The 57,671-nt window shown below is 36.6% G+C and carries 53 protein-coding genes (2 of these 53 running past the window's edge); 29 read left to right on the top strand and 24 right to left on the bottom strand.

Annotated elements, in window-relative coordinates:
- From JKA74_RS11335 to JKA74_RS11325, 3 genes are all read right to left on the bottom strand, one after another.
- On the bottom strand, window positions 1–1,672 hold the 5' portion of the coding sequence (locus JKA74_RS11335) for a serine hydrolase domain-containing protein (RefSeq protein WP_201431308.1). 167 nt of this gene lie to the left of the window's left edge; only the first 1,672 of its 1,839 coding nucleotides appear in the window; it begins with the start codon at window positions 1,670–1,672; its stop codon lies beyond the left edge, outside the window.
- A gap of 88 nt (window positions 1,673–1,760) precedes the next feature.
- Window positions 1,761–1,967: a helix-turn-helix domain-containing protein gene (locus JKA74_RS11330; RefSeq protein WP_201431307.1), complete on the bottom strand. Its 207-nt coding sequence runs from the start codon at window positions 1,965–1,967 to the stop codon at window positions 1,761–1,763.
- A gap of 2 nt (window positions 1,968–1,969) precedes the next feature.
- Entirely contained in the window at window positions 1,970–2,656 is a 687-nt protein-coding gene (locus JKA74_RS11325) for a DUF2975 domain-containing protein (protein ID WP_201431306.1), read from the bottom strand.
- A 258-nt stretch (window positions 2,657–2,914) separates the two neighbouring features.
- Here JKA74_RS11325 and JKA74_RS11320 point away from each other — a divergent pair, with 258 nt between their 5' ends.
- Window positions 2,915–4,750, top strand: a complete 1,836-nt coding sequence (locus tag JKA74_RS11320; protein ID WP_201431305.1) for a T9SS type A sorting domain-containing protein — start codon at window positions 2,915–2,917, stop codon at window positions 4,748–4,750.
- A 333-nt stretch (window positions 4,751–5,083) separates the two neighbouring features.
- Here the strand turns inward: JKA74_RS11320 and JKA74_RS11315 are convergent, their stop codons facing one another.
- Together JKA74_RS11315 and JKA74_RS11310 are read right to left on the bottom strand one after the other, a co-directional pair.
- Window positions 5,084–5,593, bottom strand: a complete 510-nt coding sequence (locus JKA74_RS11315) for a sigma-70 family RNA polymerase sigma factor (RefSeq protein WP_201431304.1) — start codon at window positions 5,591–5,593, stop codon at window positions 5,084–5,086.
- A gap of 17 nt (window positions 5,594–5,610) precedes the next feature.
- The gene (locus JKA74_RS11310) at window positions 5,611–6,009 is read right to left on the bottom strand and encodes an ArsI/CadI family heavy metal resistance metalloenzyme (protein WP_201431303.1); all 399 of its coding nucleotides are present in this window, start codon (window positions 6,007–6,009) and stop codon (window positions 5,611–5,613) included.
- A 397-nt stretch (window positions 6,010–6,406) separates the two neighbouring features.
- Here JKA74_RS11310 and JKA74_RS11305 point away from each other — a divergent pair, with 397 nt between their 5' ends.
- From JKA74_RS11305 to JKA74_RS11265, 9 genes are all read left to right on the top strand, one after another.
- Window positions 6,407–7,126: a LytTR family DNA-binding domain-containing protein gene (locus JKA74_RS11305; protein ID WP_236587714.1), complete on the top strand. Its 720-nt coding sequence runs from the start codon at window positions 6,407–6,409 to the stop codon at window positions 7,124–7,126.
- Window positions 7,127–7,233: 107 nt separating this feature from the next.
- Entirely contained in the window at window positions 7,234–8,391 is a 1,158-nt protein-coding gene (locus JKA74_RS11300; RefSeq protein ID WP_201431301.1) for an acyltransferase family protein, read from the top strand.
- Complete coding sequence (locus JKA74_RS11295; RefSeq protein ID WP_201431300.1) at window positions 8,391–9,917, top strand: ArnT family glycosyltransferase; 1,527 nt, start codon at window positions 8,391–8,393, stop codon at window positions 9,915–9,917. The genes JKA74_RS11300 and JKA74_RS11295 overlap by 1 nt, the downstream gene beginning before the upstream one ends.
- Before the next feature lie 53 nt (window positions 9,918–9,970).
- The gene (locus tag JKA74_RS11290; protein ID WP_201431299.1) at window positions 9,971–10,537 is read left to right on the top strand and encodes a Crp/Fnr family transcriptional regulator; all 567 of its coding nucleotides are present in this window, start codon (window positions 9,971–9,973) and stop codon (window positions 10,535–10,537) included.
- A gap of 74 nt (window positions 10,538–10,611) precedes the next feature.
- Entirely contained in the window at window positions 10,612–11,187 is a 576-nt protein-coding gene (locus tag JKA74_RS11285) for an NAD(P)H-dependent oxidoreductase (protein ID WP_201431298.1), read from the top strand.
- Between the two features lie 131 nt (window positions 11,188–11,318).
- Window positions 11,319–11,882 carry a YdeI/OmpD-associated family protein gene (locus JKA74_RS11280; RefSeq protein WP_201431297.1) on the top strand — a complete coding sequence of 188 codons (564 nt, stop codon included), beginning with the start codon at window positions 11,319–11,321 and terminating at the stop codon, window positions 11,880–11,882.
- A 264-nt stretch (window positions 11,883–12,146) separates the two neighbouring features.
- The gene (locus JKA74_RS11275; protein ID WP_201431296.1) at window positions 12,147–12,875 is read left to right on the top strand and encodes a hypothetical protein; all 729 of its coding nucleotides are present in this window, start codon (window positions 12,147–12,149) and stop codon (window positions 12,873–12,875) included.
- Window positions 12,876–12,934: 59 nt separating this feature from the next.
- Complete coding sequence (locus tag JKA74_RS11270) at window positions 12,935–13,930, top strand: sensor histidine kinase (RefSeq protein WP_201431295.1); 996 nt, start codon at window positions 12,935–12,937, stop codon at window positions 13,928–13,930.
- A gap of 20 nt (window positions 13,931–13,950) precedes the next feature.
- Window positions 13,951–14,697 (top strand): LytR/AlgR family response regulator transcription factor, encoded by a 747-nt coding sequence (locus JKA74_RS11265; protein WP_201431294.1) that lies wholly within the window; start codon window positions 13,951–13,953, stop codon window positions 14,695–14,697.
- A 9-nt stretch (window positions 14,698–14,706) separates the two neighbouring features.
- Here JKA74_RS11265 and JKA74_RS11260 read toward each other — a convergent pair whose 3' ends face one another.
- Window positions 14,707–16,887 (bottom strand): FUSC family protein, encoded by a 2,181-nt coding sequence (locus tag JKA74_RS11260; protein WP_317193591.1) that lies wholly within the window; start codon window positions 16,885–16,887, stop codon window positions 14,707–14,709.
- A 219-nt stretch (window positions 16,888–17,106) separates the two neighbouring features.
- On the opposite strand from JKA74_RS11260, the gene JKA74_RS11255 reads away from it, so the two are divergent.
- Entirely contained in the window at window positions 17,107–17,988 is an 882-nt protein-coding gene (locus tag JKA74_RS11255) for a bile acid:sodium symporter family protein (protein WP_201431292.1), read from the top strand.
- On the opposite strand, the gene JKA74_RS11250 is transcribed toward JKA74_RS11255, so the two are convergent.
- The gene (locus JKA74_RS11250; RefSeq protein WP_201431291.1) at window positions 17,989–18,447 is read right to left on the bottom strand and encodes an SRPBCC domain-containing protein; all 459 of its coding nucleotides are present in this window, start codon (window positions 18,445–18,447) and stop codon (window positions 17,989–17,991) included. It abuts the gene before it with no gap.
- A 269-nt stretch (window positions 18,448–18,716) separates the two neighbouring features.
- Between JKA74_RS11250 and JKA74_RS11245 the strand changes: the two genes are divergently transcribed.
- Complete coding sequence (locus tag JKA74_RS11245) at window positions 18,717–19,250, top strand: hypothetical protein (protein ID WP_201431290.1); 534 nt, start codon at window positions 18,717–18,719, stop codon at window positions 19,248–19,250.
- 135 nt (window positions 19,251–19,385) lie between these two features.
- On the opposite strand, the gene glmS is transcribed toward JKA74_RS11245, so the two are convergent.
- Genes glmS through JKA74_RS11230 form a run of 3 tightly spaced genes read right to left on the bottom strand, consistent with a single transcriptional unit; the run spans window position 19,386 to window position 23,424 of the window.
- Window positions 19,386–21,221 (bottom strand): glutamine--fructose-6-phosphate transaminase (isomerizing), encoded by a 1,836-nt coding sequence (gene glmS, locus JKA74_RS11240; protein WP_201431289.1) that lies wholly within the window; start codon window positions 21,219–21,221, stop codon window positions 19,386–19,388.
- 12 nt (window positions 21,222–21,233) lie between these two features.
- Window positions 21,234–22,718 (bottom strand): DUF4270 family protein, encoded by a 1,485-nt coding sequence (locus JKA74_RS11235; protein WP_201431288.1) that lies wholly within the window; start codon window positions 22,716–22,718, stop codon window positions 21,234–21,236.
- Entirely contained in the window at window positions 22,612–23,424 is an 813-nt protein-coding gene (locus JKA74_RS11230) for a glycogen/starch synthase (protein WP_201431287.1), read from the bottom strand. Before JKA74_RS11230 ends, JKA74_RS11235 begins: the two co-directional genes overlap by 107 nt.
- 125 nt (window positions 23,425–23,549) lie before the next feature.
- Here JKA74_RS11230 and panC point away from each other — a divergent pair, with 125 nt between their 5' ends.
- The 7 genes from panC (at window position 23,550) to JKA74_RS11195 (ending at window position 29,263) form a co-directional block, all read left to right on the top strand.
- On the top strand, window positions 23,550–24,395 hold the full coding sequence (gene panC, locus JKA74_RS11225) for a pantoate--beta-alanine ligase (protein ID WP_201431286.1): 846 nt from the start codon (window positions 23,550–23,552) through the stop codon (window positions 24,393–24,395).
- A gap of 28 nt (window positions 24,396–24,423) precedes the next feature.
- Window positions 24,424–24,771, top strand: a complete 348-nt coding sequence (gene panD / locus JKA74_RS11220; protein ID WP_201431285.1) for an aspartate 1-decarboxylase — start codon at window positions 24,424–24,426, stop codon at window positions 24,769–24,771.
- 4 nt (window positions 24,772–24,775) lie between these two features.
- Window positions 24,776–25,798: a lysylphosphatidylglycerol synthase transmembrane domain-containing protein gene (locus tag JKA74_RS11215; RefSeq protein ID WP_201431284.1), complete on the top strand. Its 1,023-nt coding sequence runs from the start codon at window positions 24,776–24,778 to the stop codon at window positions 25,796–25,798.
- Window positions 25,785–26,258, top strand: coding sequence for a D-glycero-beta-D-manno-heptose 1-phosphate adenylyltransferase (gene rfaE2, locus JKA74_RS11210; RefSeq protein WP_201431283.1), 474 nt, complete (start codon window positions 25,785–25,787; stop codon window positions 26,256–26,258). Before JKA74_RS11215 ends, rfaE2 begins: the two co-directional genes overlap by 14 nt.
- 11 nt (window positions 26,259–26,269) lie before the next feature.
- Complete coding sequence (locus JKA74_RS11205; protein ID WP_201431282.1) at window positions 26,270–26,965, top strand: zinc metallopeptidase; 696 nt, start codon at window positions 26,270–26,272, stop codon at window positions 26,963–26,965.
- Window positions 26,966–27,040: 75 nt separating this feature from the next.
- The gene (locus JKA74_RS11200; RefSeq protein ID WP_201431281.1) at window positions 27,041–28,180 is read left to right on the top strand and encodes an acyl-CoA dehydrogenase; all 1,140 of its coding nucleotides are present in this window, start codon (window positions 27,041–27,043) and stop codon (window positions 28,178–28,180) included.
- A gap of 159 nt (window positions 28,181–28,339) precedes the next feature.
- Window positions 28,340–29,263 (top strand): AraC family transcriptional regulator, encoded by a 924-nt coding sequence (locus JKA74_RS11195; RefSeq protein WP_201431280.1) that lies wholly within the window; start codon window positions 28,340–28,342, stop codon window positions 29,261–29,263.
- Here JKA74_RS11195 and JKA74_RS11190 read toward each other — a convergent pair.
- Genes JKA74_RS11190 through JKA74_RS11180 form a run of 3 tightly spaced genes read right to left on the bottom strand, consistent with a single transcriptional unit; the run spans window position 29,249 to window position 30,764 of the window.
- On the bottom strand, window positions 29,249–30,022 hold the full coding sequence (locus tag JKA74_RS11190) for a phosphoglycerol geranylgeranyltransferase (RefSeq protein ID WP_201431279.1): 774 nt from the start codon (window positions 30,020–30,022) through the stop codon (window positions 29,249–29,251). The two genes, JKA74_RS11195 and JKA74_RS11190, sit on opposite strands and share 15 nt — an antisense overlap.
- Window positions 29,994–30,395: a hypothetical protein gene (locus JKA74_RS11185; RefSeq protein WP_201431278.1), complete on the bottom strand. Its 402-nt coding sequence runs from the start codon at window positions 30,393–30,395 to the stop codon at window positions 29,994–29,996. The genes JKA74_RS11190 and JKA74_RS11185 overlap by 29 nt, the downstream gene beginning before the upstream one ends.
- Before the next feature lie 21 nt (window positions 30,396–30,416).
- Window positions 30,417–30,764 carry a phage holin family protein gene (locus tag JKA74_RS11180; RefSeq protein WP_201431277.1) on the bottom strand — a complete coding sequence of 116 codons (348 nt, stop codon included), beginning with the start codon at window positions 30,762–30,764 and terminating at the stop codon, window positions 30,417–30,419.
- Between the two features lie 82 nt (window positions 30,765–30,846).
- On the opposite strand from JKA74_RS11180, the gene JKA74_RS11175 reads away from it, so the two are divergent.
- From JKA74_RS11175 to JKA74_RS11165, 3 genes are all read left to right on the top strand, one after another.
- A complete protein-coding gene (locus tag JKA74_RS11175; RefSeq protein WP_201431276.1) occupies window positions 30,847–31,695 on the top strand; it encodes a BadF/BadG/BcrA/BcrD ATPase family protein in 849 nt (282 codons plus the stop codon).
- Window positions 31,692–32,492 (top strand): N-acetylmuramic acid 6-phosphate etherase, encoded by an 801-nt coding sequence (gene murQ / locus JKA74_RS11170; protein WP_201431275.1) that lies wholly within the window; start codon window positions 31,692–31,694, stop codon window positions 32,490–32,492. Before JKA74_RS11175 ends, murQ begins: the two co-directional genes overlap by 4 nt.
- Window positions 32,493–32,648: 156 nt before the next feature.
- The gene (locus tag JKA74_RS11165) at window positions 32,649–33,218 is read left to right on the top strand and encodes a hypothetical protein (protein WP_201431274.1); all 570 of its coding nucleotides are present in this window, start codon (window positions 32,649–32,651) and stop codon (window positions 33,216–33,218) included.
- Between the two features lie 2 nt (window positions 33,219–33,220).
- Here the strand turns inward: JKA74_RS11165 and JKA74_RS11160 are convergent, their stop codons facing one another.
- Window positions 33,221–33,847 carry a SprT family zinc-dependent metalloprotease gene (locus tag JKA74_RS11160; RefSeq protein WP_201431273.1) on the bottom strand — a complete coding sequence of 209 codons (627 nt, stop codon included), beginning with the start codon at window positions 33,845–33,847 and terminating at the stop codon, window positions 33,221–33,223.
- 267 nt (window positions 33,848–34,114) lie between these two features.
- On the opposite strand from JKA74_RS11160, the gene JKA74_RS11155 reads away from it, so the two are divergent.
- Window positions 34,115–34,840: a 1-(5-phosphoribosyl)-5-[(5-phosphoribosylamino)methylideneamino]imidazole-4-carboxamide isomerase gene (locus JKA74_RS11155; RefSeq protein ID WP_201431272.1), complete on the top strand. Its 726-nt coding sequence runs from the start codon at window positions 34,115–34,117 to the stop codon at window positions 34,838–34,840.
- Between the two features lie 168 nt (window positions 34,841–35,008).
- Here JKA74_RS11155 and JKA74_RS11150 read toward each other — a convergent pair whose 3' ends face one another.
- The 5 genes from JKA74_RS11150 to JKA74_RS11130 all read right to left on the bottom strand — a co-directional run bounded on the left by JKA74_RS11150 (window position 35,009) and on the right by JKA74_RS11130 (window position 43,733).
- On the bottom strand, window positions 35,009–36,916 hold the full coding sequence (locus JKA74_RS11150) for a DUF3857 domain-containing protein (protein WP_201431271.1): 1,908 nt from the start codon (window positions 36,914–36,916) through the stop codon (window positions 35,009–35,011).
- Window positions 36,917–36,950: 34 nt separating this feature from the next.
- A complete protein-coding gene (locus tag JKA74_RS11145) occupies window positions 36,951–38,879 on the bottom strand; it encodes a DUF3857 domain-containing protein (protein WP_236587712.1) in 1,929 nt (642 codons plus the stop codon).
- A 156-nt stretch (window positions 38,880–39,035) separates the two neighbouring features.
- On the bottom strand, window positions 39,036–42,038 hold the full coding sequence (gene secDF / locus JKA74_RS11140; RefSeq protein WP_201431269.1) for a protein translocase subunit SecDF: 3,003 nt from the start codon (window positions 42,036–42,038) through the stop codon (window positions 39,036–39,038).
- An 86-nt stretch (window positions 42,039–42,124) separates the two neighbouring features.
- Window positions 42,125–42,484, bottom strand: a complete 360-nt coding sequence (locus JKA74_RS11135; protein ID WP_201431268.1) for a hypothetical protein — start codon at window positions 42,482–42,484, stop codon at window positions 42,125–42,127.
- 100 nt (window positions 42,485–42,584) lie between these two features.
- The gene (locus JKA74_RS11130; RefSeq protein ID WP_317193590.1) at window positions 42,585–43,733 is read right to left on the bottom strand and encodes a HAMP domain-containing sensor histidine kinase; all 1,149 of its coding nucleotides are present in this window, start codon (window positions 43,731–43,733) and stop codon (window positions 42,585–42,587) included.
- 250 nt (window positions 43,734–43,983) lie between these two features.
- On the opposite strand from JKA74_RS11130, the gene JKA74_RS11125 reads away from it, so the two are divergent.
- Complete coding sequence (locus tag JKA74_RS11125) at window positions 43,984–44,646, top strand: BON domain-containing protein (protein WP_201431266.1); 663 nt, start codon at window positions 43,984–43,986, stop codon at window positions 44,644–44,646.
- 36 nt (window positions 44,647–44,682) lie between these two features.
- Window positions 44,683–46,812, top strand: coding sequence for an acetate--CoA ligase family protein (locus JKA74_RS11120; RefSeq protein ID WP_201431265.1), 2,130 nt, complete (start codon window positions 44,683–44,685; stop codon window positions 46,810–46,812).
- A 40-nt stretch (window positions 46,813–46,852) separates the two neighbouring features.
- On the opposite strand, the gene JKA74_RS11115 is transcribed toward JKA74_RS11120, so the two are convergent.
- The 4 genes from JKA74_RS11115 to aceE all read right to left on the bottom strand — a co-directional run bounded on the left by JKA74_RS11115 (window position 46,853) and on the right by aceE (window position 53,661).
- Window positions 46,853–47,887 carry an AI-2E family transporter gene (locus JKA74_RS11115; RefSeq protein WP_201431264.1) on the bottom strand — a complete coding sequence of 345 codons (1,035 nt, stop codon included), beginning with the start codon at window positions 47,885–47,887 and terminating at the stop codon, window positions 46,853–46,855.
- A gap of 198 nt (window positions 47,888–48,085) precedes the next feature.
- Window positions 48,086–49,501, bottom strand: a complete 1,416-nt coding sequence (lpdA, locus tag JKA74_RS11110) for a dihydrolipoyl dehydrogenase (protein ID WP_201431263.1) — start codon at window positions 49,499–49,501, stop codon at window positions 48,086–48,088.
- A 24-nt stretch (window positions 49,502–49,525) separates the two neighbouring features.
- Window positions 49,526–50,962, bottom strand: a complete 1,437-nt coding sequence (locus tag JKA74_RS11105) for a 2-oxo acid dehydrogenase subunit E2 (protein WP_201431262.1) — start codon at window positions 50,960–50,962, stop codon at window positions 49,526–49,528.
- 29 nt (window positions 50,963–50,991) lie between these two features.
- Window positions 50,992–53,661 (bottom strand): pyruvate dehydrogenase (acetyl-transferring), homodimeric type, encoded by a 2,670-nt coding sequence (aceE, locus tag JKA74_RS11100; protein WP_201431261.1) that lies wholly within the window; start codon window positions 53,659–53,661, stop codon window positions 50,992–50,994.
- A 396-nt stretch (window positions 53,662–54,057) separates the two neighbouring features.
- Between aceE and JKA74_RS11095 the strand changes: the two genes are divergently transcribed.
- Window positions 54,058–54,798 (top strand): DUF4397 domain-containing protein, encoded by a 741-nt coding sequence (locus JKA74_RS11095; protein ID WP_201431260.1) that lies wholly within the window; start codon window positions 54,058–54,060, stop codon window positions 54,796–54,798.
- A gap of 122 nt (window positions 54,799–54,920) precedes the next feature.
- The gene (locus JKA74_RS11090) at window positions 54,921–55,391 is read left to right on the top strand and encodes a hypothetical protein (RefSeq protein WP_201431406.1); all 471 of its coding nucleotides are present in this window, start codon (window positions 54,921–54,923) and stop codon (window positions 55,389–55,391) included.
- 8 nt (window positions 55,392–55,399) lie between these two features.
- Here the strand turns inward: JKA74_RS11090 and JKA74_RS11085 are convergent, their stop codons facing one another.
- The gene (locus JKA74_RS11085; RefSeq protein WP_201431259.1) at window positions 55,400–56,296 is read right to left on the bottom strand and encodes a sulfotransferase domain-containing protein; all 897 of its coding nucleotides are present in this window, start codon (window positions 56,294–56,296) and stop codon (window positions 55,400–55,402) included.
- A 262-nt stretch (window positions 56,297–56,558) separates the two neighbouring features.
- Here JKA74_RS11085 and JKA74_RS11080 point away from each other — a divergent pair, with 262 nt between their 5' ends.
- A complete protein-coding gene (locus tag JKA74_RS11080; RefSeq protein WP_201431258.1) occupies window positions 56,559–56,834 on the top strand; it encodes a hypothetical protein in 276 nt (91 codons plus the stop codon).
- 120 nt (window positions 56,835–56,954) lie between these two features.
- Window positions 56,955–57,671, top strand: partial view of a hypothetical protein gene (locus tag JKA74_RS11075; protein WP_201431257.1) — the 5' portion only. 123 nt of this gene lie beyond the right edge of the window; the window shows 717 of its 840 coding nt (coding positions 1–717); its start codon is at window positions 56,955–56,957; the stop codon falls past the right edge of the window.

Here is a 57,671-nt window from a genome sequence, read left to right as displayed (position 1 = left end):
GTAAAAACAAGATTCCGAAAATGAACAATAAAATTGCTCCCAAACTATACATTTTCATAGGATCATATAGCAAGGCAAATGAAGCAATCATTCCCCAAAAGCTACCGACTGCTAAAAACAGAATAGCCTGAAGCAGCAATCTTTTCTTTTTTCTTTTGAATAATCGAACAGGAAGGACAAAAAGCAGTACTAAGAAAGTTAAAAGAATTACAATCAAACAAAAAATCGCTAAATAAAACTGTAGATAGGCCCACCACCCAGGTATTTGTAAGTAGGCAGTTTCATCCAGCCATTGCCAATTGCCTGTTTCATCTTGTACGAAAACAGAACTGGCTAGGGATTCATCTGATTTCCTAAACTTGCCATCACCTACATAAATTAACCGCTGCTGATCACCAAAAATACTTTGCAGGTGAAAACTCGCATTGTCCTCCACCACAAATTGCAGATCGATTAAGCGCATGAGGAAATCCGTTAACTCCATATTAGTTGTTAAAGGCTGATATGCTCCTGCTATTCCTATCAACTCAATATCAAGTTTCTCTGCTGCTTTCTTCGGAGCAGGTATTGTGGTTAAATCCTTTAGAAGCATTTGTTTAATCACTTTTATTGCTTTGTTAGCATCCCTATTGTTAAGCAAAATGACATAACCCACTCCCAGTTCTCTTGAGTAGCCAAAATCTGATAGAAAACCACCGTAACTACCATTATGGCCGTAAAATAAATGTCCATTTTCATTTCGCTTCATTAATCCCTTTCCATATTCGTATTCAATCTGATGTTGAGCCCGAATAGAAGTTTCGGCTGTCTCCATCCTTTTGATGGAAGCGGAATCGATCATTTGCCTTCCGTTAAAATTTCCGTGATTCAATAGTAATTGCACAAAATTAGCCATGCCCTCAATATTGGTCACAAGTCCGCCTGCTGGCCATTGCGGAAGATCAGGGAAAGGCTCCAGCTTGTTTTCTGTTCCTGCATAAGCTTGGGAAAGCTTAGGATATTTGCTTTCAGTGGGGTGGTAGCTTGCCTCATTCATTTGTAATGGAAGTAGTATATTTTGCTCCACATACTCTTCGAAAGAAGTATCAATATTTTTCTCTAACACATGAGCTGCCACCATATAGCCGAGGTTATTATAGGCATGAAAGCTTCCTGGCTTCCAACGTGCGTCAAGTGCCGACTGACTCAGGTTCATCACCTCTGAAAAAGGTGTAGTTGCATTTGCCTGAGCAAACAAATTGAAATGTGCCTCATCAAATCCGGAGGTATGTTCCAGTAAGTGAATCAGCCTCAGCGGATGAGTGGCCTCCCACTTGTTGGTAAATTTCATTTCAGGAACCAATTCAGCAAGAGGAATCTTCATATTTATGAGACCCCTTTCATGGGCATGCATTGTTGCCAGAGCTAAGAATGTTTTTGAAATAGACCCTATACCAAATTGAGAATCTTCTGAAACCGGAATTTCGTTTTCAACATCCGCCATTCCGAAAGTTGCAGTCCAAACAGCAGTATCTTTTTCAATAAAGGCAATGGCTGCCCCGGGAATATTATGCCCATCAAGTATCTGCTGAATTTCAGCTGTCCTATCGGTATTTTCCGGAGATTGAGCATACATTCCCTGGGGAATAAAAAAAACTAAAATTAGTAAAGCAATTGTTCCTATATCTTTCATTTTATGATTGTTTCTGTTAAAAAGAGTTGACCTAAATTCAAAATATCGCTTCCTGATAATGTCAATAGCTCAATCAATTATAGCATCTCTATTCGATCTCATAATCCAGGATATCACCAGGCTTGCATTCCAGAATCTCACAAATAGATTCCAGCGTATTGAATCGGATTCCTTTTACCTTGCCTGTCTTCAACAATGACAAATTGGTCATGGAGATACCTACCCTCTCCGAAAGCTCTTTCAAAGACATCTTCTTTTTGGCCATGGCCACATCAAGATTAACAATAATTGGCATAGCTATATAATTGATTCGTTGTCTTCCTTCATCACCACTCCTATTCTAAATATCTCAGCTATCACCAATAAAATTGCTCCTATTAAAAGCGTCTGGAAATTCACATTGAGATCAATCCAAGCCTCATTTTGTTTAAAATTATTTGAGAAAACACCAAGGTAGTAGATAAGAGAATCGGCAAACTCTTTCCCTTCAATGCTAATATTATTGGTAATGTAATTACGGTAAATCAAGCCTTTGATCAAGCTATAAGGCGTAAACAAGATAAGTAAGAATGCTATTTTCCTAAGCCTTGATGCATTTTCCATAGTAAAAGGATGGTTTTTCTCCAGCGATTGAAATACCTTTCTTGCCAATAGCGTGATACCTATGGCTAAAAAAAATGTTATAATGACATCTGATATTTTTAGGATATAATAACCAATGGAATCTGAAGTAAACTGAATAGTTGCACTTTCTGAATAGATTGTTAATTGCTCCAATTCCACATTTTCTGATGCAATTTGATAAGCGGAAAGATCATCTATTAAAGTAATGGGGTAGCTTGACGTGAGTGAATCTTCTTCTGAATACATTATATTGATCAATACTAATGTGACGCCCACTGCCAGTGCAATTTCCACCACTAAAGCCAGATTAACTATCCATTTCAATAGTCTTATTAGTGATTTATGCCGGATGTTTTCCATAGATTAATTATTATTTTATTTCACAATAATAATTAAGGAATCAATATTAAACAACAATTATTTTATGTTTTACATAAAATTTCATCTAAAATTCTGAGTTACTTCTCATTAAGTCTAAAAGAGTTGCCCCTCCCTAACTAAATAATATTCCTGACAAGGGTAACAAAAACAAGCTTTGTTGATATAAGGGTGATTGCAATCAAAACCGGAGAGAATCTCTCCACTTAATAAATTTTTAACCCAATAAATTCAACAATTATGAAAACTTACATTTTACTGTTCATTGCATTAATATTTGCCACATCAGGCTTTGCACAATTAGTGGTTACACCTTCCACTCCCGTTTCCGGTTATTCACAGCCACATTGGAATGTGGATAGCGATTTAAACGATGATTATATGGTCGTTACTTACGGAAATCAGAACCCTAGCACCGCTCCCGGTGGCACAGGTACTTATATGACTATATTTGATAATGTTGGCTCACCATTAGTCCAGGATATTCCTGTGTTAAATCTAGGTCAATTTGTAAGCAGAGTTAAAATAACTCCTGATAACATTATTTATGTTTTGGGATTAGAAGACAACAACGGTAATACCAGACTTGTTCTACGTAAGTATAATACTTCAGGGATTATGACAGGACAAACCGTTGTAGATCCTTTTCATTCTGATCCGGCTATAGATTTGGCCGTTACCGACAATAACCATCCATTGGTATCTCTGTTTGATGGGAATACTCTGAAGATTAAAAGTTATAGCTCTACCCTTTCCTACTATGGCGAAATTGATGTGGATTATGTAACACACCTTCACCTTCCCACTTACAAACTTAGAGCACATTCAATAGACTATAATGATGGATATTTATTGATTGGTTATTCAAGAGGTGTAGATCCCAGCAATTTGGCACGTATAAAAAAATATAACTTTAATTCCGTTTCTCCTGCCAGCTCAACTGTCAGTGAAAGTTATTCTTTCCTGGGTGGATTCCACAGAACAGTCCTGGGAGTAACCAACTCCCACCAGGTAGCATTAAGGAATAATGGTGATGTTTTTTATATAAATGGTGTTTCAGGAATCAAAAGAATTTCAGGAAATAATACTCACTCGGTTAGTTCACAGACAAAAGCTAAAGTAAATGTGGATGCAAACGACAAGCTGCTTATTTCCTGGACGAATAATACTAAAGCCTTTGCGAGATTGTATGATGCCAACAATAGTTATGTTCGTCAATACGCGGAAGATGGAAATATTAACGGTTCCTGGGCCCCTGCTTTTAACAATTGCCAGTTTATTATTGCCGGGGACAAAAGTAATCAAGCTACTGATTTCCACACTTTCAGGAAAGCACATTATCAGGTTTTTAACTGCTCTGAATGCGAAGTAGGTGGCGCTCCTACTGCTTCCGCAGAATTCAGGTCTCCTAATCAAATGCTGGAGATGGATTCAAAATACGGCCCCATGGAAGTAGCAGAACTATGTTTAGTAGATGAGTTGCTGGTGGATGGTTCAGCCAGTTGTAATGAAAAAAGTTACTTTGTTGAAATAGCAGAATTTGATTTAGTAAACTGGAATAATATCAATATTTTACACTCAGATTGGGTGAGCGCAAATAGCCAGGCACCTAGCGATATTGACATTACTGATTTTTTACCACAAGGTTACCAATTACGTCCTGGTAAAGTCTACAGGTTTAGATTAGCTGTTGGTCCTATATGGCATTCTATAGATATTTTCTTTACAGTATCGTGCTGTAAGCGTGAAATTATAGGTTTACCAGACGATAAGTATGAAATTGACCTTGATGGAGCTGATGGAAATGGAGATATTGACCCAGCAAATCCGGAAGAACTTGAAGTAGATATATACCCTAACCCTGCTAAAGACTATGTAACTCTTGACTTCGCAAAAGAAGAGATGTTGAGTGAAGCTTCAATAAGCATTAGCAATATTTCAGGTAAGGAAGTATTTACTACCCACTCAAAAGAAGAACAATTAAGGATTGATATTACCGATTGGGAAAAAGGCATTTACGTTTGTAATATTACCCTCAATGGTAAAAAAACAATAAAAAGAATAATGAAGGAATAATAGTTATTCTTAAAGCACGAGAGTTTTGCTCTCGTGCTTATAAACCTGAGTTCGACATTAATTTGGAAATTCAGATTTTCATAAAATTCAATAGACAAGGCGTCTTTTTGAAGATATAGCGAGCTATATCAAGGAAAGACAACGCAGTATATTAGATTTTATGGGAAAGTATTTCTGATTCCGCTTGTAAACAGCGATTTTCTTCCTAAAAATTTCTTACAATAGCCCGCTATTGCTTCAAAATTTTTAGTTGAAACTCACTATTTACAAACGGTCTGAATCCTAAATTAATAATCGACTCAGGTTATAACTTTACTTTCTCATATTTAAAAACTAATCCTCCGTTATGCAGCTACAACATTCATAGAACATCGATTTAAGTGACTCTCTTCCTCTTTGTACCCGCATTTTTGCAGCTGAATAGGAAATATTCAATTTCACAGCTATCTCTTTCTGGCTTATGCCTTCCAAATCAGACATTCTCACTGCTACTTTATATTTATCAGGTAATTGTTCCAGAAGCTTTAACACACAGTTCTCTACAGCAATATAGAAAAATTCTTCTCTTTCATCTTGTGATAAATCATCCACTATGGATTGGCTCTGTTTCTTTTGCTCATCCCTGAAATAATCAATCACCACATTGGAAGCTACACGGTAAAGCCAGGCCCGGAGGTTTCTCACCTCTTTTAATTTTTCACACATACTATGTAGCTTAAGAGCCAACTGAGAGGTCAAATCCTCAGCCACTTCTCTGGATTTGACTTTCTTCAGGATGTAGCGTTGAATTTCATCCTTAAATTCCAGATAAACCGGAAAAACGGCTCTGCATTCTTCATTCATATTCTAATATCTGAAATTTATTTCAATGAAACAGCACTTTCATAATAACCGGGGCTATCCTGATAAGTAGTAAACAATTCCCATTCATTTTGATCTGCATCTTTTGCCCATGATTTTTGCGATTTTGCATAGCAACATGTAGTTAAACCTTCTTCTTCCATGGCCACATTAGCATTTTTGGCCTGAAGGTAAAGTGCTTGCAGTTCCTCATCTGAGCTGGCTTCAATACCTAAATGGTTTACTCCAAAAGTTTCTCCGGGATTACTTTTAATACTCAAATTCAGGCTGGGGTTATCAATCTTCCATTGTAAATAATCCGGCTTTTCTTTAGTAGGGGCTATTCCCAGTAAAGCAGAATAAAACTTCTTAGCATTTGCTAAGCTACTTACGTTCAACATAATGTGCGTTCTTCTCATGATTGTTCTATTTAAAATTCACCCGTATGACGGAGGTTTTCGAAGAAAGACACATTTTTTTAATCTTTCTTTTTTTGAACTATAAAGTGAGTAGATTTATCTTTTAATAATTCCTAAAAAGAAATCCACAACCGGTTTTCAGTTTTGTGGGAGTAAAAATAATAGCAATAGCATGTACATTGTTTACCCGAACCTGAATAGTATTATATTTATACCTTAAATGGATAATCTTTATCAATATTTTTCAGCTAAACCGTTTAGGAAGTTTTTACAGCAGCCCTATCCTTTATATTACACCAGGCAAAACTCCTGGAAATTATTTACGGTTATTTTTCTTATCTCCTTTCTTTTCAACTTATTTTTTGAGCCTTTTGATGTGAATAAAAGTGAGCATAAAATGAGTTATTTTTGGATCTGCTTTCTGCATGCTTTTTTACCTGCCATTATTGCTTTTATATACTTTTCTGTAGTCAATTTCTACACTAAAAGCTATAATACCTGGACGGTTGGTAAGGAATTACTGCATATTTCAATAGTACTGTTATTGATTGGAATAGAAAATTTCTTATTGCGGGATCTCATTTATGATAATCCTAACAACTGGAGTTTTAGGTATTTTTTTGAAGAAATCAGAAATGCATTTTTAGTGGGGATGTTGATTGTAATGATTATAATACCCTTCAATTATAGCCTCTTATTGCATAAAAACATAAAATCTGCTCAAGAAGTAAAAGAAAAGAGTCCTAAATTCTTGAATGAAAGTGCTGTAAAACTAATTCACACACAGGTAAAGTCCGATGAATTTGAGCTTTACCCTAATGATTTAATTGTAGTAAGAAGCGATGGCAACTATTCTGAGTTTTTTATCCATTCCAAAGATGATGTGATAAAATTATTGAAAAGAATTTCCCTCAAAGAATTAGAGCAACAGCTATCAGATTTTCCTCAGTTAATGAAAACACACAGAGGTTGGCTGGTCAATTTAAATTCGGTAACGCAAACTACAGGAAATGCAGGAGGCTATCAATTAACCTTAACAGATTTCGCTGAAAAAGTGCCTGTTTCCCGAAGTATCATTCCTCAGTTTAACGAAAGAATGTCATCGCTTAACGCATAAAAATTACAGTATCTTGTTATACATCCCAAATGCTTGCTACTCACAACAAGTTGCTTTAATGTGATGGCAAGGCTATATACATTTGCTGCACATAAAATTTTAATACAATGCGCAGACATGATTTAGATTGGCTCCGGGTAATTGTCTTTGCCCTTTTGATTTTTTACCACGTGGGCATGTTCTTTGTCCCTTGGGGATGGCACATTAAAAACAACGTTATTTATGATTGGCTCACCTGGCCTATGCGTTTTCTTAATCAATGGCGATTGCCAATCCTTTTCGTGATTTCAGGAATGGGCACATATTTCGCATTAAATAAGCGAAATGGATATCAATTTGTAGGTGAACGTGTTAAAAGGCTCCTCATCCCCTTAGTGTTTGGTATGGCTGTAATAGTACCGGTACAGGTTTATGCAGAACGAATATACAACAATCAATTTGCTGGTAATTACTTTGATTTTTGGCCTCAAATGGCATTTATGGGTGTATATCCTGAAGGAAACTTAAGCTGGCATCACTTATGGTTTTTACCCTATTTGCTTGTTTTTTCAATAGTGCTAACTCCACTATTTTTATACCTGAAAAATAATCCAAATGCCGGGCTCATAGGATTTACCAGGAGAATTATCGCAAAACCTCTGGGACTTTATGTATTCCTGGTACCGTTGTATTTCATTGAATCATTGGTAGAACCGTTTTTTCCTTCTACTCATGATTTATTTAATGATTGGTTCAATTTCTCAAATTTTATCACTTTATTTTTCTTCGGATTTTTACTCATGACTGTAAAGGAACCTTTCTGGCAAGTAGTACAGCAACGCAGAAGGACATATTTGTATTGTGGGTTGGTTGGCTTTACATTAATGATCGGCTTAAGAGTAATTTGGGAAGATTCCGTATTGATCCACTTTATAGAAGCCGGATTCATGGTTTTTAATTTTTGGTCATGGATTTTAGCAATTTTTGGCTATGCCGCCACTTATTTAAATAAATCGGGAAAACTCCTTAGCTACAGTAATGAGGCTGTTTACCCTTTTTACATTCTGCACCAATCTGTAACTATTGCTATAGGGCTTTATTTATATAATTTGGAATGGGCATTTTGGATAAAAGCAAGTATTCTGGTCGTAGGTACTTTTGGCATTAGTTGGCTTCTGTATGAATTTATTATCAGAAGAATAGCCTTAATTCGTCCATTATTTGGATTAAAATCCAGAAAAATTAATGCTGATTATAAAATTGAAAACCCTGCGAATGCCAAATAATGAATAAACAAACCAAGCTTGTCTTGCTAATATTTTGTATTGCCAAGTTAGCACTTCATTTAATTGCAGATAGTAATTCTGGTTTCCAGGGAGATGAACTGCTTCATATACAAACAGGAAATCATTTGGCATTTGGATTTATGGAGTTCCCGCCAATCATCAGTGTTTTGGCATTTCTTCAAAATCTGTTTCATTCAGAATCTGTTTTCATACATCACATTTACTCTCATTTAGCATCAATTCTAATACTCATTTATGTATCCAAAATAGTTGTAGAATTAGGTGGGAAGACTAAAGCGGTTTTTTTGGTTTTACTGTGTATCCTCATTGCCCCAGCTTTTGGACGATCACAGCAGTTATTTCAACCAGTAGTTTTTAGTCAGCTGTTTTGGGTGCTCAATTTCTTTTGGCTTACTAAATATGTCAAATATCTTGATCAGAAATATTTATGGCTGTTAACTATTGGGGCTGCTATAGCATTTTTAACTAAATATGATGCTATCTTTTTCATTTTCGGAGTTTCTTCTTTACTATTCTTTAAAACAACAAGGCAAGCTTTAATAGATCACAAATTTTGGTGGAACATAGTTGTCTTCATCCTTTTAATAAGCCCAAATGTTATTTGGCAATACCTGAATAATTTTCCGGTCCTTAGGATGTTCAACCGATTATATGAAATGCATTTGGATAAATTGACACCTATAGGGGTTCTGGGAAGTCTGGCCCTATCACTGAACCCATTAACATTACTCATTTCATTGCTGGCGATGGTGTCAATGTTTCATCAATCGATGAAAGAATACAGACCCTTATCGCTATCCATCTTATTATCCGTTTTACTGTTGGCCTTATGTCAGGGAAAAGGGTATTACTTTTACCCCATTGCACTTACTATGTTACCATTTGGTGGCATATTCTGGGAAAATGTTATTATTGCAAAAAGAAAATGGTTGATTTATCCAATTTCTTTTGTTCTTCTGCTGGGTGTCTTTTTGATTCCATTTGGAATGCCAGTGTTTCCGTTGGAAAGTTATTTAAAACATGACTATCCACATGAAAACAGAGAAGTTGTAATAGGTGGTCAATTCAATGTCAGATTTGAAGAAAGATATTCAAAAGAGAAATGGGATGTTACTTTAAAGGAATTGAAAACTGTATACGATAGCTTTCCAAATCCAGAAAAAAACAACACTATAATTTGGGGTAAACATTATGGTCAGGCAGGAGCTGTTAATTTGTTAGGTAATCAGCACAATTTACCCAAGGCATTTTCCTTGCACGGTAGTTTTTATAATTGGATTCCATATGGAGATATGCCTAACACGATAATAGCCATACGATATGGTGATGCAAGAGGTGCTGATTTTTTTGAACCTTATTTTGAAGAAGTCATGCCTGCCAAAAGTATATATAACCCTTATGCCGACAAAGAAGAACGAGTTTGGCAAACCGTTTTCATCTGTAAAAAACCAAAACAGACATTTGACGAACTGAAAACTTTGTTTAAAGATCGAGTTTATGAATAAGATGATTAATCAGATTTTATTCTTTAATTGTCAACATATTCTATATCTGCAATATGAAATCATATTTTCAATCTCTTAATATCCTGAGCGAAGAAGAATTGCATTTGCTTGAAGGAATTACAAGCTCTAAACAAATTAAAAAAGGATCATTTCTTATTCAGGAGGGAGAGGTATGTAAAGAAGTGGTTTTTATCCGTTCTGGCATACTACGCTCTTTCTTCACTAAGCCCAACGGAGAAGAAGTAACTTACTGCCTAACCTTTGGTAATAATTTAATGACTGCTCTTTCAAGTTTAATTGAAGAAAAGCCTACCCATGAGAATATACAAGCACTTACTGATTTAGAACTGGAAGTCATCAAAAAAAGTGATCTGAATAAACTGGTTGAGAATAATTTCAGATGGATGAAAGTAGTTAAAATTCTTGTAGAACAACAATATATTGAGTTGGAAAACCGGATGCTTGACCTGCAAAGACTGGATGCCAAAGAGCGCTATGAAAAATTGATTAATGAAAGAGAAGAATTAGTGCGATACATACCACTCAAACACCTTGCTTCTTTTTTGAATATCACTCCCAGGCATTTAAGTCGACTGAGGGCAGATTTTCAAAATGTGTAAAGTTTCTTTTTATTAGACATATGTCCTCTTCCTGAACAACAGGAACAGCCTACTTTTGATGAAAAGAAACTACAATGAAAATACTCATCATCAATGGCCACCCTGATAAAGAAAGTTACAACTTTGCACTGGCCGAAGCCTATAAAAAAGGAGCCCTTTCTTCAGGGGCTGAAGTGCAGGAAATTAACATAAGAGAATTGAATTTTAATCATAATCTCCAATTTGGTTACAGAAAAAGAACTGAGTTGGAGCTTGATTTACTTAATGCTCAGGATAAAATCAAATGGGCCGATCACCTAGTTTGGATTTATCCTGTATGGTGGGGATCTGTGCCTGCCATTATGAAAGGTTTTTTAGACAGAGTGCTACTGCCGGGATTTGCCTATCAAAAACGGGAGGATTCCTTATGGTGGGACAAATATTTAACAGGTAAAACTGCCCGCATCATTAGCACGCTTGACCAACCGGCATGGTATTATTGGTTGGTTTACCGCCAACCCAGTCATAATTCGATGAAAAAATTAACTCTGGAATTTTGTGGCATTAAACCAGTAAAAGTCACCACCATTGGTCCGCTGAAGCACTCCAAATTACCATTTAGGGAACGATGGATTGAAAAGGTTGAGCGAATGGGAAGAAATAATAAGTAGATTCCGACAAGACAACTGCAATGGAACTAGTTTGTTGCTGATTTCTTTCTCCATTCCTAAATTCAATTGCGGCTTCTGGCAAATTTCCTTAATTTAATATCATATTAGCTAAGCATCTTAAAGTAAAGCAGATGAAAAACGACAACTGGAGCAAAGAATTGGAATTTCTTCGATCTATTATCCAAAAAACAGAACTTGTGCAAACTACAAAATGGGGTGGTGAAGTATATACCATAAATAATGGCAACGTATTATCTCTTGCTGCCTTTAAAAATTATGTAAGCTTGTGGTTTTTCAATGGTGTCTTTTTAAATGATCCTTACCAGGTTTTATCTAACTCTCAGGAAGGCAAAACCAAAGCACTGAGGCATTGGCAATTTACCTCTGTAGAGGAAATGGACGAGAAAAAAATAACTGAATACATTCAGGAAGCCATTGGGAATGAGAAACAAGGCAAAAAATGGAAACCGGAAAAATCCGGTAAACTGGTAATCCCTTCATTATTAAACGAAGCGCTTAAAACGGACACAAAGTTTAAGGAAGCCTTCTTAAAATTTACCCCCTTTAAGCAAAAGGAATACGCGGAATATATAGACACTGCCAAAAGAGAGCAGACCAAAATTGACAGATTGGAAAAAATTAAACCTATGATCATGCAGGGAGTGGGTCTCCATGATAAGTATAGAAACGATTAAATATTAGATCATCAAAAGTCCGGCCTACATTCATACCCCATCAACTATCTTCTCTCTTACCCGCTTTGTTAGCCTGGAAAAATTTCAATTAGCTCTCCATACATGATAGCTCGGATGGTTCCCAAAAAAGAGGAAGCCAAACATCTAATGATTTTAATCATTTACCTTTTCCTCCAATTCATTTAGCCAAACCTTCAATTCATTAAAAGCACCTTCTTTCCATTCTTGCTTTAGACTAGTTTTGATCAAAATAAAAAAACAATCATGGAAAAGAAAATATTGAACATCTCAACTAGAAAAGTAAATTTAAATTTTGCAGGCGTGCTTTTATTAGCCATTTTTCTTACGGCTTTTACTACTTCCAAAATGCATCAGCAGATGGACGAACTCACAGTAAAACGCATCAACATTATTGAAGATGATGGTACCATCAGAATGGTACTCAGCAATAAAGCAAGACAGCATTCTGGCCGAATGGACGGGGTGGATGTTCCTTTTAGAGAAAGGCATGCAGGAATGATATTCTTTAATGACGAGGGAGATGAATGCGGTGGTTTGATCTACGGTGTAAGTGGTGAAAATGGCAGAAAGAGCAGCGGTATGTCCCTTACATTTGATCAATACAAAAATGATCAGGTAATCCAAATCTTAAATAAAGAAATGGTTGAAGGTGAGAAAATTCATTCCTCCAGGGGCTTTATGATCAATGATTTTCCCCAAGGCAGCACCTTAATGCAAACAATGAGAGATATGGAAGCAGCCAAAGAGATAGAAGATAAAAACGAAAGAAGAAAGCGAATGATGGAGATTCAGGAACAAGGCGGCCCCAGACCTCTGGTATTTTTAGGAAAAAGCAGAGATGGCAGCAATGGTCTTTTTCTTAACGATGAAAATGGCAATCCAAAGCTGATGATATATGTGGACGGAAACGGCAATCCGAAAATTCAGACAATGGATGAAAACAATGAGTTAAAAGATTTGCTGGAAAAATGATCTGCAAAAAAGTCTTTGGTTCATAAAGGAATCAAAGACTTTTTATATTTTTATCGCAAATGAAGAATTACCATAAAATTACCCTAATTAAGAATAGCCTGCTCATTTTATTGGCCATCTTAATCATCAACACCCTTAACATATTCAATTTTTATATTGTAAAAAAAGGAAGCCTAAACTTCTTCAGCCTTGGAGATCATATTTTTGGCTTCGTTGATAGCTTACTTGCTTTCTTTGCGACTCTCATCGCCTGGCATTTTAGTTCAAAACTCAGAAAACTATTAAAATATAAAGTGCTTATTGCTTTTGTTCTTGCCCTGATTTTTTTCTCCTTCTTTACCAGTATTTATTTTATTATTGTAAGAACATTAAATGGTTTATCAATAAATCTAAATCAACTAACAGGTAATATTGTTTTCGGAACCTCATTAAGCTTTATACCTATCAGTGGGCTCACCCTGGCCTATTTATATTTCCGTAACTCTCAGGCACTGAACCGTGAGAAACAAAACTTGCAGTCGCAGCTATTGACTAAAAACCTGGAGCCACACTTCCTTTTTAACAATTTAAGTATACTGTCTTCCATGATGCGAAAAGGAAGCAATGAGGCTGAACCATTTTTAGATAGTCTTTCGGAGGTTTACCGTTATTTCCTTAAACATAATGAATCGGATAAAGTGCATTTGCAACAAGAACTTGAATTTTTAAGTCAATATATTCATCTAATTGTCAACCGGTTCGGGCATGTGTACCAAGTTGATTTAAAGGTTGATGATTCCTCAGGGCAAGTGATTCCTTTTGTGTTACATACGTGTATTGAAAATGCTATTAAACACAATACCGCCAGTGAAAGCCAACCATTGATCGTTGAAATAACGAGAAGTGAATCTTTAATCATTATTAAAAATCCATTGCGTCCCCAAGCATCATCCATTAGCAGTGGAAAAGGACTCAATAATATCAGTAAACGATATGAACTGATTTTTGGCAAATCAATTAAAATAGCAGAAAAAGACAATTGTTTTGTAGTAGAAATACCTGTAATTAGCGAGTAGCATTGCCAAATAAGAGTAAAATGAATGTATTAATAGTTGAAGACGAAAAGCTTAATGCCGAGCATATTGCCGCACATATTGAAAGATACGGCAATATGAATATTTTAGGCGTTTTATCCTCCAATAAAGATGTAGAAAGCTGGTTCAGTAAAAACCCCTCTCCCGAACTCATCTTTTCCGATATCCAACTGCTGGACGGACCTGTTTTTACCACTCTGCAAAAAGGAATTATTAGTTGCCCCATAATCTTTACTACTGCTTTCGATACTTTTTACCAGGATGCATTTGATGCAAACGGCATTGCTTATTTGCTAAAACCAGTGAGCTACGAACGCTTTAAAAAGGCAATGGATAAATTTCATCAGCTGAAGAACAATGCTTCTCACGATTGGTCTGCTATCAGTAATTGGATCAATAAGGAGCAAGCCAAATCAAAAGAAAGAATTTTGGTAAAAGCTGGAGAAAGCTTGAAATTGTTAGAAATGAGAAACGTAAGTTTTATCTGCACCAACGAAGGGGTATGCACTGCTATGGACAATGAAGGGAAAGAGTATGTATTCAGGTATAAAATTGCAGATCTGGCCAAAGAACTGAACCCTGAAAAGTTTTTTCAAATCAACAGAGGGGAAATAGTAAATATTGATTTTATAGATCAAATAGAACCATTTTTTAATGATCGGTTATCAATTCGTTTGAAGAACTATAGGCAAAACTTAATTACAAGTAGTTCTAATACTGCAAGTTTTCGGAAATGGCTCGAAAAATGAGCACTTAATTTAGCTTTTTTTACCCTCAAACTCAATCACTGCCTTCTTTAAGCTCCCGGAAATTGTTACCAGCCACTTCAACTGATCAGAAATCAAACGAGCTTCCTGCAGGTTCTTTCTAAATCCCGGGTCAATAGGTTTATTTTCTTCGCGCTCAAGTTCCTGAGTTCTGATAGCTACCAATTCATTATATTTTTCTTCAAGCTGCCCATAAGCTTCCGCCACCTTATCTTCTTTAATGCTATCGATTAGTTCTTCATTTTGCGCAGTCTGTAAAGCTTGAGTTAAGTTAGTGTCTATAGATTCTATAATCAATTCAAAAGAATGAGAAACGGTTTTATTTTTATTACTTAAAATAAAAGTGCCTAAAGCCGCCACAGCTGCCAGAAATGTATGATTTAAGCCTACAATTTCATAAATCTTTCCCAGGTTTTGTTGGCGTGACTTTGGCTCCTGGCTCATTCTTTGAAAGGCTGCATTTAAATTGCCCATTTCCAGAAAAGCCTCTTTCCTGGCCAGTTTATAGGCAGTGGTATTATCCTTTTGATGGTGATAATAGTTGTTGATCTCAGTCAAATAATTACGATTGGCCTTTATTGCCTGAACAATGATGGATTTGATACCGGAAGACTCCCATGCCGGCCATAAAAAAGAAATGGTAAGCATAGCAATTAGTGCGCCTGTTAGCGTATCCAACACACGGAATTCAATCACTTCAAATGCATCAGGCTTAATAAGGGCATAAATAAAAATTACACTAAGCGTAATAAAGATGGAAGAAGTACGATAGTTTTTCTGGATAAAGCTTAACGCCAGCATGAGTGAAATAACTGATAGCATGGCATAAACATAGGTGTTTTGAGTCAGCAATACGATAACAGCAGCAATGCCCGCACCAATTAGTGTCCCATAAAGCCGGTGTTTAGAGCGTTCTTTTGTCAAGGTATAGCCCGGCCGCATAATTACCACCATAGTCAGCAATATCCAGTAGGCATTTTGGATGGAAAAGATGATTCCAATACTAAAACCTACTAACATGGCAATAGTTAACCTGGCAGAGTGTTTAAAAATAGGCGATTTGAAACTAAAATTTTCCCTGAGTATATTTAAATCATAATCCTGATGCGTAATAAACCTTTGACCTTCTTTATTTCTAAGGCTACTCTTTCTGTTACTTTCAAGATCCTGATATATTCTTTCAATTGATTGAATCTTTTGCAATTGTTTTTCCTCATAATCCAATAAATTATGGAGCAACAAGGCTCCCTCACGTGCCTGAGGCAATTTTACAGTAGCAATGTAATCCTGTATATTCAGTCGACATCTATTAATGATAGGTTCCAAATCCTTTATAGGCGTGAGTTTCTTCCCTTTCCCCATGCACAATGCCAGTTGCTCCAGCCTGTTGGACAATTCAAATACCAACTCAATAAAAGGATCCGTCACCTTTTCATGATGTTCAAAAATTTTATTAATTCGCTCATAGTTAGCCGGGTTGGCAAGTGAAAGTTCAAGAATATCAATTAATTCAATAAAGATTAATAGCTGTTTCCTCTTGAAATTTGAAAACCCGGAAGTCTGCCTTTCATTTAATAAAAGCTCTCTCAAGGATTCATGGCTGTCATTTATTTTTACCTGTAAGTCATATAACTCAGTCTTTAGGTTACTTTCATTTGTGTTTTCGATAGCAAGCTTACCTCTAATTCTAATATATTTGGCCGTAAGACTTAAGCATTCGGTTAAGCCGTTATTGATTTGACGCTTTTGGAGTAATGGATGAAAGCTAACGGAAAGCAACAAAGACCATAGACCTCCCGCTCCTATCAGCAAAGTGTGAATAAGAATATCAATGCCGGTTTGCTTATGGGCAAAACTTAAGACTATGGCTAATAATCCGGAAAACGAAATAAGGGAAGCACGGAATCCATAAACAGAAATAAATGAGATGGCAAAAACGAGAATTGCCATTATCGGAAGTAAAATATATAAATTAGCTGCTGCAAAAGTGGTGACAATAGTGGCCAACATGGCAATAAGTGTTGCAGTCAATATTCCGATGCTTTTATGCCTTCTGCTACCAGGCACATCACTACTGGAGGTTAAAAACATTCCTATGGCTACGCTTAGAAAATAAGGAAGCATATCCAGGCTGATGCCAATAATAATGGGCAAAACTATTCCAAAGGTCACCAGCAAAGATTTTAGAAAATCCGAGCTCTTCAAAAAATTTCTGATAGAAGATCCTGCATTCATCAACATATTGCTAAATTAAGAATTAGCTTAGACTTTGATGTGGAATTTGTTAAATGATAATGATTAACTAATATTAAATTAGGGAAGAATTAATGAGTTACATGCCAATCAAAATCAAATATTTCCGTATGAAAGAAGGAATACTAAACAAACTGCATGTATAATTTTGCTGATTTACTGATGCCAATTGCCATCGCCATCATCATGTTCGGCATTGGTTTAACCTTAAAATTTAAAGATTTTTCCCGAGTTTTTACCCACCCTAAAGCCATTTTAACCGGGCTTTGCTGTCAATTGATCTTACTCCCCATTTTAGCGTTTATCATTGTATATTTTTGGCCAATTGATCCGGCCTACAAAGTAGGAATAGTTTTAATTGCTTCCGTTCCGGGTGGTACAGCCTCCAACCTTGTTACCCATATGTTAAAAGGAAGAGTAGCTTTATCTGTTTCTCTCACCTCCTTTAACAGCTTTGCTATCATCTTCACCATCCCTATGTTTGTAAGTTTGGCATTGCTCGTATTTTTAGGAAAGGACACTGAAATTTCATTGAGCTTTTCGGATACTTTCAATGATATTTTATTCACCGTAGTACTTCCGGTAATAGCTGGTATTTTAGTTAATGAATATACTCCTGATAAGTTCACTGATAAACTTCGCCAACCTTCACGAATTATCCTTCCGTTACTATTAATAGCAATAGTGGCCTACGCTATGTTCTCGGGTAATGGCGGGAATGCCAAAACAATACTTGCTGATTACCACCTGGTTTTTCCCCTTCTATTACTCAATATTTTGGGTATGTTGGGAGGATTTTATATCTCCAGGATGTTGGGCATAAAACATAGTGGTAATTTTACCATTGCCATTGAAATGGGTCTCCAAAATTCTGCTCTGGCTATTTTTGTAGCTTCACAAATTTTGGAAAATGATGAAATGGAGATGATTGCAGTACTTTACGGTACCTTTTCCTTTTTCACCACGTTTTTGTTTGCCTGGATGCTAAAAAAGTATTTTAAACCAAAAAGAGTGAGTTAATTACTTTACTTTATGAAAATCAAAACCTCCTTTTCTTAGGTTGATACCATATTCCAAATACGCTTTTAGGCAAGCCAGAAAATTTGCCCATCCTTCTGTATTGCCCTTTAACCAGTTAATTCCGGCTTCATTATTCTCTCTTTCTCCTTCTGTAACCTTTACTAAAGTTGAATGACTATTAACAGCTTCCAAAGTGATTTCAACCAATAATTTAAGTCCATCAGCTTCCCAGTAAAACGAAATATATTTGCCTTTCTCCATTTTACCCACCTTTACAGGGGCAGCCTCTTCAAATTCAGGGAAATGCCAAATCAATTCTTTCCCTTCCTCCATGCGGCCGGTGCTTTTAGAGATAAAATACTGACTCATTTTAGCAGGATCAACTATAGCTTCAAAGACTTCCGCTGCAGTTTTGCCTATTTGCAATGCTGTGTTTATACGTAGTTTTGAATTTTGCATTTACTAATTTAAGTATTTACATGATGGGATTCAATGGATTCTCTGGCTTAATGAGGGTATCATCTACTTCTAAACCTGTTTTTTTCTTATATTCCTCCTCGGTTGGTATGTTGATTTTTCCCAATGGGATGCTTTGGTAATGGACATTTCATGACTATCTATCATTTAGGTCTGTTCATCGAAAAAAATAGTTTTTTTTTTAGGATAAAACTCATATTAGGGATATATAAATATGGTTTTACACTACTAAGATATAAATTATTACGGTTATGGAAAATTTAAAAAAGTTTTTAGTCTACTCACTCTCTATTGTCGCACTTTTTAGCTTAACAGCTATCTCATGCAATGATACCGATTCATTGTTAGATGTTTCTGTGGATAGCACGATTAGTGAATCTTTTCATGTTGCTACAAATGATGCAGGAGACACACTGATAGTACAAACAATAGATCCTTCAGAAGACCTTTCCGATTATGAAGACAGAATCAAATCATTTTCTGCTGAAAAAGTTACTATAACAGTTACAGATAATCTTTCAAATGGAAACACTGCCTCATTAACTTTAAATATGAGTGATTTTGAAGCAGCCACTGGTCCAACTATTTATGAAGTGGGCAATCTTTTGCAATTAACAGAAGAAACTGAAATTGATGTGCCGTCAAGTGCTTTGCTTGAAATAGTTAATTATCTGGAAACCATGGAGAAATTTGACCTAAAAGCTGATGTGACTACTGATGGGCCTGTGGATTTGACCATGAAGTTTACCATTTATGGGGTAGTTACTGCATCTGCCGGAAGTTAAATATTGTCTTAACTATAGAAGAATAGTCACTGCCGGTAAATAATTTTCTGAGTAGCAGTTAATTCTGTAAACACCAATAAAAAAGGAGCCTCTCAGCTCCTTTTTTTAATCTATCAATCTTATTTCAAGAATCTTTTATTCCACGGTAACACTTTTAGCTAAATTCCTTGGCTGGTCAACATTACAACCTCTCATTACAGCAATGTGGTACGACAATAACTGTAAAGGAATAGTCGCCACCATAGGCATTAAAGCATCATGTGTACCTGGTACTTCAATGGTAAAATCCACCATAGTAGGGATCAGGGAATCACCTTCGGAAACAATGGCTATCACCTTTCCTTTTCTGGCCTTTACTTCCTGTATATTAGAAACAATTTTATCATATGAACTATCACGTGTAGCAATAACCACTACAGGCATTTCTTCATCTATTAATGCAATAGGGCCATGCTTCATTTCTGCAGCCGGATATCCCTCAGCATGTATGTAGGAAATTTCCTTTAATTTTAAAGCTCCTTCCAATGCCACAGGAAAATTATACCCCCTTCCCAAATAAAGGAAGTTTCGGGCATCCTTGAATAGTTCAGCAATTTTCTTCACCTGGTCATCCGTCTTTAGGGCTTTCTCAACCTTAGCAGGAATTGTTTCCAGCTCTGCCAACAAAGACCTGTAGCGCTGCTCGGCCATAGTTCCCTTTCTATGAGCCACTCTTAAGGCAATCATAGTCAAAACCGTAAGCTGTGCAGTAAATGCTTTTGTACTGGCCACACCAATTTCAGGGCCTGCATGTGTATAAACCCCTTCATGGGAAACCCTTGAAATAGAAGATCCTACTACATTACAAACACCTAATACGATTGCTCCTTTTGATTTGGCCAATTCCATAGCTGCCAAAGTATCTGCTGTTTCACCGGATTGGGAAATAGCAATAACGATATCTCCTTCACTAATAATTGGATTTCTGTATCTAAATTCAGAAGCATATTCTACTTCTACAGGTATGCGACAAAATTCTTCAAAAATATACTCCGCCACCAAACCTGCATGCCATGAAGTACCACAGGCTACAATTACGATTCTGTTTGCATTAGTCAGGGCATTGGCATACTCTCTGATTCCGCCAAGAACCAGTTTCCCGTCATTAGCAATCAATCTCCCACGAAAACAATCTTTAATAGATTTTGGCTGTTCAAAAATTTCCTTCAACATGAAATGCTCAAACCCACCCTTCTCGATAGCTTCCAATTCCATGTCCACTTTTTGGATATAAGGAGTCATCTTAACATCCTTAGTATCTCTAATAGTTAATTCACCATCTTTTATAAGGGCAATTTCGTAGTCATTAACATATATAACTTCATTTGTATATTCTACAATTGGAGTGGCGTCTGAAGCCAGAAAAAATTCATCTTTACCAACTCCTATTACCATTGGGCTACCTTTTCTTGCGGCTATTAACTGGTCAGGATGATCGCTGGACATGATAACAATTGCATAAGCACCGACAACTTTGGTAAGTGCCAATCTTACGGCCTCCTCTAAAGTACCTTCATTGTTATTGAAGATATCCTCAATAAAATTGATAAAAACCTCTGAATCTGTTTCGCTCCTAAAAGTATACCCTTTGTTCTCAAGATCTTTTTTAAGTGCTGAATAATTTTCAATTATCCCATTGTGAATAATGGCCAACTTTCCACTCTGAGAAAAGTGTGGATGTGCGTTTACATCATTCGGTTCACCATGTGTAGCCCATCTGGTATGACCAATCCCGATGGTGCTCTTCATATTCTTGTCTTTTATGAATTCTTCTAGCTCGCTTACTTTACCTTTTTTCTTATAAACATTAAGCCCGTCATTCATCAGTGCTATCCCAGCACTGTCATAACCTCTGTACTCAAGCCTTTTCAGGCCTTTTATTATAATCTCAGAAGCATTCTGATGTCCTATATACGCTACAATTCCACACATATAATTTGATTTTTACTTAAATGTAGTATAATATACTTTTAATTTAATTTCTGATTTATCAACCAGGAAATTGTTGAAGTTTCCTATTGGCATGGTTGGGGTTTCGTTAAATGGTGTAGGGTTTCTGCTAATTATTCTTCCTATAGGCAAGATAGTATAATCAGGGTTCCAAAAACCGGGATTATCAAATATTTCTTGTAGAAAAAAACTTATATCTGCATTGATTACTTTTTTGTCTTTGTTAAAGCCCATAGTCACTGGAGAAGTTGCACTTTCCGGGTTGGCCATTCCACCATTGCTATTAAAATTTCTTTGAATAGCCCAAAAATCCTCCGCTACTTTTTCAACAACACCTTCCTTGTTCAAAATATAGGGAACGATAAATTCTGGAGGGCTTTTTTGAACAATATTGTTATCAATAGTTTCGAATTCCGGATTAGAAATGACAAATTCTGCGCTATTGATCAGCATAAAATCCACTGTATCAATAAAATCAAGATATGGCTTGAAATCGATCACCGGGAAAATACCCAACATATTGTTAAAATATACCTTTGAAGGATCGCTCAAGTCAAATGACTGTCTGCCTGAATAATCAGATGGAATCAAAGACCCTGGTTGAAAACCAACTTGGGTAAAACTTGCTGAGGCAAGGTTAAATGTGACTTTCTGAAGTGTATCTTCTTGTGGGTCCTCATAAATCAGCTCAAAATAAGAAGCCCCACTAGCTATATTAAGGCCTTGAATATTTTGGGCATCTCCTGTGGTTTCTATCTTAAAACCCTTTAAAGCTTCATACAACTCAGAATTTGACAGATCATCATTTGCAATAGCAGAAAGCATAGTACTTCCAAAAGAATTTTTGATAGGCACAAAAGTTGTGACTGTATCAGTGGGTGCTACAATCATACTATTTTCCTCAGAAATTTCCAGCCCCACCCCAATTTCATCGTAAATTGTGTAATTCTTATTTGCAAGGGTATCACTTAACTGACTTACCCTAAAGGATTGCAGACTTGTAAACTCCTCACCATAAAAATAATTAAAGTTCATGTATAAGCGTGTTCTAACTATAGTAGACCCTGTACTCACATCACTCCTGTCAAAATTGCCTGGCAAAACTGCTCCAACAAAGGCATTTGCCTTCACATCACCAATTTGAGGGTCATTATTCTGGCCTATATAAACCCTGTTTTCGAACCCGGCAATATTGTTAGAACTTACCAGCACAGAATCATAAGCAGATTGTTGCACTTGTAAAGGCAATTCCACGAATCTTAATTCCGTATTATCCACTCCAGGCACCAAATCCCCGGTAACTTCAATAGGCTCTTCACATGATTGGAAAAACAGGGCCAGTAGAACTACCGGCCCTATAAGAAATGTAGGCTTAACCAGCCAATTCTGTATATAAATTGAAATAGGATTCGGTGAATCCTTCACCTTTTTCAATTGTATCAACTCTTTTATCTTCATCAAACGTTGAAAATAACTCATCCAAATTTTCTTTAAACTCATCTCCTGCTTTAATTACTGCGTCAGCATATTGTGCCCCGATTTTGATAAACCCTTCAAAATCCCCGGATTCCAGATTTGATAACATGCTATCATCAATATCAAGCATTTTTACCTTATCCAGCAAATCCGTCCCAAATTTATGAGAGAATTCCGTATTATACACAGTAAATATAGATTTTGCGTCTTTAAATATCGGATCGTTCTTATAAGTGGTTTTAAGGTACATCGGAATCAGACTTGTCATCCAGTCATTACAATGAACCACATCGGGAGCCCAACCTAATTTCCTTACGGTTTCTAACGCACCTTTGCAGAAGAAAATTGCTCTTTCATCATTATCGGCATAAAAATTATTCTCCTTATCATGAAAAACCGACTTGCGCTGGAAATAGTCCTCATTATCAATAAAATAAACTTGCAATTTTGCATTAGGTATAGATGCCACCTTTATGATTAAAGGTTTTTCTTCCTCTCCCACAGAAATATTAATTCCGGACAAACGCACTACTTCATGCAACCTGTTCTTCCTTTCATTAATAAGGCCGAATCGCGGTACCAGGATACGTATTTCCATACCTCGTTCCTGCATGGCTTGAGGTAATTTCCTTACGAAATCTGCGACTTCTGAAGTTTTTAAAAATGGATTTATTTCGTTGGCTACGTAGAGAATTCGAAGCTTTGACATATGTTTATTTGATTTGATTAATTCATAAACGAAGCACAAAAATACAAAAATTTATGCTATTTCCATTAATTTTTCTCATAAAAAGCTAGTTTTGTTCTCAAACTTTATAATTTAGCGCATTTTTTATGACCATCTGCGAATCAATATCTGATATACAAGACGTTATAGCCAATCATCGTTTCAATGGCCACACCATTGCTTTTGTTCCTACTATGGGCGCGCTGCATGATGGCCATATAAGCTTGATTAAAGCAGCGCAAAAAAAAGCAGATAAGGTAGTATGCAGCATATATATAAACCCTACACAATTTAATAATGCCGAGGATCTCAAAAACTATCCTCGTAATATCACTGATGACATCAAAAAACTAGAGTCCGCAGGATGTGATATTCTTTTTACTCCTTCGGATGATATAATGTACCATACTTCCTCCACTTTAAAATTTGATTTTGGCGAACTGGATAAAGTGCTTGAGGGGGCCTATCGTCCAAATCACTTCAGTGGGGTGGCTTTAGTGGTATCAAAATTGTTTCATATTGTGCAGCCGGATTTTGCCTTTTTTGGGCAGAAAGATTTGCAACAACTTACTATCATTCGGAAGCTGGTTTACGAACTTCTTTTTAATATAGAAATCAATTCAGTTCAGATTCAAAGGGAGAAAGATGGGCTGGCCATGTCCTCACGTAATGGCAGGCTTAATCCAAAAGAACGGAAAGAGGCAGTGATTTTTTATCAAAGCCTTACTACTGCTCAAAGCTTATTAAAATCAGGAGCTGACAGATCAACAACTATTCATACAGTAGAAAAGTTATTTGAGGGGCATTTAGCCCAATTAGAGTACTTTGAAATAGTAAACGATCAGGATTTAAAGCCAAGGCACGAGAACTACTTACGACCAGATACCGTTCTGTGCATAGCAGGTTATATAGGAAATGTAAGATTAATAGATAACATGTATTTAATTTCCTAACTTTGCACCCCAATTGAAAAATAATTGTATGTTAATTGAGGCATTAAAGTCAAAAATTCATAGAGTAAAGGTCACACAGGCCGAATTACACTACGTAGGCAGCATTACCATTGATGAAGATTTAATGGAAGCTTCCAATATCATAGAAAATGAAAAGGTACAGATCGTTAATATAAATAACGGTGAGCGCCTTGAAACTTATGTGATCAAAGGAGAGCGTGGAAGTGGGATGGTATGTTTGAATGGCCCGGCTGCCCGCAAGGTACAGGTGGGAGATATCATCATTATTATAAGTTACGCATACCTGGATTTTGAAGAGGCTAAATTTTTCAAGCCTACCTTGATCTTCCCGAATGCCAACAATAAATTAAATTAAAAATTTGAGAAGAGGGATTAAATCTTTCCTTAAGTATAGCATCTCACTAGCAGTTGCTATATTGGTGTTCTGGTATTTATATAAGGACGTAAACTTGGTGGATATGCTCGCCAGGTTCAAAAAAGCTGATTTAAGTTGGGTATATTTATCGATCCTCCTGGCACTTTTGAGTCATCTGGTAAGGGCTTACCGCTGGAATATGTTGCTGGAGCCAATGGGTTATAAATTAAAGACTTTCAGGACTTTTTTGGCCGTAATGGTAGGTTATCTTGCCAATTTTGTAGTGCCAAGAATGGGCGAAATTTCCCGCTGTGGCATTTTACAAAAAACCGATGGAGTACCTATTAGCAAAGGCATAGGCAGTGTAGTAACTGAGCGTGTTGTAGACGTTTTATGTCTCTTCTCTATTATTGTTATTACATTGTTTTTAGAATTTGACAGGCTAAGCCAGTTTTTTGCAGGCTTAGTGGCGCAAAAAACCGAGGGAATAAATAACGATTATGTTCAAATAGCAGGTATATTGGCAGTACTTTTACTTGTTACTTTATTTTTGATCTTTTTCTTAAAAAGAAATCACGAACGGTTTCAGAAAAATTTACTTTATAATAAGGCAGTGGTTTTTCTAAGGCAAATGGTGGAAGGCATCTTATCTATTCGCCACTTAAAAAAACCAACCTATTTCTGGATCAGCACGTTAGTGATGTGGATACTTTATTATTTAATGACTTATGTGGTGATTTTTAGCCTGGAAGAAACCTCCGGGCTTTCCATTATAGCTGGATTTACTATGTTAGTATTGGGTGGGGTTGGCATGGCTGCACCAGTACAAGGTGGCATTGGGGCATTTCATTATTTAATGAGCGCAGGCTTACTATTGTATGGTGTGCCGGAAAATGATGGGGTTTTCTTTGCTCTTTTAATACATACCATGAATTCTTTGGCGATTATATTAGTAGGAGTAATTTCATTTTTCATTAGTATGATTATTCCAAAACGAAAAGCAAAGCCGGATTATGCCAACAGTTGACAAAATATACCAAACCAATCAGCTTGCGCAGCTTAGGAATAAGTGGAAGCAATCAGGTGAAACAGTAGTATTCACCAATGGCTGTTTTGATATCCTGCATCTGGGCCATGTTGACTATTTGGAAAAAGCAGCAGGAAAGGGAAGTAAATTGATAGTAGCCATTAATACAGATATTTCTGTAAAAAAATTAAAAGGTCCCAGCAGACCCATTAACAATGAATACGCAAGGGCACGTATTTTGGCAGCTCTTGCTTTTGTGGATGCGGTTACTTTTTTTTCTGAGGAAACTCCGGAAACGTTAATTGCCATGTTATTACCGGATATTTTAATTAAAGGCAGTGATTATAAAATAAGCAACATTGTTGGGGCAGATATCGTAAGCCGAAATGGTGGTAAAGTAGAAACAATCGAGATGGTTGAAGGGTACTCCAGCACCAATATCATCAATCAATTTAAATAGGAGAAAAAAAAATGTTTTTAATCGTAATTTTAGTGGTCTTTGCTATTGTGAGTTTCTCCGTGCAGAGGCGTTTGAAAAACAAATTCAAAAAGTATTCACAGGTAGCCTTAAGTTCGCAGCTTTCCGGAAAAGAAGCCGCAGAAAAAATGCTGAAAGACAATGGGATATATGATGTGAAGGTGATGTCAGTAGGTGGACAGCTAACGGATCATTATAATCCGGCCAATAAAACAGTGAATTTAAGTGCTGAGGTATATGGACATAGATCAGCTGCAGCTGTAGCCATAGCAGCACACGAGGTGGGACATGCGGTGCAACATGCAAAGGCCTATGCTTTTCTGGAGTTGAGATCAGCTTTAGTGCCAATTCAAAATGTGAGTGCTAAAATCATCAATTTTGTGTTCATGGCTATGCTATTTGGAGCATTTGCTTTACCGCAATTAATTAATCCGCAATTGGCCTTATTAGTAATAATTGGCTGCTATACTGTATTTACATTATTTGCTTTAATAACATTACCTGTAGAGTTTGATGCCAGCAAAAGAGGCTTGGCCTGGATGACAACATCCGGTGTAGCCACTACAAGAGAACATGATATGGCAAAAGACGCTTTGAAATGGGCCGCAATGACCTACGTTGTAGCAGCTTTGGCTTCTTTGGTTACACTGTTGTACTATGTGAGTTTATTTTTAGGTAGTCGTGATTAATGGATTTTTCCTATATTTGCCAAACTTTCAAGGGAACATCCGGTTTTCCAATAATTACTTAAAAATATATTTCAAATGAATTTTCAACTCACAGAAGAACATTTAGCCGTACAGGCAGCCGCAAGGGATTTTGCACAGAATGATTTATTGCCAGGTGTAATAGAGAGAGATACGAAAGAAATTTTCCCTGAAGAGCAGGTGAAAAAGATGGGGCAACTAGGCTTTATGGGCATGATGGTAGATCCTAAATATAATGGCGGTGGAATGGATACCATTTCCTATATATTGGCAATGGAAGAAATTTCCAAAGTTGATGCATCAGCTTCAGTTTGTATGTCAGTAAATAATTCTTTGGTTTGTTGGGGACTTGACAAATATGGCACAGAAGCTCAAAAGGAAAAATACCTAAGCAGATTGGCTACAGGAGAAATAATTGGAGCTTTTTGTTTATCCGAGCCGGAAGCAGGATCTGATGCTACTTCCCAAAGGACCACTGCTGAAGACAAAGGTGACTATTACCTTATCAACGGAACAAAAAACTGGATCACAAATGGTAAAAGTGCTTCTGTTTACTTAGTAATAGCACATACCAATAAAGACAAAGGGCATAAAGGAATTAATGCTTTTATCGTTGAAAGGGGCATGGAAGGCTTCGTTGTTGGCAAGAAAGAAGAGAAGATGGGGATCAGAGGTTCTGATACGCATTCTTTAATGTTCCAGGATGTAAAAGTACCTAAGGAAAACAGGATTGGTGAAGATGGATTTGGTTTCAACTTTGCAATGGCCACACTGAATGGTGGTAGAATAGGTATTGCCGCACAGGCATTAGGAATAGCTTCCGGGGCATATGAACTGGCTTTGAAGTATTCCAAAGAAAGAAAAGCCTTTGGTAAAGAGATTAGTCAACACCAAGGCATCGCTTTTAAATTAGCCGATATGGCAACCCAAATTGAGGCTGCAAGGTTACTATGTTTAAAAGCTGCATGGTTAAAAGATAATAAACAGGATTTTTCCTTGGCGGGTGCAATGGCTAAGCTATATGCATCTCAGGTAGCCATGGATACTACCGTAGAGGCAGTACAGGTGCATGGGGGATACGGATATGTAAAAGAATATCACGTAGAAAGACTCATGAGAGATGCAAAAATCACTCAGATATATGAGGGAACTTCTGAAATACAAAAAATTGTGATTTCCCGAAGTATTTTAAAATAAGATAATTGAATAATCTTCGTTACTCTATAAATTCTTACATTAAGTTGGGATTAAGTGTAATTAATATATTTGATATAAAACTATTTTCAATTAGATTTGTGCAATAATTTTTTTATATATTTTTACTTTTCATAGTTTATCCATTCATAAAACAAGATAATGGAAGATTACAACAAAATAATTGAGTCCCTTGGCGTTAAGTTTGTTAAGGCAAAAAGCATTAAGATCCTTAAACCTGTCACTGTCAACAACCTGTATGAGGTAGAAAACAAGCTGATATTGGTTAATAAAGGAGAAGTACTGGTTGGCGAAGAAAGATTGCTGGCGAAAGAAGGTGATTTCGCCTTTATTCCCGGTGGAAAATCGCATCAAATAACCTATGGCAGAGGAAGCCAGATCGTATCTGTGTCAAATGATAACTTCATTACTAATAAGGGTGAATTTTTTCACTCTATTACTCATGAGGATTTATTAAAAGAGGGAGGTGATAGCTTTAGTTACATTTCTTTTGAGGCAAAGGTATTCGATTCTGTGAATTTTTTCGCCTCATTGGATATTCCTGCTTTCATTTTTACAAATGATACCGTTAAAACATTACATGATGAAATATTTCATGAAATGAATATGGATGAGCCGGGAGCTGACAGGATGGTGAAAGTATTAACAGAACATCTGTTAATAGAAGTTTTCAGGCACATTGTGAGAAACAAGTTATTTGTAGAACAATTGGCCACTAACAGCACTTACTTTAAGGATCCAAGGTTAATCGATATTTTTAACTATATCAATGAACATTTGGGCGGTGATTTGTCAAACAAAAAATTAGCCGAGGTAGCCAATGTTTCTGAGGATTATGTAGGACAGTATTTCAAGATGCTTACAGGTATAAACCCACAGGATTATATTGAGTATCAACGAATGGAAGAAGCTGTTACTTTATTAAGAACCAGCAAGAAGAGCATTAGGGACATAGGTCAGGAAGTGGGCTATAAAGACACTGCTTACTTCTGCCGTAGGTTTAAAATGATGTTTGGCATACCTGCCGGCAAAATGAGAAGAAGAGAGTCTTTAATGAACGTTTAATTGTTGATTCAGAAGTGTTTTTGCTTCTGTAATCTCAATTAATAGCTCAGGGTCTTTCTCTATAGCATTCCCAACAACTATTACATCAGCGCCTGATTTCCAGGCGCTTTTTGCTTTTTGTACGTTGTTGATTCCTCCACCTATTATAAGTGGAATATCTATGGCTCGTTTTACTGAAGCAATCATTCTTTCCGATATCATTTGGTCTGCTCCACTTCCGGCATCCATATAAATCAATTGCTGTCCCAGTAACTCACCTGCTATAGCTGTGCTCATGGCAATATCATACTTATCCTTAGGGATAGGGGTAGTATTGCTCATATAAGACACAGATGTTTTATTCCCTCCATCAATCAGCATATAGCCTGTAGGCCAGACTTCCATCTGACTTCTTTTTAATATAGGTGCTGATAATACATGCTGGCCAATTAACAAATCAGGATTTCTACCCGATATAAGGGAAAGATAAAAAATAGCATCTGCCTGTAAATCGATATACTGATTATTCCCGGGAAATAGCACAACAGGAATCTCTGTCAGTGCCTTAATGTGGGAAATACAAGGTCCAAGAAAATCTGATAGGATAAGGCTACCCCCTACCATAAAAAAATCTACCTTACATTCAATTGCTGTATGGATTACCCTTTGTAATTCCTGAAGATTCTGAACTTTATCCGGATCAATGAGCAAAGCAAATGCTTTTTTACCCTCACTTACTGATAAATTAAGTTTACTTAGTATTTTCTTCTTCTGATGCATTAATTCTTGATGCTTCTATCTGACTTAGGAACTCTAAAATTTTTTCTTTGGCAATGGCTAGCAATAACCCACTCATTTCGACTTTAATAAGATCAAAAAGTCCCGGTGAGCTATTGTCCCTTCTAATAATAATCCTTTCTGCATTTTTTATTTCTGTTTCATCTTCATCAGTTTCACGGTAAACCTTACCTTTGGATTTTGATCTTGATCCGGAAAAAAGCTTCACCAACTGATACGCTACAAATGCTCCTCCCGCTACCATTAATGCAGTTTTCCCCCAATCCTCGGCCTTACCTGTAAACTCACGTACTTGTTCAGATATTTCCCTTTCGTATTGCTTACTTCTTTCCAACAACTGATTTTGATCACTCATTTTAATATTTTTTTATATTACTCAATTTCTTTTATCGATTTCTGACCTGATTTTATTTTTGATTTTCTCACTTTTCTTCAGGAGAAAAAACAAGAGGCTTAACATCAAATATATTAACGAGACACAACCAAATCCATACACTAAACTATCGAATAAACTCGATAAATAAAATGCCAGTGTAAAGCTGGCAAAAAGCACAAAAACTGAAATAGACACAAAGAGTAAAATTAACGGAATAGCTTTCTCAATACCTTCCTTAATCTTATCTTTGATTTCATTTCTTATCATTGAGACCCTTACTTCAATAAGTCTCTGAATTGTATCAATCAATTTATCCACCCCCAACAATCCTAATAATTTATTCTTCAAAATATGTAATATTTATTGTATACTAAGTTAGATAAAAATATAGTGATATTATATTTACAACTAAATAATTATAAAAGAAACTATGCAAATAATTGCAGAAAGCGGGGCCAGCAAAACAGATTGGAGATGGATTAAAAGGGATGGCGCAATAGGCCAGACCCAAACAAGTGGCATTAATGCCTATCACATTTCCAAAGACGACCTACTTAATTTTTTATCAGAAAATCTACACATTCCTAACGAAGAAGAAGTAACAAATGTTTACTACTATGGTGCCGGCTGCGGAAGCCAGGCTAACAAAGAAAAAATCAAAAGTGCACTTGAAAGCTTCTTCAATACCAATCAAATTGAAGTACAACATGATTTATTGGCAGCAGCAAGGTCAACTTGCCATGAGGAAGCCGGTATTATTTGTATCCTGGGAACGGGGGCAAATGCTTGTGTATACGATGGTAAACAAATTACTAAGGAAATGGTGTCTTTGGGATATGTGATGGGAGATGAAGGCAGTGGAGCTTATATAGGAAGAAAAATATTAAAGGCTTATTTGGAAAGAGAATTACCTGATAAGTTACATGAGAAATTTACTCTGACATATCCCGAGGTGACCATTGATGAAGTAAATAAAAGTATTTATGAGAAAGCCTACCCTAATAGATATTTGGCAGGATTTTTCAGATTTACTATTGAAAACCAAAAGGAAAAGTATATTTATCAGTTAATACGGGAGTCGTTTCAGGAATTTATTGAAAAATCTGTACTGAAATTTGATCAGCGAGCCAAACTACCTATCCATTTTGTAGGAGGAGTAGCTTTTCATGCCAATGGTATTATGCGACAGGTATTACAGGAAAACCAATTAATAACCGGTCGTTTCCTTGAAAGCCCAATAGCAGGACTAACATTATATCACCAAAATATTTCATCATGAACCTTACAGAATCAGATTCAAACCATAACGATTTAGAAAATCTCTCCATCAATGAAATCCTGCAGGGAATCAACCGGGAAGATCAAAGTGTTGCAATGGCAGTAAAAAAGGCTCTTCCACAGATTACTTCTTTGCTTGAGAATTTAGTGCCTAAAATGCAATTAGGTGGCAGATTATTTTATATAGGCGCTGGAACCAGTGGCCGATTAGGAATTCTGGACGCTTCAGAATGCCCACCAACATTTGGCGTAGCACCCGATAAAATAATAGGAATTATTGCCGGAGGAGATACTGCCATCCGGAAAGCAGTAGAATTTGCAGAAGACAATACTGAGCAGGCATGGAAAGATTTGATGAATTACGACATCAATGAAAAAGATTTTGTCATCGGCATTGCCGCTTCCGGTAGAACACCTTATGTAATTGGCGGTATGGGCAAAGCACGTGAACACAACATTTCCACAGCCTGCATAACATGTAACCCGGGTTCAGAAATGGTGAATTCTGCCGATTTTCCAATAGAAGTAGCTGTTGGCCCTGAGTTTATTACAGGTAGTACAAGAATGAAATCAGGAACTGCACAAAAAATGGTGCTCAATATGATTTCCACCACTGCCATGATTCAACTGGGGCATATAAAAGGTAATAAAATGGTGGACATGCAACTCAGCAATGATAAATTGGTGGACAGGGGAACAAAAATGATCATGTCTGAACTAAATATAAGTTATGAAGCTGCAAAAAGACTTTTATTAAAGCATGGTTCTGTGAGAAAAGCCATTTCTGTCGAGAAATAAAATTATTGCTAACAAGGAAAACTTTTTCTCCAAAAATTTCATTTTGGTTGTTTAAAATAAAGAGAAAAGCAATTTCAAGAAGAAAGGATTTAAAAAGGCCAGAGAAGCAGGTAGCTAACTTTGGACTTTCTTTTCTTCAACCTTAAATATATAGTCATGCATCATATTGAACCCTACTACAACTGGCTAAAATATTATGATTCCTCTTCGGATTTACTCTCTCCCTTTCATGGAAAAGAATACAATTATGAATTATATACTGACACCATTTATGGTTATTATATAGATCCGGCATGGGACGCTATAGGCTCAGAAACACTTTACATTAAGATTCTTTTTGCTGATTACGAAAATGGATATGCGGTGATCGAAATGATTGGTGAGTGGAACGATACCCTGCACAATGACATCATGCATTTTAAAAGAAATATTATTGAACACATGATGCTACAAGGGCTGAATAAATTTATTTTGATAGGGGAAAATATCCTGAATTTCCATGGTTCCGATGATTGCTATTATGAAGAGTGGTTTGAGGAAGTAGAGGAAGGCTGGATAGTGGCTGTAAATTTCCGTGAATTTGTAACTGAAGAATGGCAAAATTTCAATATTGATTATTATATTAATTTTGGAGGGCAGTTTGACCATATGAACTGGCGCACACAAAAACCTCAGGATTTTTGTGCCAGAATTGATGCTGCGGTTACCAAAAGAATAGGTTTGTGAGATTAATCCGGGCAAGGTATAACCATAGCCATTTTATGTACTAAATAATTTCTTCCGGTTTTTACCTCAACGCATTTGATACGGGTTCGCCTTGGCTCCAGCTTTTGATAGATTTTTTGATCTAAAGTAAATTTCTCCCCTTCTGCCAAATGCATTAAACTCTTTTCTAAAGGGTTCTCAACTTTATCGTATAGCTTTAAAGCTTGTGCCAGTTTCATATCAGATAAAGAAGCTGCTTTTGGGTTGATCATATATTTGTCCAGTGCCAATAAAATATTGGCAGGAAATATTTCCGGTTTTTGAAATGGAAGCATCAATTCCCGGAAAGCCATTTTCCACTCTACTCCATGTGGCAAAACCTTGTTTTTATACTTCGCATATACCCTATGGTGTGCCACTTCATGTACAAAAGTGATAAGGAATGCATAGGGGTTGAGGTTCTCGTTTACTGTAATCATAGCCAAATCCTCAGAAGGTTTTTTCCTGAAATCTCCTAATTTTGTCGCCCTGGCTTTGGAAACTACAAAGCGAAAAGGTTTTTCTCTCCAAAGTTGAAAGGCTTCCTTTGCAGAATTCTCCGGCACAAATCGTTGTATTCTGTTATAAATATTCTGCTCGTATAAGTCCATTCAATCAGCTTGAAAAATCTAAACGTAAAAATGAATAAATTCCGGGTGATTTAAAATTATTAGACAAGTCGAAATATTTCATTTCAAATCCACTCGGAAATTTTGTAACTTCCAGTTTTAAATTGTAGTTTCATTGCCCTTATAAAAATTCCAAAAAACCAAGGCTCTAAAGCATTTTAAAGGACTTACTCTTGATTCGGGTTTTTTAATGGGGATTGAATAAAAATACAACCATTTGTGTTTCCAAACCAATAAAACTTAACCGACATGATTCAAATAATACCCTCAATAGCTATTAAAGACGGAAAAATAATCCGTGTAGAAGGTGCTAACATAGATAAAGCAAAAATTTATAATGACTCTCCTATTGATGTGGCCAGAAGACTGGAGGATCATGGAATAAAAGTGATTCACCTGGTAGATTTGGACGGGGCACACCGTGGGTCTCCTGTCAATTATCACATATTGGAAATGCTAAGTGGACATACTAACCTTGAATTGGATTTTACAGGTGGCATTCATACAGACGGTGACATCAGCAAAGCATATGAATATGGAGCTGATTATATTACCGCTGCCAGTATAGCAGTCGAAAGAAAGGAATTGTTTGCCTCATGGATAGTATCTTATGGCAGAGAGAAAATAACCCTTGGTGCAGATGCACTTAATGGAAAAATAGCCTACAATGGATGGATGCAAAATAGTGATATTGATATTTTGGAGCATATTGGCTATTTCTATGAGAGAGGTCTGAAATATGTAAAAACTACAGACATTAGCAAGGAAGGCTCATTGGCAGGGCCGGCCTTTGATTTATATGCTTCCATCTTAAAAGAATTTCCGGAAATATGTGTTTTAGCCAGTGGGGGCGTGCGCAACATTGATGATATCAGGCGGTTGAATGATATGGGTGTTTTTGCAGTTATATTTGGAAAAGCTTATTATGAAGGAAATATCAAATTAGAAGACTTGAAAGAGTTTTTGGTGAAATAATTTTTTAATTGTTTGAACGTTCCTATAAAACCCAATAATATCCCGGATAGAGGACAAGGTTTTGCTCGGAGTAGGCGCATGAATCAAGATGAATTTTATTGCAAACTCATTTTCACGAGAATCCTACTCTAATTTGTAATGCATAATTTTAATACAGGAAAAGTATACTTATTCTTCTTTTGATATCATCAATCTTTGGTTTTCCATTTGCTTAATGTTATCAAAGAATGCCCACAAATCCTCTATTTGATCAGCAGGATATTCTCCTGTGTTAGGCTTAAAGATTCTTTTGCAATTTATGCCATCATCTGTAGTAATATATTGCGTACTGAAAACACCAAATTGATTTTTAAATTCAGCATCCTCTAATTGGTTATTAATCTTATACCCTTTTGGCAATATGATATCCAGTTCATATTCCATGATGTAGTCATAAGGAAAATCTATATTGGTTTTTCGGTCAGGCTCTTTCTTGAATCTTCTGGTTTCATAATTTAACAAGCTTGGGTTCAGTAAATACTTATCCCCTACTTTTTTGGCCACATTTCTGGCAAACACTTTAGAATTAAATGCAACTTCCGGTAAATCCCCTTTTATTTCTGAGAATTCAAATTCTTTTATCTGTAAATCTGATAAAGGAATAAATCTTCTAACCCATTTATCCTGATTGTTATGATTCTCATTAGCATATCTATCGATACTATAATATTCCGTCCCCAATCCTAAATGATGTGAACTCACTTCAATATCAGCATTTCCGGACATATCCAAAGTTAAGGTGGCTTTCAGCTCCACTTTATTAGTACCGTCCCTAAAAGTGGGGGTTCTTATCAAATCCGCTTTTTCACCAGTCATCACCAAGGCATACCTATCACTAGTGAAGCTTCCTAAAAATCCTGCCGGAAGTTTCTGACTGGTGCATTCCAGCCAAACAGTATCGTTTTCTAAAGGAACAAATAAAATTACGTGATTAAATTTATTGGTGGGGAAGTCAGGATTTAAGCCCTGATTTTCCTCTCCCGCATAAATCCATGAATAGTAAGAATTAATTCCTATTGCTTCTAATAATGATTGGGTATAGAAAGTCAACCCTTTACAATCTCCGTATCCTGTATTATGTACAGTGCTGGCACTAAAAGGTTGAAACCCCCCAATACCTAATTGCACACTTACATAACGTGATCTGTTTTGCACGTATTGATAAACCGCCTTGACTTTCTCCTTTTCGCTCGCCAAGCCGTCAGTTAAACTTTTTATTTCATTCCTGGTTTCGGCTGACAGATCATTTAATCCTTTATTTAAACTATGCTGCCACCTTGCAAATCCATCCCAACTTGACATATCACCAGCATAGCCTTCAAAACTGAATTTCGTAGGACTAAGGATGATGGCGGGGGTAATTGCTAAAATCCCTTTACTAAAGATTTCAGGTTTTTCAGCATTTACATTGGTGAATTCCCAATGCAAATAGGTGATATCTTTTTCCACTGTTTTCACAGGTTCAATTGTGGTGTTTTTTAAGTTATATCTGGGCGAAGTATCTTCCGTATAACTAATAGTATATACTGATTTTTCAACAGCAACATGAAAGCCGGGAATTACATACCAATCAGGAATGGTGTATAAGTATTTAAATTGTAATTCATATTCAATTTCGATCGTATAAGGATAATCCTTTTGCTTTAGATCTGCATATAAAACCCTATTGTCCTCATATAAACTTGAACCTGATATATTGCTGTAATCTTCAAAATCATTTTTCTTCCATTTGTTGATTTGATTGCCTTTCTCGTCAAAAGCAACAGCATTTAATGATTTAACTTTGATTAATTTATCATAACCCACCACCACTTCTGCAAAATGATCCGCCTTTTTATTCAAGATAGTAATGATCTGTTTAACTCTATAAGTAGCCTTGTCGACAGCCTGTATTTCAAAAACCCCCTCATCTAAACGAAAAACTGCATGTGCATCTTTTTTAAGATCAGCCGGGATTTTTCTTGAATCATAAATGTCCTCATTTGCAAAAGATGGGAGACTTAATGTAAGCAAGACAAAATAAATCGTTAATTTCATATAAAGTAGCCTTATAGTAATAACATTCAATTAATTAGAAATTCTTCTTTTTAATAATGATTTCTTCAGATTGTTTTTCGATAACCTGGGCATAGAACTCCTTCAAATACACATATTCCTCTCTCCCAAAATGTGTTTTGTTTATTGAAAAAACAGAATTGATTAGTATTTCATCATTCATCTGTTGGCAACTGAATAAAAAGCGCCCTCCATTCCCTGGCAAAGCAATAGCAATATTTTCAGGCAAGTCAGTAACTTCAAAGTCAGTGGGAAGTGCAATTTTATAGGTATGCCTATTATCCACAGGAGCATCAAATGTTACAGGAAATTTCCTTTCCTCTTTTTGAAATGGATTATCCTTAATCTTGTCCAGAAACGTAGGATTAAAAACTATCATACTGTCCATTAATGTAGCTGAATTGTCTATTTCGAAATCAAGCTTCTCCAGCAACTTTTCAGGATTTTCAGTTGAAACATTATGATCAATTATTGATAACTGGAAGTTCCTGTCCTGAAACTCCTCTTTATATTCATCCACATTATCATACTTTTTATGGAAGTTGAAATTACTATACCCTAAGTGCTGTAACTGAACATTACCAACCACAGACCCATCTTCATTAATTGAGAAATTGCTCATCCCATTGGTTTTTTTGGAGCTCCCATAGGTCAGGTCAATCCAGCCTGAATGTTTTGACGAAATAATTAAACCTTGATCATTCACTGTTTCAGGTCTTAAAATATTAAAAGGCAAATATTTTTCTGATGCATCAAGGATGTACTTCTGATCGTTGAGCTGAACCATGCAAACAGAATAATTGAAATTTCTAGGTGAAGGATAATTTCTATTCACATAACCATGCTTCTTAGTACTTAACCTGATGATGTGAGCTTCATAACCCGCATAATTGTACATTGCGGCTAATATCATATTGATGTCCTGCCTCCATCCTTTTCTCTCCTTATGAATTTTCCTTAAACTTGTGCTCATCATCTCATCATCCACTTCATATGCTGATTGCACAAATTCATAAATTTTACGGATATTATCTAAAGCAACAGCTTCTTTGGATATTAAACTCTCCACATCTTCCTTTAAGAATCCATTGGGTTTATAAATACCCTGATAATATTCTTCTTTTTCCATTTTTTCTATGAGCCTTCCATAAGAGGGTGGAATAATTTCCACTATTGATGAATTAGGAAATTTATAATCACTCAAATCAAATTTGATTTTCGAAATGTAATTCTCCTTTGATGAAATGAAAGGCTCCGATTCAAAAGCAGGAATGTTTTTAGATATGAAGGTCTTTTCAATAACATTGAAGGAAGTTCCCTTATAATACCCATGCTTCACTTCCTCAGAATAATCAGCCAAAGGAATAAAACCTGTCATCCGTTGCTTATAATTAAAAAAAGCCGGCATCTTAACTACATATTCAGAATATAAAACCGGAACTGAAGTTTGAAAATACCAGGTGTTAAGACTTGAAATTGTTCCATATTCCACAGTATATGTATATTCAATAATTGACCCGGGCTTAACATTGGCAATAGTGAATATTTCCTGTTCAATATCATCAGATACTTTTTCTTTGAAAATATCTTTTCTGCTTATTTCGTTTTTAATGATTTTTCCACTTTCTAAATTATAAGAACACGCTTTAACCCCTCTTGATTTTGATCCTTTACTGTGAGGTATCTTGATATTTGCCCGGTCTAATTCAGAGTTTTTCAGTATTAATATCCGCAGATGGTTCGTCATTGTAGGGCTAAAGTTGTGGTTATAGGTTGTTAATCCTTTATCCAGTAATATTACTGCCCCGGCAGTGGTATCAGCTATAGTGGAAGGAAACTCAAAGTCTGTAAAGGTCACATCTCCATATTCTCTACTTTCCTGAGCAAATAGGGGTGCACATAAAAAATAAAAGATTAGCGACAAGGTAAGTCGTTTAAATGTCATGATAGGGGCGAAATTTTAATGAAATAAATACAAATAAAGCAATAAAAAATACCACTTAAAAAATTAATGCAAAAAAAGGCCGTTGCAACATATTTTTGCAACGGCCTTTCTAAAATATTTACTCCCCCTATTTACAGAGGTAATATATAATGCTTATTAAGCTTCCACTCTTTTCTTTTTCCTTTTAGCCAAGTCCAATACAATTGGCGTAGCAATAAATATGGAAGAATAAGTACCCACTAAAATACCTACCAATAAAGCAAAGGAGAATCCTCTTAAAACTTCCCCACCAAAAAGGAATAACACAAATACAACCACTAATGTAGTCATGGATGTCATAATTGTTCTACTAATGGTATCATTGATGGCCGTATTAAAAGTTTCTTCACTAGAAGCTTTGGAAGTAATACCCAAAGTTTCCCTTATCCTATCAAAAACAACCACTGTATCGTTAATGGAATAACCGATAACTGTTAAGATAGCTGCGATGAATACCTGGTCTATCTCAAATACAAATCCAAATGATTTGGCAATGGCAAATGCAGACAACACAATCAATGTATCGTGAAACAAGGCTACAACTGCTCCCAAACCAAACTGCCATCTTCTAAACCTTATTAAAATATAAAGAAAAATAGCAATCAAAGAGAAAATAACGGATTCTTGTGAGGCATTTTTTATATCATCGGCAATAGTAGCCCCTACTTTAGAAGACCCACTAATTGAGAAAATATTTTCCCCCATTCCTGACTCATTCTTAGCATAAGTCATTCCTGTAGTTGCTGTAATGCCCTCAATTAATTTGTCCCGAACAATATTATCTGCTTCAGTAGATTCCTCTTCTACCAGATAAGAAGTAGTCACTTTAAGGATATTATTGGCTCCGTATGTTTTAACTTCAGTACCTTTATTCTCAAAGGTTTGTTCCAACGCCAGTTTCAATTCAGTAGGCTGCACTTTTTCAGAAAAGCGCACCACATAAGATCTACCACCTGTGAAATCAACCCCTAAATTCAATCCATTGATACTGATCAACGTCAAACCTATTGCAATAACAATTCCGGACCCGATGTAAGCCATCTTCCTTTTTGTCATAAAGTTGATTGATAAGTTATTAAACAGATTCTTGGAAAATGGAGTGCTGAAGGAAATTTTACTATCCTCACCTTTTTTACTCATCCATGTAACAATCACACGGGTAATAAATACTGCTGAGAAAAATGAGCAGGCAATACCAATCATTAAAGTAATGGCAAAACCTTTTACCGGACCCTGACCTAACCAATATAAGATAGCTCCAATCAGGAAAGTAGTTACGTTAGCATCCACAATTGAGCTATAAGCTTTCTCGTAACCAGCTGAAATAGATTTCAATAAAGTATTGCCATTTCGTCTTTCCTCCCGGATACGTTCAAATATAAGCACGTTCGCATCAATGGACATACCAATGGTCAACACAATACCTGCAATACCTGGTAATGTTAATGCTGCATTCAACTGAGCTAAAATACCTAGTATAAAGAAGATGTTGAATACTAAAGCAATATTAGCCACAATACCACCTTTGGCATAATATGCTATCATGAAAATAACCACCATGCCTAGCCCTGCTACAATGGAAAGAATACCTTGCGCCTGAGCCTCTTTTCCTAAAGTTGGTCCTATGGTAGCTTCCTCTACTATTCTGGTAGGTGCGGGTAATGATCCTGCCTTTAAGATGTTCGCTAAATCCTTGGCTTCTTCCAAAGTGAAATTTCCCTGGATAATGGATTTCCCATTAGGGATTTCACTATTTACCACTGGAGCAGAGTACACATAATTATCCAAAACAATCGCTATCCTGTTATTAATATTTTCACGAGTGATTTTGGCCCATTTCCTTGCTCCTTCGGCATTCATACTCATATCAACCGCAGGTTGACCTACCTCATCAAAAGTTTGACGGGCATCATTAATTACCTCACCAGTTAACATCGCTTTATCACCTCTTAAGGTACGAACTACATACAGTTCCAATAGCTCCATACCATCATCAAGCTTATTGGCTTTCACATCCCATACAAGTCTTGTGTTTCTTGGAAACAAGCTTTTGATATCTTCTCTTTGGATAATTTGATTGATTTTGGAAGTGTCTGCAACATCATATACCAACCCATTACGGCTCTTGATCAAACTAAACAATGGAGATACGTCCTCACTGGCTTGCAAAGAATCCAGATTTGCATCTTCATCTGTAGACAAAGTATCACCTTCTGTTCCGAGAGTATCCTGGTCTGCAGAACGCTCATCCTGCAATAAATCAGCTAAATCTTCACTTTGTGGAGCATCTGTAGCTTCTTCGCCTTCACCCAAAGTTTCCTTTTGGGCTTTTTGTTCCTCAACTAAAATCTCATTAGCTTGAGTTAAAGCATCACTTACTTCATTGATCTCAATTACCTGTAAGAATTCCAACTTTGCAACACCTTGCAAAAGTTTTCTTACCCTTTCAGGATTATCAACACCCGGCAACTCTATTTGAATTCTACCGGTATTTTCCAGTCTTTGAATGTTAGGTTGTGAAGTACCAAACCTGTCAATACGAGTTCTTAAAATATTGAATGATCGATCCATAGCATCATCCACTTCTGATCTAATCACTCTTAAAACCTCGGAATCGTCTGTATCAAAACCTATTTTTCCACGGTTAGCGGCATTCGCAAATACTGTACTAAGTTTAGTATTTGGGGCTGTTTCATTAAAGGCTTCGTAAAATAAATTCACAAAGGACTCCTGACTGGTTTTCTGTCTTTCCTGAGCAAGCTCCAAAGCTGCAAGGAATTCAGGGTCTTCATTATTCCCACTTAATCCTTTGATGATATCCACCGGGGAAACTTCCAGCGTAACATGCATACCTCCCTGTAAATCCAAACCAAGGTTAAGCTCTAAGTCCTGAATCTCCTTGTACGTAAATTCTATTCCCAACAAATTATAAACAGGCTCATTGTAAACTGAATCCAAATAAAACTGTTTTTTGGAATAGTCAACATTACCCGCTTCATCTCTGGCATATTCAGTGGCATCTTCTTTAACACCGTTTGAAACAAATGTAAATGAAAGGTAATACACGCATAAAAGCGTTACAATTACCGTCATAAACACGATAAATCCTTTATTTTTCATAATAAATTAATTGTTAAAATTGTAGTAATATTTTTTATTGAGTAGCTACTTTGATGTAGCTATAAGGCAGTTTGAGGCAACTAAAATTAAGGGGCGTTAGGCGAAATAATTTGCCTGAAGAGTGTCTCAAAAAAATTATGAAACACTTTGTCACCTGAATGGGACTCTGAAAAATTGACTTTTTCTACTTTTGGAATCTCAATAAGTAAATCAAAAGAATGGAATAAATTAAACTGTAGTACCGGAAGCAGTACCTGGTATGACATAATCTGATATTCCGCTTGCTCCTGGCTAGCATCTTCTTTCTTTTCAGTCTTAGGATTAGAGTGACCATCCTCAGTTGAGGTCTGAGAAGTGTAGGGCTGCTGAAAAAACAATAAAAAGGCCACAAGAATACCTGACAACGCCATGGCTGTTTTCTTATTGGTCCTTATTTTGTTTGTCACTTTCATCATTTGAGTGTGCAAAAGTAATTAAAATTTACCAAATACAATATCTATTTTAAGAATGGATTGAATATGGTCTCAAAAGAATAGTACTTCTTATTTATTTTTTAAGGATAATCCTGAAAGTTGTGCCTTTATCAACAATTGATTCCTTCACACTTATTCTTCCATTATGATAGTTCTCTATAATACGTTTTGCTAAAGTGAGCCCTAAACCCCAACCTCTTTTTTTAGTAGAAAAACCCGGCTGAAATATCTCTTTTATTTTCCCTGAAGGTATGCCTTTACCTGTATCACTTATATCAAGCAAAACGTCTCCATACTTGCCCTCTTTAAGCATAATCGTGATTTTGCCCTCCCCGCTCATAGCATCAATTGCATTTTTGCAAAGATTCTCTATTACCCAATCAAAAAGGGGCTTATTAATTTCTGCAGTCAATAGATCATCTTTGCAATCAAAAAATATATCTACTTTTTTAGAAACCCGTTTCTGCAAATAAGACACTGTGGAGCTTATTACTTTTGAGATATTTTGCTCAGTTAATACAGGGACAGAACCAATACTTGAAAAGCGGGAAGTAATCAATTCAAGCTTGTCTATGTCTTTCTCCAATTCCTGTGTGACCTCCTTATCTTTCAGGTCATCATCAATTTTCATAATTTCCAGCCAAGCCATTAAAGAGGAAAGGGGAGTGCCCAACTGATGTGCGGTTTCTTTGGCTAAGCCTACCCAAACCTGGTTTTGTTCTGCTCTTCTGGAATAACTAAAAGCTACATAACCGAAAAAAACAAAGGCTGCAATAACCGATAGCTGTATGTAGGGATAGTATCTCAATCTATAAATCAAGTCAGAATTTCGATAATAGACATAGTACAAATCACGTGTCACCTCAGAATTGGAATCATAAAGTACAATGGGTTCATATTCCTGTTCCATTATTTTCAATTCCTTCTCAAAAATTGATTTAATTTGTTCATTACTATGTTTGCTACTATCCACCTTTATGTTCCTATACCCCGTAGGCATACCATCTGAATCTACAACAATGATAGGAATCGAATTATTTGGTGCTACAATTTCCTGATAAATAAAAATAAGGTTATCACTGTTATCTGGATTGATAGTGTATTCCAATGTCTTAGCATAGAGGTCAATATAACGCTCTTCTCTTTCCTTCAATTCTTCCACTATGCTGTTGGTATAAAATACCGAGGCAATACCTATAATCAGAGAAAATACTAATGCCACCCATTTAAGAGCAGATTTACTCTGATAAATTGAAGATGCACTCCCTAAAAAGGGATTTTCCGAAGGGTTGACCATTTTGTTACTTGAAGCTGAAATATACGAGTAGTTTCTAAAAACGAAAAATATATGAATTATTACATTTCGACCACAAATTAAAAAGTGAAGAAAAATTTACTTTAGTATTGAAACACCCTTGCCCTCAGAAACCGTTAATTCCTTTAATAAGTCGAACCTTTTAATTTAAAAAACTATGGCCGTTGTAAAAGAAACCAAAGAAAAAATGATAAGGGACCAGTTGGCTGAAGACAACAGAATTCTATCCTCTGATATTGAAATAAAAGTGTCTGGCTCCAAAGTTACTTTATCGGGAATGGTGCCTTCTTATTATGAAAAACTATCAGCCGAAGAAGATGCATTAGCCACACCAGGTGTATACGTTGTAGAAAATAACATAATGGTAACTTATCCTGAAGAAACCTATGTATTATCTGACAGTGAAATAAAATCCTCTATTGAAAATATGCTACAATGGGATCCCCGCATTGACTCCTCCAAAATTACTGTAACGGTCCAAAAAGGTGTAATCACAATGGAGGGTTCTGTTGATGCCTTTTGGAAAAGGAGAGTAGCTGAAAATACAGCTTTTAGCATTTCCGGAATAGTTGATGTAAACAATAAGTTGAACGTAGTGTGGACAAATGAACTAAAGGATGAAAAGATTGCAGAGAGTATACAAAACGCACTTAAAAAAAGTCCTCTTGTTAATTCCGCAGAGATTATTGTTGAAGTAAGAAATGGCATAGTAAACCTACGGGGACGTGTATCAAATCTCATTTCAAAAAGAGTAGCGGCTGATAAAGTTGCTTATGTGGAAGGCGTAAAAGGGATCAATAACCAACTAGTGGTTTTATAAAGGTTGGAATCTTTTTAACTCATAATCATCTTTTTGATGAATCATTCTATTGAAGCATTATTCAAACCTACAAACATAGCAATCATAGGAGCCTCTCGCAAACAAGAAAGCCCGGGAAGAAGTATACTGCGAAATTTGCTAAAAAGCGACTTTCATGGCCAGATTTTTCCTGTTAATCCTAAGGCAGAAGAGGTGATGGGGATCAGGTGCTACTCCTCTGTAAAGGATATAAAGGAAAAGATAGATCTTGCTTTTATTGCAATTCCTCGCGATGCTGTAGTGCTTGCAATGGAGGAGTGTGCACAAAGAGACATTCAGGCTGCAATAGTGATTTCTGCAGGTTTTAAAGAGGTAGATGAAGAAGGTGCGGAATTAGAAGACGAATTGACCTCTATTGCCAAAAAGCATGGCATGGCTGTACTAGGCCCAAACTGCCTTGGAGTAATAAATACTGATAGGGAAGTTAAATTAAACGGAACTTTCGCTCAACATAATTCTGCTGAAGGAAATATTTCTTTTATTAGCCAAAGTGGTGCTGTGGGAGTTTATGCACTGGAATTCGCTGCTCAGTCACAGGTAAGTTTTGCCAAATTTGCTTCTTTAGGTAATAAAGCTGTGAGTAATGAAAATGACTTGTTGGAAGCTTATATGGAAGATGAGCAAACTAAAGTGATTATTGCCTATCTGGAAGATTTTAAAAATGCCCCAAAATTCTTTGCCCTTGCTGAGAAACTGAGAAAACAAGTGCCGGGTAAGCCGCTGCTGGTTTTAAAATCAGGGGGAAGTGAGAGTGGCAAAAGAGCTGCTGCTTCTCATACAGGCGCTTTAACTGAAAGCGATGAAGTATTGGATCACCTTTTTGATCAGTATGGTATTATTCGTATGCCGAACCTGGAAAGCCTGTTGAATTCCGCCAAGGCATTTTCTACTGAACAAATACCTCGGGGTAACAGGTTGTGTATAATAACCAATGCGGGAGGACCCGGAATTATTACAACAGATGCTGCAGAAAAAGTCGGTTTAAAAGTTCCTCCTCTCTCAGAAGAGTTACAAAAAGAGTTATCAGCTGATATGCCTGCTACTGTAAGTTGTGATAATCCAATAGATTTAGTGGGAGATGCCGATGAAAGCCGTTATGAAAAAGCCTTAAAAATATTAATAGACTCACAGGAAATGGATATTCTGCTTTTGCTCTGCACTCCTCAGTTAATGACAGATATGGAGGAAATAGCCCGTACTATTGGCAAATATGCTGAAAAGGCAAAGCAAAGTGGCAAAATGATAGTGGCTGTTTTTGCTGATTTTGCTCCCGAATCAAAAGTGAAAGATATACTCATCGAAAAAAAAGTGCCTTATTACCAGTTTGGTAACCATGCGGTTGATGCTTGTGCGGCAGCGGTTAAATACCAAAAGATGAAAACAAAGCCAAAGGAAGAAAGCAAGCAGGATTTTCAGATTGATAAAACACAAACTGAAAAGCTAATTCGGAAAGGACAAAAACGGGAAAACAAATTTCTGACAGAGCCCGAAGCTTATAAAGTCTTTAGTGATTATGGCTTGAAAATAGCTGACTATGATGTAGCCAAAAATAAAGAAGAAGCGCAAAAATTAGCTGGATCAATTGGTTTCCCAATGGTAGCAAAAGTTGTTTCGGAGGATGTAATCCATAAAAGTGGAAATAATGGGGTTGTTACCCATATTAATAATGAGGAAGATCTAATGCAGGCTTATGACAACATTCATAAGGGTGTAAATAATATAAAACCAGAAGCCGACATAAAAGGAATATTGCTTCAGAAAATGCAAAAGGAAGGAGTCGAACTTATTATCGGTGCCAGATATAATGAAAATTATGGTCATTTACTCATGTTTGGTTTAGGCGGAATATTTGTTGAACTACTAAAAGATGTAAGCTTTCGCAGAGTGCCCTTAGATAAGCAGGAGGCTATGGATATGATAGAAGGAATCCGCACCAAAAAAATTCTTGAAGGAATGAGAGGAAGGCCTGCCATTGATAAAGAAGCACTGGCTGATTATTTACTTCGCCTTTCCCAGCTGGTAAAGGATTTTCCTCAAATAAAAGAAATAGATATCAATCCTGTTTTTGGATTGCAAAAAGGAGCGCTTATAGCAGATGCCCGTCTTATTATAAGGGATAGTGAGTAAGAATACTATAAAAGAGGATTCAATAGTAGCGAGCCTTTCATTATTTGGAATGCCCGAATAAGTAACCTAATGGCTTAAGTTTTGAATTGTGGCTGAAAATGATATTCATGGCAGCAAATATTGGCACAAACAAAATCATACCGGAAATACCCCAGAAAAAACCGCCTAATATAACAGCAATAATTTCTATCAATGGATTTAGCTTTACTTCATTTCCAATAATAACAGGTTCCAATATATAGCTTTCTATCAACTGAACTATCAATACAATTGCTGTAAATAAAATAATTGTATAAGTGCTGTCTAAATAAAAGACAGCAAAAAGTATTGGAAGTACCCCACTTATTAAAGGTCCTATATAAGGTATAACAGTAACTAAAGCACCAAAAACGGTTAATAAAATAGCAAAAGGGAGTCCGAAAATTAAAAATGTGATATAATAAAGGATAGCCAAAATCGACATCACCTTTACTCTTCCCAATAAATATTGATAGGATACTTTACTGATCTCTCTGACTATAAATTTAGTATTTCTTCTATTTTCTTCTTCCACAAACATCATAATGAACTTAGGAAATTTTTTTCTGTAAAGGAGAAGTAAAAAGAGATACACCAATATCAACAAGAAGTTACCTAATACACCCACCGTACCCCCTAAGAACCTAGTCAGGTGAAATTCAATTGTTTTTAGTATTTCGTCTGATCTATTTTCCATCATACTTTTCTGTTCTTCAAGGCTAACACCTGTTAAAGAAGTAATTTGATTCTGAGTAGCTTGAATAATTGAATTCATTTTCTCTCTGATAGCAGGCAGGTCATTCATTAATCCATCCATTTGAAAAGAGATTAGAAAAAAAACACCTCCTATCGCTATAAAAATAACGCAGGTACTTAAGAATGAAGATATGACCCTGTTGATTTTAACTTTTTCCATAAGGTTGGAAAAGGGTGTCATCAGCATGGCTAAAAATATGGCAAAAGCAAATGGGATTAGAAAGGACGCCCCTAAATATAATACAGTCAATATTAGAATTATAAAAAGAAGAAGGTTGTTGGTTTTTTTTAAAAAATCCATTCTACTTTAATCATCAATTCTATCCACCATAGCCATTTTAAACAGAGTCTAAAAAAGAGCATGATTGGCATTTTGCCTATTAATTATAGACGGCATGATTTTGAAAAAGATGCTGGATACAATCTAATTACTATTTATTAAACTTACTAGCTAAATCTTATCCCTCTTTTTAGAAGAAATTACTTTTATTAAACCAGTTTAAGAAGGAGAGTAATGAGTGGCTCCTCCCAGAAACATTTCAGCAGATTCCATAATGGTTTCAGAAAGAGTTGGGTGTGGGTGTATAGTTAAAGCCAGGTCCTCAGCAGTAGAAGCCATTTCTATGGCCAGAGCAATTTCTGCGATCAATTTTCCGGCTCCTTTCCCAGCCACAGCACCTCCTAATATTCGACCTGTTTCAGGATCAAATATCAATTTGGTCAATCCATTTGTTGCACCAATTGCCGTAGCCCTTCCTGAAGCTGACCAGGGATATTTCGCTACTTTAACCTCTCTGCCTCTTTCTTCGGCCTGTATTTCCGACAATCCACACCATGCCATTTCAGGATGGGTGAACACCACTCCCGGAATTGCTTTAGGTGCATAAGTTGCACCGCTTTCACCGGCAATTACTTCCGCTACAAGTCTTCCTTCATGTGTGGCTTTGTGAGCCAGTAAGGGATCTCCAGTCAAATCTCCAATTGCATAAACATTGCCAACACTTGTCCTTCGCTGATCATCTACCAGTAAATATCCATTCTCATCAGTTTTTACTCCAATCCCCTCTAAATTTAATTTATCTGAACTAGGCTTTCTTCCTACTGCCACTAAAACTTTATCATATTCCTTCTGTTGGTTTCCCTCACCGTTCTTAAAATTCACTACTGCTTTCCCATCTTTAACTGAAATTTCTTCCACTGTAGTCTCAAAATAAACTGCATCAAACAGCTCTTTATTCTCCTTTTTAAATACTTCAATTAAATCTGTATCTGTACCGGGTAGAAAATTTGAAGTCATTTCAGCTACTGACACTTTACAGTCCAAAGCTGCATATACACTTCCAAGCTCCAGACCAATATACCCTCCTCCTATCACCAGCATGCTTTCAGGAATTTGATTTCTTTCCAACAAATCAGTGGAATCTATAATAACATCATGGTCAATTTTAATATTAGGCAATTCCATAGGACTGGAGCCTGTAGCTAAAATAACGTTTTTAAAACCTAGGGTCAATTCTTCTCCATCATGTGTTGCTACAGTCAGCTTTTCTTCGGATTTAAACTTAGCTGTACCCCTAATATATTCAATGTTCCTGTTTTTGGTTAACTGACCTAAGCCTTTTGTTAGTTTGCTGACAACTTTATTTTTCCATTTAATCATTTTCCCCACATCAACATCTGGTTTATCATACGCCAAACCATATTCAGAAGCTCTTTCCGCTTCATGCATTGTATTGACCACATACAATAATGCTTTTGTAGGAATGCATCCGCGATAAAGGCAAACGCCTCCTGGATTTACTTCCGGATCAATTAATGTTACTTTCAATCCTAAATCAGCTGCCCTGAAAGCTGCTCCATATCCTCCGGGGCCAGCACCGATTATTACCAGTTCTTTTTTATCTTCTTTGGTCATAGTTTTTTTAATTAAATAAAAACATCAGGCTCCCAATAAGGCTTTGTATGGATCTTCCAGGGCATTGCCTACCCATCGGAGAAAAGCAGCGCCTTCTGCCCCATCTATTAATCTATGATCATAGGACAAGCTTAAGGGCAGTATACTTCGCGGTTCAAAATCTCCATCAATGAAAACAGCTTTAGTCTCGGCCCTGGACACGCCTAATATGGCTACCTGAGGATGGTAAACAATAGGAGTGAAATTAGTGCCTCCTATTCCTCCCAAATTAGATATGGAGAAATTACCGCCTTGCATATCTTCAGGAGAAAGTTTTTGCTCACGGGCTTTTTCTGATATTTCTGTAATTTCTAAGGCTAATTCAACAATAGTTTTTTTATCCACATCACGGATTACAGGTACTAAAAGTCCTTTTTCAGTATCTACGGCTATGCCAATATTTATATAATTTTTGAGAATTGCTTCCTCATTTTCAACATCAATACTGGCATTGAATTTCGGGAATTGTTGCAATGCATTAGCCGTTATCTTCAGCAAGATTGCCGTAATAGTAAGTTTTCCTCCCGCTTCCCCCACTTTCTTTCTGTTCTTTTCGATATATTCTTCAATGCCTGAAATATCCGCTTCATCAAACTGGAACACATGCGGAATTGTCTGCCATGAAGCAGTCACATTTTTAGCCGTTGTCATTCTGATACCTGAAAGTGATTCTCTTTCCACAGAGCCCCACTGACTGAAATCCGGCAGTTTCTCCTGAACAAACCCTCCGCCTTTCTTTCCTTTGCTTTGCCACTGTTTAGCAGCAGATTTTACATCTTCTTCGGTAATTCTATCACCAGTACCACTGCCTTCAGTGTTATGGATATCCACACCCAATTCCCTGGCCAATCTCCTAACTGACGGGGAAGCCGGTACTTCTACCTGTTCACCTTCTTTTTCTCTCTGCTTTTCGTCTTTGCTTTCTTTTTCGTCAGCTTCTTTTTCTCCTTTAGCTTCAGGCTTTTTACTTTCCTTTTCTTTAGATGCTTTTTGTTCTTCAGGCTCTTCTTTTTCTTTCTTTTGAGCAGATTTTTCTTCCTTCTCGTCTTCGTCTTTCTTAGCTTTCTTTTCCTCTTGCTTTTCTTCCTTCTCTCCGGATTCTTCTTTTTCCACTTTGGCTTTATCTTTTTTCTCTTCTGTCCCTTTCTCTTCCTTATCGGCCTTTTTCTCCTCTTCTCCGTCTTCACTATCCTCCAGGATCAAAAGCACATCTCCAACTTTCACTTCATCACCATCTTTAACCTTTATTTCTTTTACTTTTCCACTATCAGATGAAGGCACTTCTACAGATGCTTTATCAGTTTCTACCGCTATAATTGATTGTTCTTTTTCAATAGTATCTCCTTCAGAAACCAATACTTCTGCTACGGATGCTGATTCAACTCCTTCTGATATTTCCGGTAATTTCACTTCTTTAGCCATAATATTTTAGTCTTAAAAAATTTTATAAATCAGGAAGCCCTCGGATTAGCTTTGTCAGGATCAATTCCTAAATCTTTTGCTGCTTGCTTTAATTCTTCCAGTTCCAGTTGTCCCTTTCCCGCCAAATCGTAAAGAGCTGCAAAAGCAATATGATGATAGTCTACTTCAAAAAATTCACGCAAATGTTCTCTGTTGTCACTGCGGCCAAAGCCATCAGTACCCAATGCTGTTAATTTCCCCGGAAACCATTTATCAATGGACTCAGGCAAAACCTTCAAATAATCGGAAACCGCTATAAATACTCCTTCCTCCTCTTGCAGGCATTCCTGAATATAATTTGGTTGTTCATTGAGTTGCGCATGAAGTCTGTTTTTCCTTTCTACATCAATGGCATCATCATATAAAGCTTTGTAGCTTGTGATGCTCCATACATCAGCTGATACCTTATATTCTTCTTCAAGCAAATCAGCTGCTTTTAATACCTGCGTCATAATGGCTCCACTCCCAAAAAGATGCGCTTTCCTTTTTCGTTTCTTATTAGAAGATTTTCTAAATCTGTACATCCCTTTCAAAATTCCTTTTCTATTTTCCTCATCAGGCATTTCGGGCATTTTATAGGTGTCATTCCCGACAGTGATGTAGTAAAAGATATTTTCCTTTTCCACATACATCCTCTTAATGCCATCCTGAACAATAACTGCTAATTCAAAGGCAAAGGCAGGATCATAAGCCATTAATCTAGGGAATGCCATAGCATAGGCATGGCTTTGGCCATCCTGGTGCTGCAAACCTTCCCCCGGCATACTGGCCCGGCCTGAAATACCTCCGATCAGGAAACCTTTGGCACCTGCATCCGCTGCTGCCCATATCAGGTCTCCAATTCTTTGAAAGCCAAACATAGAATAGAAAAAATAGAAGGGAATGGTGTTTATTCCATGGGTATAATTGGCGGTGCCCGCAGCAATAAATTCACTTATACAACCTGCCTCGGTTATCCCTTCTTCCAATATAGCGCCATCTTTTGCTTCCCTGTAGTATAACAGGCTTTCCTTGTCTACAGGCTCATATTGCTGGCCACCGGAAGCATAAATTCCCACCTGCCGGAATAATGATTCCATCCCAAAAGTGCGGGATTCATCGGGAATAATAGGAATAACCAGTTTACCTATATTATCATCTTTCAGTAATTTGCCCAAAAGCTGAATCATCACCATCGTAGTGGCAGCTTCTTCATCACCTGATCCTTTAAGAAAATCTTCAAAAATGGCTTCATCAGGTTCTTTAATCCTGTCACTTTTATCCTTCCTTTGAGGAATGTTCCCTCCTGCTTCCTGTCTTTTTTGAAGTAGGTATTTCATTTCTATACTTCCCTTATCAGGCTTCACAAAAGGAATTTCTTCTAAATCCTCATCAGAAATAGCTACTTTAAAGCGATCCCTGAAATGTCTCAATGCTTCTTTATCTAATTTTTTCTGCTGATGGGTCACATTGCTGGCCTCTCCGGCATCTCCTTGCCCATAGCCTTTAATAGTTTGTGCAAGAATAACAGTAGGCTGGCCTTTATGCTCAGTGGCTGTACGATAAGCATTATATATTTTTACCGGGTCATGTCCTCCTCGTTTCAACCTTTGCAATTCTCTATCGGAATAATTGCTTACGAGTTCTTTAAGCTCTTCATCTTTTCCAAAAAATTCATCTCGGATATAGTCGCCATCTGAATAGGCCAATTTCTGTAGCTGCCCGTCAGGAATTTCATTTAACTGCTTAATTATTTTACCTTTTTCATCCTGGTTAAAAAGGGGATCCCAATCACGCCCCCATAAAACTTTGATTACATTCCAGCCTGCTCCTTTAAATAGTGCTTCCAATTCCTGAATTACTTTACCATTGCCCACCACAGGGCCATCCAACCTTTGCAGATTACAATTCACCACAAAAATCAGGTTGTCAAGTTTATCCCTTGCTGCAATTCTCAAGGCTCCCGTTGATTCAGGCTCATCCATTTCCCCGTCTCCTAAAAATGTCCATACCTTTTGCTTATCTTCATCAATTAACCCTCTGTTTTTAAGATATTTATTAAACCTTGCCTGATAAATGGCCATAATGGGTGAAAGCCCCATAGAAACAGTAGGGAAGCTCCAGAAATCAGGCATCAGATGTGGGTGGGGGTAAGAAGTAAGTCCTTTTTCCGATCTTAACTCATGACGAAAGTTCAGTAATTGCTCTTCAGTAAGCCTGCCTTCCAAAAATGCCCTTGCATAAACACCAGGTGAAGCATGACCTTGAAAATAAATGATATCTGATTTTTCATTTTCATGTACTTTAAAAAAATGATTGAAGCCTACTTCCCACAGGTTGGCAATTGAAGCATAGGTAGAAATATGCCCTCCAATACCTTCATCTTCTTTATTGGCTTTCACTACCATGGCCATGGCATTCCAGCGAATCATGCCCAATAATTTTTTCTCTATCTCTAAATCTCCCGGATAAGCCATTTCTTCTTCGGCCGGAATAGTATTTATATAGGGAGTATTGAATGGCTGTATAAATGAGGTGCCATGTCTCTCGGCTTCATTTCGTAGCAATTCTAACAATTCCTGAACCCTTTCTTCAGGCTCATTTTCTAAAACATAGCGTAAAGATTCCAGCCATTCCAAATTCTCTACTTCGTAATTCTCTGCATTCTCGTTGTTTGCCATAAACGAAATATTTAAAAAGAGTAAGTACAGCTAATATTTTGCTTAACCTGCAAAAGATCTATCATGAGATTATTATTTAATTCAGAAAACAGGCATTTACTAAAGCAATTAATATAGCTCCTTATGTATTTAAAATTAACGCCTTACAATAAGGTAGGTTTATTTCAAGCTGATAAATATCAAGAAAAATGCTACTATTTAAATCGGGATTCCCAGCTTTATTCAATACACTTTTGTGACATTCAGACTCTTCCCTATAGACTTTCTCTTTTCATAAAAAATTTAGAATTAAGTAAACATTCTATTTATATCTAACGTCATCACCTTAAGAGGCGAAAAGGCCTAAATTTTGATTATAAGCTATTTTTTTAACTATTTCTAAAATTTTTTAACGCTATGAAATATCACGAAAATAATACTCGGAAATTATCACTAGTCCATTTTAGCTGGCTTTTATTTTTTGTACTATCACTAGGAATTTTTACTGCATGTGATAATGATGATGACGTAACAGATGTAGATCCGGTTCCTATTTCTTATGTATCATTATATAATGGTTCTCCTGATGGATCGGCACTGGATATTTATGTGGATAACAACAGGATCAATTATAATGCATTTGATTATACAGATCATACAGGTTATTTAAGGTTTTATACTGGAGAAAGAGTTTTAAGATTTACTCCCTTTAATGCGGCCAATACCGTGCTGGAAACTGAGATTTCACTTGAACCGGATAGCCTCTATTCTGTTTTTATCACAGGTCAGACAGGAGATCGGGAAGCATTAGTGGTGCATGATGATATTAGGACTGAAGATAATGACAATGTGCTACTTCGTATTTTGCATGCTTCTCCAGATGCACCGGTAGTTAATTTAACTTATACAGGAACTGATACCCAATTATTTGAAAATATGACTTATCGTGATATTTCCGGTTTTGAGGAAATTAATGCCGGCCAAACTTCATTTGAAATAAGAAATGCTGTTACTAATGAGGTAGTCACTACTGTTTCCAACGTCAACTTTATTTCCGGCAGGGTTTATACGTTAGTGATAAGAGGGTTTGTTGAGCCTCCAGCGGGTAGTACACACGATCTGGGCGTACAAGTAGTACCAAATTTCTTTAATCTTTAAACATATGTGATCGTCAGGAGCTCTTTTAAGTTATTTACTAATGATGCTCCTGACAATCTTTCCTTTCTATACAGCCAAACATAAGAGATCAGGTGTTTAAAAATACTATTAACCAATCAAGTGTGCCAGCTTACAATTCCGACATTCATATTATAAAAGCGCAGCTTGCTGAAATGCTAAAAGGGGGCTTTGCTCCGGTTGTTAATTTACTGCGTGAGTTTGACTATCACAAATCAGGTATAGTGATGGATGGCTTGCCTTTCTCTGTATGGTCATTATTGGAACATATGAGACACAGACAGCATATCATGTTGGATTTCATCAAGCACCCTAAGAAGCAGGAGCTATGGCCTAATGCATACTGGCCTGAAAATCCTGTTCCTGAAAACGAGCAGGCATGGTTAAATGCCATCAACTCCTTTGAAAAAGATTTAAAAGAGATGATCAGCCTGGTCAAAAAACCTGAAACTCAATTATTCGAAATTCAGGAAAATGGGAAAACTATTTACTTTGCAGCATTAACCAACTTACATCATAATGCTTATACTATAGGACAAATAAAAGCTATAGGCAGGCAACTGGGCGTTTGGTAATAAAAATTTCAGGAATGATAAAGTTGTTCCTGCGATAGAATGAGTTCCTCTTTCAGCAATTCAAAATCATCATGGGCGGGAATTGTTCCCGTATTCATAAGCTGCTTGCCATCAATATTATAATTTAAATAGCGCAATAAAGGGCCGGCTATAATTTCAGATTCTTCTTTTTGCTCTTCTGTTAATATTTCTTTCCAGTAACCTGATGTTCCTTTTTTCAGGTGTTGAGGATTTTCCTCTTTAAGTTTAGCAAAACTCACTGCCTTTTCGATTGCTTCTTTTTCATTCTGGTTTAATTCAATGTTCAGGTAATCCAGTAAGTGATTGAGTTCTTGCGAGAAATCATGCAAAAACATCTCAAAATAGGTGATATGAATGTTGAATTCCTTACTTAGCCTCAAATGATCATAAACATGCCACACCCAATCATGCATCAGCTTTGAAAAGTTTTTCTGTAGGTATTTTTCCGGATCGGTTTCTTCCTGAGGAAAGTACTTTAGCATATAAGGAGAACAATAATATTCAGATGCTGAAATAGCTCTGTCCCGAGGGTCTCTTATGATGTAAATCTTTTTGTCAAATTGATCCAGCACCTCTCCGCTCTTTTTACAAACAGGGGAATGTGTCCAAACATGAGGTGCCTGCCTGACATAATCCTGGAGGTTTTCAACAGGCATTTTAAAAATACTGCTGATTCTATAGCTGACTTGCAGGTCTGTAATCTGAAGCACATCAATTCTTGCCTGGTCGGGGAAATTCAAATCCCACTCTTTAGCCAGTTTATAAATAGGTTGTTGTTCAATGTAACTGGTTGTACTTCTGCCAGACCTTGTAAGAATCTGCTGAATAATCTGGTAAAGCCAGAAATTTCCGCACTTAGGCACTCCACCTTGAAGAATACTCATTATAATTTATTATAGATTAAAAAATAACTGTCTAATACCAGTTTTTCATTTAAAAAAATCAGGTGAGCAATCATCTGCTTTCCCTAATCAAAAAAACGCTTAAGCTAAGGCCGCGGTTGCAGAAATGAACATAGGTTTTATTATCTTAAACTGATTAATTTTTGAGGTGCTGATCAGGCATTCTAAAATTTAAGGAATAGTGGCTCAAACCAAAGGCTAATCGGCTCGTAACAATTTATATAAAAAAACTAACAGAACCGTTATGAGTGAATCAAAACAAACAACCGACCGCAATACCATTAAAAAATGGGCAGATGCCCGTGATGGACAACCTGCTATTATTAAGGGTACGGAAAGCGACAATGTAGGAGTATTACGCATACATTTCCCAAAAGAAAGTGATAATAATGAAGAGTTTAAACCCATTCCATGGGATAAATTTTTTGATGTTTTTGAAGCGAGGGAATTGGCTTTACTGTATCAGGAAAAAAAGGAAAATGGGGAGCAAAGCACTTTTCATAAATTTGTGAACCGTTAGGGATTTTATACTGTTGGCATACTTTAATTTAAGCCTTGTATTTCTAATCTAAGGCCTCTCTTGATAGTGTTTTGGCACTGTTAGGAATGATCATCAACAACTGAAAATTCATCAAAACACATGAACAGTAAGAAAGTAGAGACTGTACCAACAAACGATATTGTAAACAAAAATGAACTGAGGGTGGTGGGCATGTCCCGAAGTGGGAACCATGCCATCATCAACTGGATAATTCAGCAATTAAATGGTCGCTACTGCTTCCTGAATTGTGCAGAACCCAAGACTAACCCTTTTTATACTGCACGCCCCTTACATCAGGAAGCAACTTACAGGGCAAATTATAATGGATTTGATTTAGAAGCGGAAAAAGTCAGAAATTTTTCAAAAAAAGATTATCTCATCCACAGCTATGAAGATTGCTTTCTTAGCATGCTCAATCACAAAACCTTTGAAGAGCAACATGATGCTTTTGTGGGGCCTTCTGAAAACCGCCTGGATATTCTAATCTTAAGGGATCCTTTTAACCTTTTTGCAAGCCGTATCAGGTCCGGCCTCTACAAGGAAAAAAAACCGGGTGCTCAAGTTACGCCATTAACTGCCAGACGTATTTGGAAACAACATGCACGAGAGGCATTAGGATTAAAACGACATCTTCAACAAAAAAAAATAGTTATTAACTATAATTTATGGGTTTTTGATCCTGAATACAGACAAAACATTGCTATTCAATTAGGCCTTGCTTTTACTGATAATGGCTTTCATGAAGTAAGTGATGTAGCAGGTGGTAGCTCATTTGACGGACTAAAATTTGAGAACAGGGCTGGTAATATGAAAGTT

The sequence above is a fragment of the Marivirga aurantiaca genome, from assembly GCF_016679925.1.
In the GTDB taxonomy this organism is placed as follows: Bacteria; Bacteroidota; Bacteroidia; order Cytophagales; family Cyclobacteriaceae; genus Marivirga; species Marivirga aurantiaca.
The sequence above is the reverse complement of the archived record's forward strand: the minus strand, read 5'-3'. Positions and strand labels throughout refer to the sequence as shown.

What these genes read in the sequence shown, in the direction of transcription:
- JKA74_RS11330 (WP_201431307.1), bottom strand. Translation starts at nt 1,967, where the DNA reads ATGCCAATTATTGTTAATCTTGATGTGGCCATGGCCAAAAAGAAGATG.
- JKA74_RS11325 (WP_201431306.1), bottom strand. Translation starts at nt 2,656, where the DNA reads ATGGAAAACATCCGGCATAAATCACTAATAAGACTATTGAAATGGATA.
- JKA74_RS11320 (WP_201431305.1), top strand. Translation starts at nt 2,915, where the DNA reads ATGAAAACTTACATTTTACTGTTCATTGCATTAATATTTGCCACATCA.
- JKA74_RS11315 (WP_201431304.1), bottom strand. Translation starts at nt 5,593, where the DNA reads ATGAATGAAGAATGCAGAGCCGTTTTTCCGGTTTATCTGGAATTTAAG.
- JKA74_RS11310 (WP_201431303.1), bottom strand. Translation starts at nt 6,009, where the DNA reads ATGAGAAGAACGCACATTATGTTGAACGTAAGTAGCTTAGCAAATGCT.
- JKA74_RS11305 (WP_236587714.1), top strand. Translation starts at nt 6,407, where the DNA reads ATGAGTTATTTTTGGATCTGCTTTCTGCATGCTTTTTTACCTGCCATT.
- JKA74_RS11300 (WP_201431301.1), top strand. Translation starts at nt 7,234, where the DNA reads ATGCGCAGACATGATTTAGATTGGCTCCGGGTAATTGTCTTTGCCCTT.
- JKA74_RS11295 (WP_201431300.1), top strand. Translation starts at nt 8,391, where the DNA reads ATGAATAAACAAACCAAGCTTGTCTTGCTAATATTTTGTATTGCCAAG.
- JKA74_RS11290 (WP_201431299.1), top strand. Translation starts at nt 9,971, where the DNA reads ATGAAATCATATTTTCAATCTCTTAATATCCTGAGCGAAGAAGAATTG.
- JKA74_RS11285 (WP_201431298.1), top strand. Translation starts at nt 10,612, where the DNA reads ATGAAAATACTCATCATCAATGGCCACCCTGATAAAGAAAGTTACAAC.
- JKA74_RS11280 (WP_201431297.1), top strand. Translation starts at nt 11,319, where the DNA reads ATGAAAAACGACAACTGGAGCAAAGAATTGGAATTTCTTCGATCTATT.
- JKA74_RS11275 (WP_201431296.1), top strand. Translation starts at nt 12,147, where the DNA reads ATGGAAAAGAAAATATTGAACATCTCAACTAGAAAAGTAAATTTAAAT.
- JKA74_RS11270 (WP_201431295.1), top strand. Translation starts at nt 12,935, where the DNA reads ATGAAGAATTACCATAAAATTACCCTAATTAAGAATAGCCTGCTCATT.
- JKA74_RS11265 (WP_201431294.1), top strand. Translation starts at nt 13,951, where the DNA reads ATGAATGTATTAATAGTTGAAGACGAAAAGCTTAATGCCGAGCATATT.
- JKA74_RS11255 (WP_201431292.1), top strand. Translation starts at nt 17,107, where the DNA reads ATGTATAATTTTGCTGATTTACTGATGCCAATTGCCATCGCCATCATC.
- JKA74_RS11250 (WP_201431291.1), bottom strand. Translation starts at nt 18,447, where the DNA reads ATGCAAAATTCAAAACTACGTATAAACACAGCATTGCAAATAGGCAAA.
- JKA74_RS11245 (WP_201431290.1), top strand. Translation starts at nt 18,717, where the DNA reads ATGGAAAATTTAAAAAAGTTTTTAGTCTACTCACTCTCTATTGTCGCA.
- glmS (WP_201431289.1), bottom strand. Translation starts at nt 21,221, where the DNA reads ATGTGTGGAATTGTAGCGTATATAGGACATCAGAATGCTTCTGAGATT.
- JKA74_RS11235 (WP_201431288.1), bottom strand. Translation starts at nt 22,718, where the DNA reads ATGAGTTATTTTCAACGTTTGATGAAGATAAAAGAGTTGATACAATTG.
- JKA74_RS11230 (WP_201431287.1), bottom strand. Translation starts at nt 23,424, where the DNA reads ATGTCAAAGCTTCGAATTCTCTACGTAGCCAACGAAATAAATCCATTT.
- panC (WP_201431286.1), top strand. Translation starts at nt 23,550, where the DNA reads ATGACCATCTGCGAATCAATATCTGATATACAAGACGTTATAGCCAAT.
- panD (WP_201431285.1), top strand. Translation starts at nt 24,424, where the DNA reads ATGTTAATTGAGGCATTAAAGTCAAAAATTCATAGAGTAAAGGTCACA.
- rfaE2 (WP_201431283.1), top strand. Translation starts at nt 25,785, where the DNA reads ATGCCAACAGTTGACAAAATATACCAAACCAATCAGCTTGCGCAGCTT.
- JKA74_RS11205 (WP_201431282.1), top strand. Translation starts at nt 26,270, where the DNA reads ATGTTTTTAATCGTAATTTTAGTGGTCTTTGCTATTGTGAGTTTCTCC.
- JKA74_RS11200 (WP_201431281.1), top strand. Translation starts at nt 27,041, where the DNA reads ATGAATTTTCAACTCACAGAAGAACATTTAGCCGTACAGGCAGCCGCA.
- JKA74_RS11195 (WP_201431280.1), top strand. Translation starts at nt 28,340, where the DNA reads ATGGAAGATTACAACAAAATAATTGAGTCCCTTGGCGTTAAGTTTGTT.
- JKA74_RS11190 (WP_201431279.1), bottom strand. Translation starts at nt 30,022, where the DNA reads ATGCATCAGAAGAAGAAAATACTAAGTAAACTTAATTTATCAGTAAGT.
- JKA74_RS11185 (WP_201431278.1), bottom strand. Translation starts at nt 30,395, where the DNA reads ATGAGTGATCAAAATCAGTTGTTGGAAAGAAGTAAGCAATACGAAAGG.
- JKA74_RS11175 (WP_201431276.1), top strand. Translation starts at nt 30,847, where the DNA reads ATGCAAATAATTGCAGAAAGCGGGGCCAGCAAAACAGATTGGAGATGG.
- murQ (WP_201431275.1), top strand. Translation starts at nt 31,692, where the DNA reads ATGAACCTTACAGAATCAGATTCAAACCATAACGATTTAGAAAATCTC.
- JKA74_RS11165 (WP_201431274.1), top strand. Translation starts at nt 32,649, where the DNA reads ATGCATCATATTGAACCCTACTACAACTGGCTAAAATATTATGATTCC.
- JKA74_RS11160 (WP_201431273.1), bottom strand. Translation starts at nt 33,847, where the DNA reads ATGGACTTATACGAGCAGAATATTTATAACAGAATACAACGATTTGTG.
- JKA74_RS11155 (WP_201431272.1), top strand. Translation starts at nt 34,115, where the DNA reads ATGATTCAAATAATACCCTCAATAGCTATTAAAGACGGAAAAATAATC.
- JKA74_RS11150 (WP_201431271.1), bottom strand. Translation starts at nt 36,916, where the DNA reads ATGAAATTAACGATTTATTTTGTCTTGCTTACATTAAGTCTCCCATCT.
- JKA74_RS11145 (WP_236587712.1), bottom strand. Translation starts at nt 38,879, where the DNA reads ATGACATTTAAACGACTTACCTTGTCGCTAATCTTTTATTTTTTATGT.
- secDF (WP_201431269.1), bottom strand. Translation starts at nt 42,038, where the DNA reads ATGAAAAATAAAGGATTTATCGTGTTTATGACGGTAATTGTAACGCTT.
- JKA74_RS11125 (WP_201431266.1), top strand. Translation starts at nt 43,984, where the DNA reads ATGGCCGTTGTAAAAGAAACCAAAGAAAAAATGATAAGGGACCAGTTG.
- JKA74_RS11120 (WP_201431265.1), top strand. Translation starts at nt 44,683, where the DNA reads ATGAATCATTCTATTGAAGCATTATTCAAACCTACAAACATAGCAATC.
- JKA74_RS11115 (WP_201431264.1), bottom strand. Translation starts at nt 47,887, where the DNA reads ATGGATTTTTTAAAAAAAACCAACAACCTTCTTCTTTTTATAATTCTA.
- lpdA (WP_201431263.1), bottom strand. Translation starts at nt 49,501, where the DNA reads ATGACCAAAGAAGATAAAAAAGAACTGGTAATAATCGGTGCTGGCCCC.
- JKA74_RS11105 (WP_201431262.1), bottom strand. Translation starts at nt 50,962, where the DNA reads ATGGCTAAAGAAGTGAAATTACCGGAAATATCAGAAGGAGTTGAATCA.
- aceE (WP_201431261.1), bottom strand. Translation starts at nt 53,661, where the DNA reads ATGGCAAACAACGAGAATGCAGAGAATTACGAAGTAGAGAATTTGGAA.
- JKA74_RS11095 (WP_201431260.1), top strand. Translation starts at nt 54,058, where the DNA reads ATGAAATATCACGAAAATAATACTCGGAAATTATCACTAGTCCATTTT.
- JKA74_RS11085 (WP_201431259.1), bottom strand. Translation starts at nt 56,296, where the DNA reads ATGAGTATTCTTCAAGGTGGAGTGCCTAAGTGCGGAAATTTCTGGCTT.
- JKA74_RS11080 (WP_201431258.1), top strand. Translation starts at nt 56,559, where the DNA reads ATGAGTGAATCAAAACAAACAACCGACCGCAATACCATTAAAAAATGG.